The organism is Robbsia betulipollinis, from assembly GCF_026624755.1.
Taxonomy (GTDB): Bacteria; Pseudomonadota; Gammaproteobacteria; order Burkholderiales; family Burkholderiaceae; genus Robbsia; species Robbsia betulipollinis.
The window spans coordinates 113,697-170,156 of record NZ_JAPMXC010000003.1 but is presented as its reverse complement, the minus strand read 5'-3'; the positions used below and the strand labels follow the sequence as shown (position 1 = coordinate 170,156).

The following is a 56,460-nucleotide window of genomic DNA, read 5'->3' as shown; positions in this document are numbered from 1 at the left end:
GAAGTCGGCAGCACGTGATTCGGGCCGGCGCAGTAGTCGCCGAGGCTCTCGCTGCTGAAGCGGCCGAGGAAAATGGCGCCGGCGTGCCGGATCTGCTCGGCCCATTGCGCGGGCGCGGCGGCGGAGATTTCGAGGTGCTCGGGCGCGATGCGGTTCGCGATCGCGCACGCCTCGGCCATGTCGCGGACCTGGATCAGCGCGCCGCGCCCCTCGAGCGACGCCCGGATCACCGCCTGCCGGGGCATGGTGGGCAGCAGCGCGTCGGCCGCCGCCTGCACGGCGTCCAGATAGGCGGCATCCGGACACAGCAGGATCGATTGCGCGAGTTCGTCGTGCTCGGCCTGCGAAAACAGGTCCATCGCGACCCAGCGCGGGTCCGTGGTGCCGTCGCAGATCACCAGAATCTCGGACGGCCCGGCGATCATGTCGATGCCGACGGTGCCGAAGACGCGGCGCTTCGCGCACGCCACATAGGCATTGCCGGGGCCGACGATCTTGTCGACCGCGGGCACGGTACGGGTGCCGTAGGCGAGCGCGCCGACGGCCTGCGCGCCGCCGATCGTGAAGACGCGGTCCACGCGTCCCAGGCGCGCGGCGGCCAGCACCAGATCGTTGCGCACGCCGCCCGGCGTGGGCACGACCATGACGATCTCGCGCACGCCGGCGACCGATGCCGGAATCGCGTTCATCAGCACCGACGACGGGTAGGCCGCCTTGCCGCCCGGCACGTAGATGCCCACGCGGTCCAGCGGCGTGACCTTCTGCCCGAGCATGGTGCCGTCGGCTTCGGTGTATTGCCAGCTGTGCGTGCCGGATTCCGTGGCCTGCTTCTCGTGGAAGGCACGCACGCGCGCCGCCGCCGTCTCCAGCGCGTGGCGCCGCGCCGGTTCCAGGCCGTCGAGCGCGCGGTCGAGTTCGTCGGCGCGCAGTTCGAGCGCCTCGACATTCGGCGCGTGCTGCGCATCGAGCCGGTCGAAACGGCGGGTGTAGTCGAGCACGGCGGCGTCGCCGCGCGTCTTGACGTCGGCCAGGATGCCGGCCACCGCCTGGTCGATCGCGGCGTCCTCGCCCGCTTCGAACGCCAGCACCGCGGCCAGCGTGGCGTCGAAGCCGGCGTCGCGGGAATCGAGTCTACGAATGTTGAGTGCCATGGAATCTTCCGTTTTCAGGCGGGCGCGTTCGCGCGCGTGGTGCGCGCGAACGCGTCGAGCAATGGCGCGAGCGCCGCGCGTTTGAGTTTCAGCGCCGCCTGGTTGACCACCAGCCGCGACGAGATCTGCATGATTTCCTCGACCTCCACCAGCTGGTTCGCGCGCAGCGTGCCGCCCGAGCTGACCAGATCGACGATCGCGTCGGCCAGGCCGACCAGCGGCGCGAGTTCCATCGAACCGTACAGCTTGATGAGGTCGACGTGCATGCCCTTGGCCGCGAAATGCTCGCGCGCCACCTGCACGTATTTGGTGGCGACGCGCAGCCGCGCGCCCTGCCGCACGGCGCTGGCGTAATCGAAATCGACATGCACGGCGACCGACATCCGGCAGTGCGCGATATCCAGATCGAGCGGCTGATACAGCCCCGCCCCGCCGTGTTCGAGCAGCACGTCCTTGCCGGCCACGCCGAAGTCCGCGGCGCCGTACTGCACATAGGTGGGAACGTCGGTGGCGCGCACGACGATGACGCGCAGGTTCGGATTCGTCGTGGGCAGGATCAGCTTGCGCGAGGTCTCCGGATCCTCGGTGATCTCGACGCCGGCCGCGGCCAGCATCGGCCGCGTTTCCTCGAAGATCCGGCCCTTGGACAGCGCCAGCGTCAGCGGCACGTTCGCCGCATTCGCCACGTTCAGTGCGTCGGCAACCGGGTTCATGCCGCGCTCCCGTCGCCATGGATGCGGCGCACCGCCGCGCCGAGCCCGCACAGCTTCTCTTCCATCCGGTCGTACCCGCGGTCCAGGTGATAGATGCGGTCGATCGTCGTGCGGCCCTCGGCGACGAGACCGGCGATCACCAGCGACGCCGAGGCGCGCAGATCCGTCGCCATCACCGTGGCGCCGGAGAGCTGTCGGCTGCCGGTGATGAGCGCGGTATTGCCCTCGATCGTGATGTTCGCGCCCAGGCGGTTCAGTTCCTGCACATGCATGAAACGGTTCTCGAAAATCGTCTCGATGACCTGCGCGGCGCCGTCGGCGACGCAGTTCAGGGCCATGAACTGCGCCTGCATGTCGGTCGGAAACGCCGGGTATTCCGACGTGCGAAAACCGATCGCCTTCGGACGCCGGTCCATGCGCACGCGGATCCAGTCCGCGCCGGTATCGATGTCGACGCCGGCCTCGCGCAGTTTCTCGAGCACCGCGTCGAGCAGGCCCGGCGCGACGTGGCGCAGCGTGACGTCGCCGCCGGCCGCCGCGACCGCGCACAGGAAGGTGCCCGCCTCGATCCGGTCGGGGATCACCCGGTGCCGCGCGCCGTGCAGACGCTCGACGCCCTGGATCACCAGACGGTCGGAGCCGATCCCGTCGATCTTCGCGCCCATCGCGACCAGCAGGTTGGCCAGGTCGCTGACCTCCGGTTCGCGGGCGGCGTTCTCCAGCACCGTTTCGCCGTCGGCCAGCGTGGCGGCCATCAGCAGATTCTCGGTGCCGGTGACGGTGATCATGTCCGTGACGACCAGCGCGCCCCTGAGCCGCGTCGCGCGGGCTTCCACGTAGCCATGATCGATCGAAATCTCCGCGCCCATCGCCTGCAAGCCCTTGATGTGCTGATCGACCGGCCGCGCGCCGATCGCGCAGCCGCCCGGCAGCGACACGCGCGCGTGCCCGAACCGCGCGAGCAGCGGGCCGAGCACGAGAATCGACGCGCGCATCGTCTTGACCAGCTCGTAGGGCGCGACCGGATGATCGACGCGCCCGCCGTCGAGCGTGACGCGGTGGCCGTCGACCTCGGCGCGCACGCCCATCTGACGCAGCAGGGCCAGCATCGTGCCGACGTCCTTCAGGTCGGGCACGTTGTCGAGTTCGACCGGCTCCGCGCTCAGCAGGCTGGCGCAGAGAATCGGCAAGGCGGCGTTCTTCGCCCCCGAGACGGTGACTTCGCCCGCGAGCCGCCGGCCGCCTTCGATACAGATTTTGTCCATCGAGGCACTCTCCCGCGCTTCATTGCCTTCGGCCGCGGAAGCTCCCGCGCCCGGATTGTCTTCGATCCGCACTGTCTTTCTTTTCCTGGCTTGCTGGTAAGGCTGGTCCGCCGCCGCATGCCGCGCGCCACGCGGCCCGGCCCGGCGCGGAACCGTCGGTTCGGTTCAGGCCGCCGCGGCCGCGGCGCGCCATTCCACGGGGGTCAGGGTCTTCATGCTGAGCGCATGGATCTCCTCGCGCATCCGGTCGCCCAGCACCGCGTAGACGATCTGATGCCGCGCGATCGGGCGCTTGCCCTCGAACGCGGTGCTGACGATCGTCGCGAAGAAATGCTGGCCGTCGCCTTCGACGGCGATGTGTTCGCAAGACAGGCCATCGGTGATGTAGGCGCGGATCTGCTCGGGAGTCGGCAACATGGGAAGCTCCTAAAACACCCTCTAGTGGCGCAATTTGAATCCGGTCGCGAGCAGCCGGAGGGCAATGCCCGCGAGTATGACGAAAAAGCATGCCACGACCGCCAGGCTCTGCCATGGCGGGACGTCGGACATGCCGAAGAAACCGTAGCGAAAGCCGTCGATCATGTAGAAGAACGGATTGAACCACGAGACCGTGCGCCACACGGGCGACAGCGAATGCGTCGAATAGAACACGCCCGAGAGGAAGGTCAGCGGCATGATCAGGAAATTCTGGAATGCCGCCAACTGGTCGAACTTGTCCGCCCAGACGCCGGCGATCAGCCCGAGCGTGCCGAGGATGCCCGCGCCCAGGACCGCGAACAGCACGATGTACAGCGGCGCGGCGAACGTCATCGGCACGAACCAGATGGTCACCAGGAAGACCCCCAGCCCCACCACCAGCCCCCGCACCATCGACGCGAGCACGTAGGCGCTGAACATTTCCCAGTGCGCGAGCGGCGGCAGCAGCATGAAGATCAGGTTGCCGGTGATCTTCGACTGGATCAGCGACGACGAACTGTTCGAGAAGGCGTTCTGCAGCACGCTCATCATCACCAGGCCGGGCACCAGGAAGCTGACATAGGCGACGCCGTCATAGACCTGCGTGTTCGCGCGCATCGCGTGGCCGAAGACCGCCAGATAGAGCAAGGCGGTGATGACCGGGGCGGCGACGGTCTGAAAGGCGACCTTCCAGAAGCGCAGCATCTCTTTGTAGAACAGCGTGCGAAAGCCGATCATGACAGCCCCTCCACGGTTTCAGGTTCGCGGGTGAGCTGGAGGAACACGTCCTCGAGGTCCGCCTTGCGGATCTCGATATCGTCGAAGCCGCACCCGGCCTCGCGGCATTTCGCCAGGATCGGCTCGACGTCGTCATAGCTGCCCAGCCGCAGGACGTACTGACGCGCCGCGGCGTTTCCCGATATGGCACCCGGCGCGGCGCCCGGCGCCGTGGGAAGGATGCTCGCGGCCGCCGCCGCGCCGGGCGCCTCCGCCTCGAGCGCACGCAGCGATGCCGGCAACGCGCACCCGCTCAGGCGCAACACCAATTGCAGCCCGGCGAAACGGCGCAGCAGGGTATCGGTGCGTTCCAGCGCGACGACCTCGCCGCGGCGCAGCATCGCGATCCGGTTGCAGAGGTTTTGCGCCTCCTCGAGGTAGTGCGTGGTCAGCACGATCGTGTGCCCTTCCCGGTTCAGCCGGGCAATGAACTGCCACAGCGTCTGCCGCAGCTCGACGTCGACGCCGGCGGTGGGTTCGTCGAGGACGATCACCGGCGGCCGGTGCACCAGCGCCTGCGCGACCAGCACGCGCCGCTTCATGCCGCCGGAAAGCGCGCGCGTGTTGACGTCGGCCTTGTCGCTTAGACCCAGGTGATGCAGGATTTCATCGATCCAGGCGTCGTTGCGGTTGAGCCCGTAATACCCGGACTGGATCCGCAGCATCTCGCGGACCGTGAAGAAGGGATCGAACACCAGCTCCTGCGGTACCACGCCGAGCGAGCGACGCGCCTGGCGGAAGTCCGTGACGACGTCATGCCCCAGTACCTGCACGGTACCGCTGTCGGCGCGCGCGAGGCCGGCCAGGATGCTGATCAGCGTGGTCTTGCCGGCGCCGTTCGGGCCGAGCAGGCCGAAGAATTCGCCCTGCTCGATCGATAGATTGACGCCCTTGAGGGCTTGCAGCGTGCGATAGCGCTTCTTGACGCTGCGGATTTCGATAGCCGAGGGCTTGCTGCTGGACATGGGTATACGGGGTCTGGTCGGCCTGCGTCGGGGCCGCGCGCGGCTGTCTGTGCGCCTGCGCCGGACCGGCCATGGACGCGGGCGGCCATGGAAAGCCTGCCATTATAGGGGATAAGCGGGGGATCGGCGCGCGGGTAGGGATAAGCCCCCGTCACGCAGACACGACGCGGGGGACCCCGGCGGCCCGGTAAGCCGCCAGAGCATGGCGTGTCTTCGTCAGTTCTCGCCGAACGCGAGCGTATCGACGCCGTAGGCACGAGCGAGGCTGGCGAGCGCCGGTGGCGCCCGCAATACCTTCAGATCCCGCCCCCGCGCCAGCGTGGCGCGGCGCCAGGCCATCAGCACGGCCAGCGCCGACGAGTCGAAACGTACCAGCGCCAGGCAGTCCAGCTGCGTCTCGCCCTCGGCGATCCGCTTCAGACCCGCCTTCAGCACTTTTCTGGCGGTTTCGTGCGTGATCTCGGCACCCGTTTCCAGCATGTCGCCGCTCCTTAGCTCTTGCCTTGCGCCAGTTGCTGGTTACGGGTCGTCAGGAACTGCACGAGGCCCGCCACGCCGTTGCGCTGGATCTGCTCGGCGAACTGTTGCTGGTAGGCCTGGATCAGCCACGCGCCCAGTACGTTCAGGTCATAGACCTTCCAGCCCGAAGCGGTTTTTTCGAGACGGTAATCGAGTTCGATCTGGTTGCCCTGGTTCGTCACCTGGGTGCGCACGACCACATCGCTGGCGTCCGGTGCCGCGCGGAACGGCAGATAGGTGATCTGCTGGTTGCGCACCTGCGCGATCGCGCCGGAATAGGTGCGAATCAGCAGCAGCTTGAACTGTTCGGCGATCTGCTGCCGCTGTTCGGGCGTGGCCTGGCGCCAGTAACGGCCCATGACGAGCTGCGTCGTGCGCTCGAAATCCGTGTACGGCAGAATCTTCTGATTGACCAGCGTGATGATCTGATTGATGTCGCCGGATTGCAGCGCCGAGTCGGACTTCACGGTGTTCATCACATCCGTCGTGATCGAGCGGATCAGGCCATCGGGGGTCGCGGTATCGGCGGCCGCCCGGGCCTGGGACATGCCGGCGAAGCCCACTGCGAGGGCCAAAAGCGGGGCCAGGAAAAACTTGCGCATCAATACCTCTCCTTGTTTTGCGGTGATATCGAGGAAGCCGAAGGTGGCGCGGATCTGGATCCTCCGATCGTCGGACCCGGCGCGTCGCGGCTCGTCTCGTCCATACTTCCCTACCAGAATCTCACACTTGGCAAATAGCCGCCGCGCGGCAACGTCTGCCCGGGTGCATCCAGATCCGCCGGTTTCTGGCGCTTGCGCCGCGTCGTGGCCGCCGTGCCCGAGGCCGACGACGCGCCATCCGCCGCGGCGGCGGACGCGCCAGTGGCCGAAGCGGCGGACGCGCCGCCGGGCGCCGTGGCGGAGGCGCCCTGGGCCCCGGCGGCCGGCGTGTTCAGGTTCGTCGCCGGGCCCGAGGTGCCGCCAATGCCCGCGCCGCCGTCCGCGTCGCCGTAATCCGGCAGCGCGGTCTCGTCGTCCTGGCCCAGCAGGTAATGCCGCCGTTGCAGATAGCCGTTGCGAATGAAGGAATACTTGTCCAGCGCGGCATCGGCGACCAGATCGGTGGCGTTGAGCAGCGACGCGCGCAGGCTGATGGCCCGCACGCCGTACAGCGTGTAGGCGGCCCACGTCGGCTCGATATAGCTGCTCGGGTCCACGTAACGATCGACGACGAAGCCGGCCGCATCCCGCACCGTGCTCGGTCCGAGGATCGGCAGCACCAGATAGGGGCCTGCCGGCACCCCGTAGTGACCGAGCGTCAAACCGAAATCGGCCTGGTATTTCGGCAGTTTCGCCTGGGTCGCGACGTCGAACAGGCCGCCCAGACCGAAGATCGTGTTGATCACGACACGCATCACCGTCTCGGTTCCCGCGGCGATGTCGCCCTGCGCGTACTTGTTCGCGGCCACCGTGACGTCGCCGATGTTCGAGAAGAAATTCGAGACGCTGGTGCGCACCGGCTGCGGCAGCACCGCGTTGTAGGCCTTCGCCACCGGCCGGATCGCAACCTGGTCGATCTTGTCGTTGACCTTGAATACCGTACGGTTGAAACCCTCGAACGGGTCTTCCTTGCTCGGCGTCTGTACCGTCGAACAGCCGGCGAGAAGCGTCCCCGCCGTCACCACCGCCCACGCGGCCCGTGTTGTGTCCATCTGTGATCTCGTTGTGTAATTAACGTGCTGTCGTGTGGTTCATTGCGCCGCGCTGGCCGGCGGGGAAACCGCCGCGCCCGTGCCCATCGCGGCACCCGCGCCCGGGAACGCCGGCGCGTGGGCCGCGCCCGCCGCGCCACCTGCGGCCGCTCCGCTGGCGGCGCCTCCCGCATCCGCGGCCTTGCTGTACAGGAACTGGCCGATCAGGTTTTCCAGGACGATCGCCGACTGCGTCATCGTGATCGTGTCGCCCGCCTTCAGGTTCTGCTCCGCGCCGCCCGGTTCGAGACCGATATACTGCTCGCCCAGCAGGCCGGAGGTCAGGATCTTCGCCGAAGAGTCCGTGGGAAACTGGAACTGCTTGTCGACGTCGATCGTCACCAGCGCCTGGAAGGAGTGATCGTCGAAGGTGATCGCGTTGACGCGTCCCACCACCACACCCGCGCTCTTGACCGGCGCGCGCGCCTTCAGGCCGCCGATATTGTCGAAGCGCATCTTGACCGTGTAGGTCGGCTGAAACGACAGCGCGCTCAGATTCCCCGCCTTCAGGGCCAGGAACAACAGGGCAACGAAGCCGAGTATGACGAACAGTCCGACCCAGAAGTCGAGAGCAGTCTTTTTCATCGTTGGTTCTCTAGTTTCTCTTTCGAGAAATCCTTTGTAGTCAGTTGCCGAACATCAGCGCGGTGAGCAGGAAATCCAGGCCGAGCACGGCCAGCGATGCATACACCACCGTGCGGGTGGTGGCGCGGGAGACGCCTTCCGGCGTCGGGCTCGCCTCGAAGCCCTGGTACAGCGCGATGAAGGTCACCGCGAAACCGAACACCAGGCTCTTCAGAACGCCGTTGCCGACATCCGCCCAGACATTCACGCCCCCCTGCATCTGCGACCAGAACGCGCCCTGATCGATGCCGATCATGAGCACGCCGACCACATAGCCGCCGAAGATGCCGACCGCGCTGAAAATGGCGGCCAGGATGGGCATCGAGATCACGCCCGCCCAGAAACGCGGCGCGACGACATAACGCATCGGATCCACCGCCATCATTTCCATGGCCATCAATTGCTCGCCGGCCTTCATCAGGCCGATCTCGGCGGTCAGCGACGTGCCGGCGCGCCCGGCGAACAGCAGGGCGGCCACCACCGGACCCAGTTCACGTACCAGCGACAGGGCCACCAGCAGCCCGAGCGCCTGTTCCGAGCCGTACCGCGACAGCGTGTAGTACCCCTGCAGACCCAGCACGAAACCGACGAACAGGCCGGACACCGCGATGATCAGCAGCGAGTAATTGCCGACGAACAGGATCTGGCGCGTCACTAGCCGGGGCCGTCGCAGCAGCGGGCCGAGCAGCAGCACCAGCTTGACGAACATGCGCGCCGCGTAGCCGGCACGCCCGATGCCCGACAGCACGCCCCTGCCAAGGGAACTGATCATCGCGCGCCCCCTTTCGACGCCGCGCCCATGCCGAAATCGGCCTCCAGCGGCACGCCGGGGTAATGAAACCGGAACGGCCCGTCGGGCGCCGCGTCGATGAACTGGCGCACCGCCGGGTCCGTCGACGCGCGCAACTGGTCCGGGGTGCCTTCGGCGGCAATGCCGCCATTGGCGATGAAATACACGTAATCGGCGATCGCGAAGGATTCCGGCACATCGTGCGTGACGAGAATCGACGTCGCGCCCAGTGCCTGATTGAACGTGCGGATCAGGTTCGCGGTAATGCCGAGGGAGATCGGATCGAGTCCCGCGAACGGTTCGTCGTACATCATCAATTGCGGGTCCAGTGCGATCGCCCGCGCGAGCGCGACTCGCCGCGCCATGCCGCCGGAGATTTCGGAGGGCGCGAGGTCGCGCGCGCCGCGCAGGCCCACCGCGTTCAGTTTCATCAGAACCAGATCGCGGATCAGTTCCTCGGGCAGATCGGTATGCTCGCGCAGCGGGAAGGCCACGTTCTCGAACACGGTCTGGTCCGTGAACAGCGCGCCGAACTGGAACAGCATGCCCATCTTGCGGCGCAGCCGGTAGACCCCTTTCGCGCCCAGCGCACCGATATCCTCGCCGCCGAAACGGATCTGGCCGCCGCTGGCGCGCACGAGCCCGCCGATCAGTTTCAGTACCGTCGTCTTGCCGCACCCGGACCCGCCCATGACGGCGACCACCTGGCCCCGTCGAAATTGCATGTTCAGGCCGGAAAGGACCAGGCGCTCTCCATAACCGAACGCGACATCGCGCAATTCGAGCACTATTTCGGAATTAACGCTTGGCACGGCTCGGGCGATTCCTTATGGCGATGATTCAGGATGATGGCGTGCGAAAGCGCCTCGTGTATCGGGGACGCATCCGCATGAAAGGGGGATTATAGGCGATCCCGGGGCGCAGGCTGTCCGCCAGCCAACACAATGCCGACGAACGATGCATACGCGGCACGCGTCGGACCCCTGCCCGGCGCGCGTCCAGCCTATCCAGCGCGCCGCAGCAAACGGCGTTCCCGCCATTATCGTTGCATTGGGCCATTATGCGTGAAAGCGGCGAGCAGCGCGTTCACCGCCATGGGCAATTCGTCGGCATGGGTGACGGCCCGCACGACCGCCGCGCTCCGCACGCCCGTGGCCAGGACCTCCGGCAGCGTCGCGAGGTCGATCCCGCCAATCGCGACGACCGGCACCGCGTCCCGCAACAGCCGCTGGTACGCGGCGATCCGGGACACCCCCTGGGGAGCGGTCTTGACGACTTTCGTGGCGGTGGGAAATACCGCGCCGCAGGCAATATAGCTGGGGCGGAAATGCCAGGCATGCAGGATTTCGTAATATCCGTGCGTGGACAGACCCAGACGCAGGCCGGCGGCGGCGATCGCGCCGAGGTCCGCGTCCGCCATGTCCTCCTGTCCGAGATGGACGCCGTAGGCACCCGCCTCGACCGCCAGCCGCCAATGATCGTTGATGAAGAGCCGCACCTCGTCCGGCGCCCGGCGCGCGGCGGCCACGGCGCGGACGATCTGTTCGCGCAGCGCTGCCGGGTCGGCCATCGGGTCGGCCATCGGGTCGGCCATCTTTACCCGCAGCTGAATCGTGCGCACGCCCAGTGCGATCAGGCGCTCGACCCAGTCGGCATCCGGCACCACCGGATACAGCCCGAGCGCGGACGGGCACGGCGGGAAGCGCCAGGTCCGTTCCGGCAGGCCGGGAAGATCGGGGAAATCGGCGAGCCGGTCCGGCCAGGCGCCCGGCGCACGCCAGGCAAGCGCGAGGCACAACGCGTCGCGCAGGACAAAGCCGCAATCGACGAAGGCGGCGAGCGCGGCGAGCCAGTCGTCGGTGCGTGCGCCGCGCAGCGCATGCCGTTCGCCATCCGCGATCAGGACCGTCAGGTCGCCGGAAACATCGATGAGCGTGGCGCCGCGGGCCTGCCAGTCGGCCAGCGCGCGGTCGGCCGGCGCCACCGCGACGATCAGCACCGTGTGCCGCTCCGCCATCCATGCCGGGTCGCGCGGCGGCGTCAGACAGAAGCGCCACTGCACCGTCGCCGCCGGCCAGTCGCCCAACGTAGCGCGGATCGTTTCCGCGGCGGCCGAGAGCGCGTCCGCGGGGGGCCAGAAAATCTCGCCCGCGGCCAGCGCCTGCCCGGGGCCTGCCTGTCCGGCGTTCATCCGCCCGGAGCTCATGACGTGGCGCCCGCCTGGTGCCAGAACGGCATGCCGACGACCGCGGTGCTCGCCTGCGCGGCGGCGCGCTCCGGCATCGGGCCGGCACGCCGCGCGTCGCGCCCGGCCGCCACCGCCGCGGCGAATGCCGCCGCCATGCGCGGCGGCGACGTCGCCTGCGACACCGCCGTGTTCAGGAGAACCCCGTCGAAGCCCCATTCCAGCACCTGGCAGGCATGCGACGGCACTCCCAGCCCGGCATCGACGATCAACGGGGTATCGGGCAGGCGCTCGCGCAGCAAACGCAGCGCATGGGGGTTCGCCACCCCCCGGCCGGTGCCGATCGGCGCGGCCCAGGGCATCAGGGCCTGACAACCGGCATCGAGCAGGCGCCGGCCGACGACCAGATCCTCGGTGCAGTAAGGCAGCACCTTGAAGCCCTCGCGGATCAGGATCGCCGCGGCCTCGATCAACGCGACCGGATCGGGCTGCAAGGTATAGTCGTCGCCGATCAGTTCGAGCTTGACCCAGTCGGTGCCGAACACCTCGCGCGCCATGCGTGCGGTATTGACCGCCTCGTCGACCGACTGGCAACCGGCGGTGTTCGGCAGGAAAGGCCGCCCCTCGCGGCGCAGGGTCTCGAAGAACGAGGCCTCGCCGCCCTGCGCGCCGTCCGCCCCCTGCGCGCCGGCGAGTTGCCGACGCAGGGCGACGGTGACCATCGCCGGCCGGGCCGCACGGATCGCATCGACCAGGCTGGCCAGCGACGGATAGCGGGCCGTGCCGAGCAACAGGCGACTGGCGAAGGTTTCGCCGTACAGCGTCAGTGGCGCATCGGTATCGACGGCGGCATCGGCGATTCCGGAGCGCATCGCGGCCCCGGCGTTTTCAGCGTTCATGACAGTGTCCCCAAGGGTGCTTCAAAGGGTGCTTCAAAGAGTGCGCTTCACACCCGGCTCGAGACCGTTCCAGGTTCGGGCCGGTTCCCGGCCCGCGGTCCTTCAAGACCGGTCCGGTCCGGCCCGGCCAGGTCCATCAGCCGCCTGCGACCGGCCGCACGACGTCGAGCCGGTCGCCCGGCGCGAGCGGCTGCAGCGCATACCGCGAGCGGGCGAGAAACTGCCCGTTTACCGCGACGGCGAACGGCGGACGGGCGTCGAACGCGGCGAGCGCGTCGGCGACCATGGCGGGCTCGGCGAGTTCGAGCGCTTGCTGGTTGATCAGGATCTGCATGGGAATCGGTCGGTCGGAGAAGAATGATCGACGGCCGCGGGCGCGGACGCGCCGGAACGGCGAGCGGCGTCGGGATGGCGGTCAGCGTCGCCGCTCGCCGCAGGGAACCGGACGCCGGACGCCAGTTCCGGCCAGGGTGTGGCCGCGTGCCACGCGGCGAAGCCCGCGCACGCATCGCGTGGGTGGTCGAGCAGGACGCGCGCGAGCGTCGCCGCCTCGTTGACGACTTCCGGCGCGATCATGAAACCATGCCGGTACAGGCCGTTGACCGCGAAACGCGGTGCGCGCTCCCGGCCCGTTCCCGCTCCCGCCCCGCCTGGCGCGTACGCCGCGGCGTCGAACACGATCGCCGGCCGCTGGTCGGCGAGCGTCGGCCGGCACTGTGAATTCAGTTCGAGAATGCGCGCCTCGCCGAAACCCGGATGCACCGAAAACGCCGCCGACAGCAATTCGAGGGCGGAGCGCACGCTCACCGGCGAATCGTCGTCGCTCTCGATTTCCGTCGCGCCGATGACATAACGGTCCTGTTGCTTCGGCGCGATATAGATTGGATAACGCGGATGGAGCAGACGCACCGGGCGCTGCAGACCGATGCCGGGGGCGGCCACGCGCACCACCTCGCCGCGGATGCCGCGCAAACCCGGCAGGGACGGCCTTGCGCCCAGGCCGCGGCAATCGATCGTCAGCCCGGCATCGGGCCAGTTGTCCGCGTCCACCGCCACGCCGGCATGGATCGGCACGCCGTGTGCGGCCAGCGCGAGATCCAGCGCCGCCAGCAACTGGCGATTGTCGAGTTGCCCTTCGCCGTCGAGCAGCCAGCCTTGCTGAAAGCGGCCGCCGAGCGCCGGTTCGACACGCGCGAGCCCGGCGCCGTCGAGCGTCGCGATGCGGCCGTCTCGCATCGACGCCGGCGCGTTCGCCATTACGCGCCGCTGGAACAGCGTCGCATCGGCCTGGTCGGCCGCATGCCACACCACCAGCGTGCCGTTGCGCTGGAAATACACCGGTGCCGGCAACTCGGCCAGCCAGCGCGGCCAGCGGCCCAGCGACGCCTCGCCCAGCGCCACCAGCAACGGCTCGGCCACCGCTGCTTCGGCCAGCGGCGCGAGCATCGCCGCGGCCACCCAGGCGGCGGCCGCGCGGCCATGCGGATCGCCGCGTTCGAACAAAGCGACACGCAGCCCGTCGCGCGCCAGGCGCCAGGCGAGCAGGCGTCCGGCCAGGCCGGCGCCCACGATCGCCACGTCGGGACGCATGGCGTCGCTTTCCAGGGAATTCAGGGTCATCGTCATCTGCGAAATACCGGAGTGCGCGAGACGACACGCCGGGACGACACGCCAAAAACGACATGCCGAAATGCGAGCGCGGGCGCACAACAGAGCCGGGAGCGAGCCCGGAACCGGAACGATGAGCGGGAGAGAAGCGGCGCGGCGGCAAACCGGATGGGCGGCCTCGCGTATTTCGCGTGGAGGACCATGCCGGCGGCGCACAGCAGTGCCGTTGCAACTGGGGCGGGCGCCCCAAGGCGGTCGGCCGCGCCAAGGCGCGGCGGAAACTCCCCTCGCCGGTATTACCCGGATCGGGTGCCAAGGGACTCTCTCAGCCGCAAACCGTCCCGCGTTCGCAGCACCCCCGTTTCATCACGCCTCATTACATCACAGATCGCGCGCGACGTTAAGCGCCGCGCCGGGTCCGTGCCGGAGCGGTGTGGAAACCGCGTCGAACGGCGGCACCGCAATCATCTCGAAAAATTCTACTTTGTTGCATGCGTGTCTTAATTTGCCTTTAAGGAAGATACGGAAAAATGCATCACGCGTTATTCTCTGCCTGCGCGATATCTCGATATTGTCCCGGATCTGCACTCCCTGGAGGACCGCATCATCATCACGGAAAAGAAAATCACGGCCTGGAGCCTGATCCGCCCGTTCTGGGTGTCGGAGCAGAAATGGTCGGCGCGCGGCTTGCTCGCCCTGGTCGTCGCGATGAATCTGGCGATCGTCTACATCAACGTCCGGCTCAATTCCTGGAACGTCGGATTCTACGATTCGCTGCAAAAACGCGACGCGGCCGCGTTCCGGCATTCGCTGATCGAGTTTGTGTTCATCGTCTTTCCGTATGTGCTGATCGCCATTTATCGGATCTATTTCCGGCAGATGCTCGAATTTCGCTGGCGGCAATGGCTGACGAACAATTACGTGCACCGCTGGCTGGAGGATCATGCGTTCTACCGGATCGAGCGCGACCGGCTGGCGGACAATCCCGATCAACGGATCAGCGACGATCTCCAAGGCCTGGCGTCGACCACGCTGGCGCTGTCGCTCGACCTGCTCTCCACGCTGGTGACGCTGTTTTCTTTCATCACCATTCTGTGGACGGTTGCCGGCGCGCTGTCGATCACGCTGTTCCATGTGCCGATTCACATCCCCGGCTATATGGTCTGGGTGGCGTTCCTCTACGCGCTCGTCGGTTCGGTGGTGATGTTCAGGGTCGGCCGGCCGCTGGTGACCATCAATTACCAGCAACAGCGGGTGGAAGCTGATTTCCGCTTCATGCTGATTCGTTTGCGCGAGAGCGCCGAACAGGTCGCGCTGTACGACGGCGCCGATACCGAGACCCTTCGCGTGGGCGATGCCTTCCTCCGGATCCGCGACAACTGGCGCATGGTGATGCGGCTGACCAAGCGGCTGACGCTGGTGAATTCGGTATATGGACAAGTGGCGATCATCTTCCCGTTGATCGCGGCCGGTCCGCAATACTTCGCCGGCGCCTTTTCGCTCGGCGTGCTGATGCAGATCAACAGCGCGTTCGGCCAGGTCAGCGATTCGATGTCCTGGTTCATCGGCAGCTTCTCGACGCTCGCCAACTGGCGCGCCACGGTCAACCGGCTGCGGGAATTCCGCCGCGCGATCGACCAGCAGCATTTCGCCGAGACCGAATCGCCGGCGACGCTGGCGGGCGGCATCAATCTGCACCGTATCGACAATGGCACGGTCGAGACGCATGGGCTCGTGCTGGACCGGCCGAACGGCGAGGCGCTGAGTACGATTACCGACATCGTCGCCGCGCCGGGATCGCGCTGGCTGGTGCGAGGACCCTCGGGCTCCGGCAAGAGCACCCTGCTGCGCGCGCTGGCCGGACTCTGGGCGTTCGGCAGCGGCACGATCGACATCCCGGTGGGGGCCCGGCTGCTGTTCGTGCCGCAGCAAAGCTATATGCCGATCGACACCCTGAAGGCGAACCTGTGCTATCCGTCCGACGCCGCGGCGTTTACCGATGCGCAATGCGAGGACGTGCTGAACGCTTGTCAGTTGGCTGATTTCGGCGAGCGTCTGCTGGAATCCACCCATTGGGCGCGTCTCATGTCGCCCGGCGAACAGCAACGCGTCGCCTTCGCCCGCGTCCTGCTGCAGAAGCCGGATATCGTCTTCCTGGATGAAGCGACCAGCGCGCTGGACACGGCGACCGAGGCGGTGCTGTACCGCCTGCTGATCGAACGCCTGCCCGGGACGACGGTCATCAGCGTCGGGCATCGCGACACGCTCGACGCCTTCCACTCCGCGCATCTGGATCTGGCGTGAAGACCTGAAACATGCGGCCTGACGCGGGGCGGTGGAAAACCACCCCGCCCCGCGCTCACTTCGGCAGGTTCGACTCGCCCATCAGGAAGGTATCGACGGCCTTCGCGCACTGCCGCCCTTCGCGGATCGCCCATACCACCAGCGACTGGCCGCGACGCATGTCGCCGGCGGTGAACACGCCCGGCACGTTGGTCGCGTAGGCCTGATCGCCGTCGGTGGCCGCGCGCGCATTGCCGCGCGGATCCTTCTCCACGCCGAACGCGTCGAGCACCGCCTGCATCGGCGCGACGAAACCCATCGCCAGCAGCACCAGATCGGCCTTCAGTTCGAATTCCGAATCCGGCACTTCCTGCATCTTGCCGTCCTTCCATTCGACCCGCGCGGCGATCAGCTTCTCGACCTTGCCGTTACGCCCCTCGAAGCGTTTCGTCGCCACGGACCAGTCGCGCTCGCAGCCTTCGTCGTGCGACGACGAAGTCCGCAGCTTGGTCGGCCAGTACGGCCAGACCAGCGGCTTGTTTTCCTGCTCGGGCGGGCGCGGCAGCAGTTCGAACTGGACGACGCTTTCCGCGCCGTGCCGGTTCGACGTGCCCACGCAGTCCGAGCCGGTATCGCCGCCGCCGATCACGATCACATGCTTGCCGGCCGCGCGCGTCTGCTCGGGCAGCGCGTCGCCCGCCTCCACCCGGTTCTGCTGCGGCAGGAATTCCATCGCGAAATGCACCCCTCCCAGCTCGCGCCCCGGCACCGGCAGGTCGCGCGGCGTTTCGCTGCCGCCGGCGATCACGACCACGTCGAACTGCTCGCGCAGCTGATCCGGCGTGATCGACTCGCGCGCCGGGTTGCCGAACAAGGCGGGCGGTGCGTCGCGACCCACGAAGGTGCTGGTCTTGAAAACCACGCCCTCGGCTTCCATCTGACGCATCCGGCGGTCGATCAGCCATTTCTCGAGCTTGAAGTCCGGGATGCCGTAGCGCAGCAGACCGCCGATCCGGTCGCTTTTCTCGAACACCGTCACGTCGTGACCGGCGCGGGCGAGCTGCTGCGCCGTCGCGAGACCCGCGGGCCCCGATCCCACCACCGCGACCTTCTTGCCGGTGCGCTGCGTCGCCGGTTGCGGCGCGACCCAGCCCTCGGCCCAGGCGCGGTCGATGATCGCGTGTTCGATCGATTTGATGCCGACCGGATCGTCGTTGATGCCGAGCGTGCACGCCGATTCGCACGGCGCCGGGCAGATGCGTCCGGTGAATTCCGGGAAATTGTTCGTCGAGTGCAGGACCTCGATCGCGTTGCGCCAGTCGTCGCGATACACGAGATCGTTGAAATCCGGAATGATGTTGTTCACCGGGCAGCCGTTGTTGCAGAACGGAATGCCGCAGTCCATGCAGCGCGCGCCCTGCACTTTCGCTTCGTCGTTGGTCAGCGCGAAGACGAATTCCTTGTAATGCTTGAGACGCGCCGTCGGCGCCTCGTAGTGTTCGCTGAGTCGTTCAAACTCGAGGAAACCGGTTGCCTTGCCCATTTTTTGTTCGATCCTGCTGCTGATGCGGTGGTGGCGGAATCCGGCCGGGGACGAAGCCGCGATCGCGGCGATCCTTTCCCGACGGCCGGTATCGACGATACGGTGCGTTCGGTGCAGGGGCGAGCGAAGCCGGGACGACGGACGCCGCCGCGGCTTCGCGCCCCGCGTCAGACGGCGACCACGGTGTCCTCGGTCGATGCGCGCAGACGTGCGGCCTGCATCTCGCCCAGCGCGCGCAGGTATTCGCTCGGGAACACCTTGACGAACTGGCGGCGCGCGCCGTCCCAGTCCTCGAGCAGGGTTTTCGCCCGCAGCGAGCCGGTGAACTGGAAATGCCGCTCGATCAGGCTCTTGAGCAGCGCCTCGTCGGTCTGCCCCGTATGCCAGAGACCGGTGTCGACGGTGCGTTCCTGCTCGCCGCGCGGCAGGATCGGTTCGAGCTTGACCATCGACATGTTGCAGCGCGTCGCGAAGCTGCCGTCCGGATCGAACACATAGGCGATGCCGCCCGACATCCCGGCCGCGAAATTGCGTCCGGTCTCGCCCAGCACCACCACCGTGCCGCCCGTCATGTATTCGCAACCATGGTCGCCCGTGCCCTCGACGACCGCCGTCGCGCCCGAGTTGCGCACCGCGAAACGCTCGCCCGCCACGCCCCGGAAGAACGCCTCGCCTTCCACCGCGCCATACAGCACGGTATTGCCGCAGATGATGTTTTCCTCGGCCTTCGCGCGGAAATCGTTGGTCGGCCGCACGATGATGCGTCCGCCCGACATGCCCTTGCCCACGTAATCGTTCGCGTCGCCCACCAGATCGAGCGTCACGCCCTTGGCCAGGAAGGCGCCGAAACTCTGACCGGCCGTACCCTTCAACTGGATGTGCAGCGTGTCGTCCGGCAAGCCGTCGTGACCGTAGCGCTTCGCGATCGCGCCGGAGAGCATCGCGCCCACCGTGCGGTTGCGGTTACGCACCGGCTGGATGAAGGACACGTGTTCCTGCTTCTCGATCGCGGCCTTCGACTTCTCGATCAGGATGTGGTCGAGCGCCTTGTCCAGCCCATGGTCCTGCGTCTCCACATGCAGGCGCGGCACGTCGTCCGGCGCCGTGGACTGATGGAAGATCTTCGAGAAATCCAGGCCCTTCGCCTTCCAGTGCGCGATGCCCTTCTTCGTGTCGAGCAGATCCACGCGCCCGATCAGGTCGTCGAAACGCGCGATGCCCAGTTGCGACATGATTTCGCGCACTTCCTCGGCGATGAAGAAGAAGAAGTTGATCACGTGCTCGGGTTGGCCGGAGAACTTCTCGCGCAGCACCGGATCCTGCGTCGCGACGCCCACCGGGCAGGTGTTCAGGTGACACTTGCGCATCATGATGCAGCCCTGCACCACCAGCGGCGCGGTGGCGAAGCCGAATTCGTCGGCGCCCAGCAAGGCGGCGATCGCCACGTCGCGGCCCGTTTTCATCTGGCCGTCGGCCTGCACGCGGATGCGCGAGCGCAGGCGGTTGAGCACCAGCGTCTGCTGCGTCTCGGCCAGGCCCAGTTCCCAGGGCGAACCCGCGTACTTGATCGACGACAGCGGCGAGGCGCCGGTGCCGCCGTCGTGGCCCGCGATCACGACGTGATCGGCTTTCGCCTTCGCGACCCCGGCGGCGATCGTGCCCACGCCCACCTCGGACACCAGCTTCACCGACACGTCGGCCTTCGGGTTGACGTTCTTCAGGTCGTGGATCAGTTGCGCCAGATCCTCGATCGAATAGATGTCGTGGTGCGGCGGCGGCGAGATCAGCCCCACGCCCGGCACCGAATAACGGAGCTTGCCGATGTATTCGCTGACCTTGTGGCCGGGCAGCTGCCCCCCCTCGCCGGGTTTCGCGCCCTGCGCCATCTTGATCTGGATCTGGTCGGCCGAGGACAGATACTCCGCGGTCACGCCGAAGCGGCCCGAGGCGACCTGCTTGATCTTCGAGCGCAGCGAATCGCCCGCGAGCAGCGGGATGTCGCGCACCACGGCATCGTGGCCGATGATGCCGGCCAGCGTGTCGCCGTCCGTGATCGGGATACCGCGCAACTCGTTGCGGTAACGCCGCTGATCCTCGCCACCCTCGCCGGTGTTCGACTTGCCGCCGATGCGGTTCATCGCGATCGCGAGACTCGTGTGCGCCTCGGTGCTGATCGAGCCCATCGACATCGCCCCGGTCGCGAAGCGCCTGACGATGTCCTTCGCGGACTCGACCTCGTCGAGCGGGATCGCCCGCGCCGGATCGACGCGGAACTCGAACAGTCCGCGCAGCGTCATGTGCCGGCGGCCCTGGTCGTTGATCAGCTGCGCGTATTCCTTGTACGTCTGGTACGAGTTCGCGCGCGTGGAGTGCTGCAGCTTGGCGATCGCGTCGGGCGACCACATATGGTCCTCGCCGCGCACGCGGAACGCGTACTCGCCGCCGGCGTCGAGCATGTTCGCCAGGATCGGATCGTCGCCGAACGCCTTGCGGTGCATGCGCACCGCCTCCTCGGCCACCTCGAAGATGCCGATGCCGCCGACGTTCGACGCGGTGCCCTTGAAGTACTGCCCGATCAGCTGGGGCGACAGACCGATCGCCTCGAAGATCTGCGCGCCGGTGTAGGACATATAGGTCGAGATGCCCATCTTCGACATCACCTTCAACAGGCCCTTGCCCACCGCCTTGATGAAGTTCTTGACCGCCTTCTCATGCGACAGCTCGCCCGGCAGGTCCTTCGCCAGTCCGGCCAGCGTTTCCATCGCCAGATACGGATGGATCGCCTCGGCGCCGTAGCCGGCGAGCAGCGCGAAGTGATGCACCTCGCGCGCCGAACCGGTCTCGACGACCAGACCGGTGCTGGTGCGCAGCCCCTTCTCCACCAGGTTGCTGTGCACCGCGGACGTGGCGAGCAGCGCGGGGATCGCGACCTGCTCGCGGTCCGTGTTGCGGTCCGAGATGATCAGGATGTTGAAGCCCGAGCGCACCGCGTCGATCGCCTCGGCGCACAGCGACGCGAGGCGCGCCTCGATGCCTTCCTTGCCCCACAGCACCGGGTAGGTGATGTCCAGCACGTACGAGCGGAACTTGTTGCCGCTGTACTGATCGATGCTGCGGATCTTCTGGATGTCGTCGAAATCGAGGATCGGCTGCGAGACTTCCAGCCGCATCGGCGGATTGACGTTGTTGGTGTCGAGCAGGTTCGGCTTCGGCCCGATGAAGGACACCAGCGACATCACCATGTTCTCGCGGATCGGATCGATCGGCGGATTCGTCACCTGCGCGAACAGCTGCCGGAAGTAGTGATAGAGCGTCTTGTCCTTGTTGGACATGATCGCCAGCGGCGAATCGTTGCCCATCGAGCCGATCGCCTCCTCGCCCGCGGCGGCCATCGGCGCCATCAGGAACTTCAGGTCCTCCTGCGTATAGCCGAACGCCTGCTGGCGGTCGAGCAGCGACGCCGGCTCGCGCCCGCTGTGCAGGCTCGCGTCCGCGTCCGCCTGATCGAGCGCGATCTCGTCGATGTTGATCCGCACCGCCTCGATCCAGCTCTTGTACGGCTTCGCGTTCGACAGGTTGTCCTTCAGCTCCTTGTCCTCGATGATGCGGCCCTGCTCCATGTCGATCAGGAACATCTTGCCCGGCTGCAGGCGCCACTTCTTGACGATCTTCGATTCCGGGATCGGCAGCACGCCGGATTCGGACGCAAGAATGACGACATCGCCGTCGGTGATGCAGTAGCGCGCCGGACGCAGGCCGTTGCGGTCGAGCGTCGCGCCGATCTGCCGGCCGTCGGTGAAGGCGATCGCCGCGGGGCCGTCCCACGGCTCCATCATCGCCGCGTGGTATTCGTAGAAGGCGCGACGGTTCGCATCCATCTGCGTGTGCTGCTCCCACGCCTCCGGGATCATCATCATCACCGCGTGGACCAGCGGGTAGCCCGCCATCACCAGCAGTTCGAGGCAGTTGTCGAACGACGCCGTGTCCGACTGGCCCGGGTAGATCAGCGGCCAGAGCTTCTTCAGGTCGTCGCCGAGCACCGCGCTGGAAATCGCGCCGGTGCGCGCCGACAGCCAGTTGACGTTGCCCTTGACCGTGTTGATCTCGCCGTTGTGCGCGATCATCCGGTACGGGTGCGCCAGTTCCCACGCGGGAAAGGTGTTCGTCGAGAACCGCTGGTGCACCAGCGCGAGCGCCGACACCGAGCGTTCGTCCTGCAGGTCGCGATAGTAGACGCCGACCTGATCGGCCAGCAGCAGACCCTTGTAGACCACCGTGCGCGCCGACATCGACGGCACGAAATATTCCTTGCCGTGCTTCAGGCGCAGCGCCTGGATGCGATGGCTCGCGGTCTTGCGGATCACGTAGAGCTTGCGCTCCAGCGCATCGGTGACGATCACGTCCTGGCCGCGGCCGATGAAGATCTGCCGAATCAACGGCTCGGTGCGCTTCACCGCCGGCGACATCGGCATCGCATGATCGATCGGCACGTCACGCCAGCCCAGCAGCACCTGACCCTCGGCCTTGACGGTGCGCTCCAGCTCCTGCTCGCACGCGAGGCGCGACGCATGCTCCTTCGGCAGGAACACGATGCCCACGCCGTATTCGCCGGCCGGCGGCAGGCTCACGCCCTGTTTCGCCATTTCCTCGCGATAGAACGCATCGGGGATCTGGATCAGGATGCCCGCGCCGTCGCCCATCAGCGGATCGGCGCCGACGGCGCCGCGGTGATCGAGGTTCTCCAGGATCTTCAGACCCTGACGGATGATGTCGTGACTCTTCTGGCCCTTGATGTGGGCGACGAAGCCGACGCCGCAGGCATCGTGCTCGTTGGCCGGGTCGTAGAGCCCCTGCGCGGCGGGCAACGGGCCCGGAGCGGACGGCGGGAGGCCCAGGGACGCGGCGGGCGATGGCGAATGATCGTTCATGGGGACACCGTTATCGTGAGCGCGCGGTGCGCGGTCGCATTTATGACGTCGACCGTGCAGCGTCGACTTGCGCTGCTGGATCGACCGCCGGGCTCGCAGGACCATACAGGCCCCGGTGCGAGCGAATGGCCGGAATTCGGAATATAAGCGATCAACCCTTGGAATACAAAGGTTTCGTTATGGTATGACCCTATTTAAATCCCTGCCTCGCAAAAGGGTGAGTTTTAATAGGGTCAGATCACTGCGCCGTATCGTCGATTTTGGCGGGACGGCCGCGCGGCAAAGGTTCCACGCGGCGGTTGGCGAGCCGCGCGCAACGTTCGCGAAACGCGTCGTCGCCCAGTACCCAGCCCTTGCGCGTCGCCTCGAGCGCACGGGCGCAGGCGGCGGGATCGAGCGGCTGCTCGGCGAGCTCCCGATAGACCCGCTGCCGTTCGAACGGGGTATTGCCCAGCGACCAGTAGAGCGCATGGTCGGTGATCAGCGGATCGAGCGCGAGCCCGACATGATGGGCATGGCTCGAGCGCCGCGGCAGGTCCGCCACTGCGGTGGCCGCCATTGCGGTGGCCGCCAGCGATTCGATCAGACGGCTGACGAACAGCAGATGGTGCTCGGGGTCGATCACCGTCGCCCGGTAGCGTCCCACCCACAAGGTGCCGCTGCACTGGTGCCGCCGGTTGTAAAGCGCCACGTACCGCCGCCCCACCGCCTGCACCGTCTGCGATGCGCTGCGGGCATCGCGCGGGCTGCCGAGCAGATGCACGCCGGAGGGCAGCAGCGCATACGCGTGCACCGCGAAACCGGCCTCGCGCGCGACCCGGCGCAGGGTATCGGCGAAGCTGGCGAGATCCGCCTCGTCGCGGAAGGCGGGCTGGCCGGGCCGGGCGTCGAGCATCAGGTACTGCGGCAGGCCGGGGACATACAGGCGGGCGAGTCGCGCCATGGGCATCGGCCCGGGGAAACCCGGCCTGGCCCGACCCGACGCGCGAAGGCGCGGACGAGTGCGGGTCACGGCGAGCGTCCCCGGCAAAGGGTGGACAAGCGGCGATTGTATGCGCTCGGCGCGTCACGGACCACCTACAGAAAATTCCTAGACGCCGTCTTCTATCTTACAAATGGTCCGGGCCGCCACCGCGTCGGATAATCGTTCCCGATTTGCCACGCAAAGGAGCGCCTCATGCATCAAGCAGTCCGAAACGAATCATCGCGTGCTGCCGAGCCGCCGCCGCGCATTCCCTTCGTCCTGCAGGGTGCCGTTGCCGGCGTGCTGTTCTGCGCGGCCGGCGCCGCGCACGCGCAGGCCGCCGGCAGCGTCGTGCTCTCGACCGGCTGGATGCATGTCGCGCCGCAGGTCAGCACCGACCCGATGCACTCCACGATCGGACTCGGCGGCGGGTCGTTCCCGCGCACCGACAAGAAGATCAGTTCGCAGGTCGGTGCGGCGAACACGCTTGGCCTGACCGTCACCTATTTCGTGACCGATCACATCGCCGCCGAGCTGGCCGCGGGCGTGCCGCCCCGTTTCAGGATCAACGGGGCAGGCTCGATCGAATCCTATGGGCAACTCGGTTCGGCGCGAATGTGGAGCCCGGCGGTGCTGTTGAAGTACTATTTCAGGCCCGCCACCGCAGCGTTCCGGCCCTATGTCGGCCTGGGTGCGTCCTACGTGTGGTTCACCGACGGCAAAATCACCAACGACGCCTTCCGCAGGCAGCGGCTCGGCGGCGATACCGAGGTTTCGGTCAGCAAGGGCCTGTCGCCGGTGTTCAACGTGGGGATGTCGTACGCGTTCGCGTCGAACTGGTATGCGGGCGTGTCGGTCTCCTACCTGCCGATGCGCCGCACCCTGACGCTGACGACGCCCAGGGCCGCGACGCCGTTCGGTACCGCGTCGGTGAAAAGCGAGGTCCGGACCCAGCTCAACCCGATCGTCGCCTACCTCAGCATCGGTTACCGCTTCTAGCGGGTATCCGACACGCCCCGTTGCCCGCTCAGTTGTCTTCGTCGCCGACGATGAACAGGCGGCGGTATTCCTTCTGCGCGTAACGGTCGGTCATGCCGGCGATATAGTGCGCGATCAGACGCGGCTGCCGGGCGGCGTCCGGCGACTGGTACGGTGGCGGCAACAGACGCGGATCGTCGATGAAGGCGTCGAACAGCCCGGTGATCACCCTTTGCGCCTTGCTCGCCATCCGCATCACCCGATAATGACGGTACAGGTTGGCAAACAGGAACTGCTTCAGTTCCTTGGCCTGGCGGGCGATTTCCGGACTGCTGCCCACCAGCGGCCCCGCCGCGCGGACCGCGTCGACCGAATCGACGTCCGCCGCCTTGAGCCGCGCCGCAGTCTCGACGGTGAGATCGACGATCAGCGTGTTGATCATCGAACGGATGGTTTCATGGATCAGGCGTCGGCCCGGCAGGTCGCCGTACTGTTCGCGGGCGCGCGTGAAATGCGTGCGCCAGACCTCGACCTCGTCGAGCTGATCCAGCGACAACAGGCCGGACCGCAGGCCGTCGTCGATATCGTGATTGTTGTACGCGATCTCGTCGGCCAGATTCGCCAGTTGCGCTTCCAGCGACGGTTGACCGCCTTCGAGGAAGCGCCGCCCCAGTTCACCCAACTGGCGCGCGTTCTCCCGGGAGCAATGCTTGAGAATACCCTCGCGGGTTTCGAAACACAGATTGAGCCCGTCGAAACGCGCGTAGCGCTCCTCCAGTTCGTCGACCACGGCGAGACTTTGCAGATTGTGCTCGAAACCGCCGTGCCCTTTCATGCAGGCGTTCAGCGCATCCTGCCCGGCATGCCCGAAAGGCGTATGACCGAGGTCGTGCGCGAGCGAAATCGCCTCGACGAGATCCTCGTTGAGACGGAGGCTGCGCGCGATCGACCGGGCGATCTGGGCAACTTCGAGGCTGTGCGTCAGACGCGTGCGAAACAGGTCGCCCTCATGATTGACGAAGACCTGCGTCTTGTACTCCAGACGGCGGAACGCGGAAGAATGGACGATCCGATCGCGGTCGCGTTGAAACTGACTGCGTGCCGTGGGCACCGCTTCGGACTCGCGGCGGCCACGCGACAGGGCCGAGCGGCACGCATAGGGCGCCAGCCCCGCTTCGAAGGCGTCCACGAACGACGCGGCGGACGCGGCGGTATGCGGCGCCAGGGTGGCGTGCGATGCCGTCTCGGCATGGCGCGCTGCGGTGGCACCGGGAGTCTCACCGGCACGAGACATCGCATTGGCGCGCGACATTTCGTCGGCGCGCGGTGCGGCCACGCCGTCGGACGCCTTGGCAACCGTGCTCGTACCCCAGGGGGCGCCCGGCGCGTCGCCCGGCAGATCTTCCCAGGGAGGCGTCCGGGAAGCGCCCGTCATGACGCCCCCGCGCGATTTCCCACCGCGGCAGCGGTTCCGGATGCGACTTCCGACGCGGCTCCCGACACCCCGGTCGTCGGCCCCGCGGTCTCGGTCGCGTCGACCCGCAGGGCGGCCGGCGCCACGGTTGCGGCCAGCGTCGCCTGCAGATCGGCCAGCGGCACGCTGCTGACGGCTGCCTCGCCAAGGCGCTTCAACAGCACGAACTTGATCTCGCCGCTCTCGGCCTTCTTGTCGCCTTTCATCAGATCGATATAGCGGCTCTCGCCCAGCGCGGGGCCGAGCGTCGGCAAATGTGCCGCCGCGACGACGCGCGCCAGACGTTCCCGTGTGGCGGCATCGATGAAACCGAGCCGCGCGGACAGGTCCGCGGCCATGACCATGCCGCAGCCAACCGCCTCGCCGTGCAGCCAGGCGCCGTAGCCCAGCCCCGCTTCGATCGCATGCCCGAAGGTATGCCCGAAATTCAGGATCGCGCGCAGCCCTCCCTCCCGCTCGTCCGCCGCGACGACGCGCGCCTTGACTTCGCAGGAACGGCGCACCGCCTCGCCCAGCAGCGTCTCGTCGCAGGCGGACAAGGCCGCCATGTGGGCTTCCACCCAGTCGAAGAAGCCGCTGTCCGCCACCGCCGCGGTCTTGATGACCTCCGCGATGCCGGCGGCCAGTTCGCGCGGCGGCAAGGTCTGCAGCACCGCGGTGTCCGCGATCACGGCCTGCGGCTGATAGAACGCGCCGATCATGTTCTTGCCGCGCGGATGGTTGATGCCCGTCTTGCCGCCCACCGACGAGTCCACCTGGGCCAGCAGCGTTGTCGGAACCTGCACGAAGGGCACGCCGCGCATGAAGGTCGCCGCCGCGAAACCCGTCATGTCGCCGACCACGCCCCCGCCCAGTGCCACGAGCGTGGTCTTGCGGTCGGCGCGCACTTCGAGCAGGCGATCGAAGATCAGGTTGAGCGTTTCCCAGTGCTTGTGCGCCTCGCCGTCCGGCAAGACGATCGTCTCGATGCGGATGCCGAGCGGCTTGAGCGCATGTCGCAGACGGTCCCCATAGAGCGGTTCAACCGTGGTGTTCGTCACGATCGCGATCAGGGAGCCGCCAATGTGGGGGCGCAGGATATCGGTGCGGTCGATGAGGCCGGACCCGATGTGGATCGGGTAGGCGCGCTCGCCGAGTTCAACGTTGACGGTAATCATGGCGATATTATGACGCAGAGCGCCGTCGAGCGCGGCGCGAACCCGGCGCCACGCCGGCATCCGGGACGATTTTCAGCCGATCAGCCGATCAGCCGGTACGCCCGGGGACCGGGGGCGCGGGATCCGGGCCGGCTTCCGCCTCCAGCCCCTTCATCTCCCCGTCGTCATCCTCTTCGTCGAAAATCCCGTCCGCGGCCAGATCGAGTTGCATCATCACGGTATTGGCGAGGCTGTTGATCGACGGCCGGCCGGTCTCGATGACGAAGTGCGCGCTGGCACGGTAGATCGGGTCACGCAGCGCGTACAGCGCCTCGAGCTTGCCGCGCGGGTCCTCGGTCTGCAGCAGCGGCCGGTTCTTGTCGCGCCGCGTGCGCAGCCAGAGGTCGTGAGGATGCGCGCACAGGTACACCACCGTCCCGCGCGCCATCAGTTTCTCGCGGTTCTCCGGGCGCAGCACCGCGCCGCCGCCGGTGGCGAGCACGATGCCGTCGCGGCGCGTGAGGTCGTCGATGACTTCGGCTTCGCGCGCGCGAAACCCTTCTTCGCCTTCGTGCTCGAAAATGATGGGCACGCGTACCCCCGTCCTCGCCTCGATTTCATGATCCGAGTCGAAGAAGGCCCGACCCAGCCGCCGGGCGAGCGCGCGACCGATGGTCGTCTTGCCCGCGCCCATGAGCCCGATCAGAAATACATTCCCGGTACGCTTTTGCTGTCCCATCCGTTTCATTTTCACGAAAATCCGCGGTGGCCGCGCCGCGTCGTCTGGCGCAGCTTACGGGGAAAATGACTGCTTTGTCGAGTGCTTCGCCGCAGCGGTGTTTTCTACTACGGTCGGCGTGATGAAAACGATCAATTCGTTGCGCCGCGACACCGTCGTGGTACGACGAAACAGCGCCCCGACCAGCGGCAACCGCTGCAGGCCCGGCACGCCGACGACATCGCGCCGCTCGGCGCGCGCGTAGATGCCGCCGATCGCGACCGTTCCGCCATTATCGACCTCGACCTGGGTTTTGACATGCTTGGTGTCGATGGCCGCGCCGGCGGCCGTCTCGGCGCCGATGCTGTCCTTCGACACCTGTACATCGAGCGACACCCGGTAATCCGGCGTGATGTGCGGCGTCACCTCCAGCCGCAGCGACGCGCGGCGGAACTGCAGACCCGACACGCCGTTGCGAACCTTCGCCTGGTAAGGCAGTTCGGTGCCCTGCTCGATGATCGCCGTGCTGCGATCCGTGGTCACGACACGCGGGCTCGACAGGATCGTGCCGCGGCCATCCGCTTCCAGCGCACTCAACTCCAGCGTCAGCAGACGATTGACTCCCGGCCGAAACAGCGTCAAGCCGATCTGCGCAGGCGCCATGCCGCCGAGCGCGGCCGCCGGCAGATCGTAGAACGTGCCGCCCGGGGCAGCGATCCGCGTACCCGGCGCGTCGCCCGTCAGCCCGAGCCGCACCCCCAGGTTGCGGGATACCCCGTCGTCCGCCTCGACGATCCGCGCCTCGATCATCACCTGCCGGGCGGGCAGGTCGAACGCGGCGATCATCCGCGCGATCTGCTCGAGCCGGCCGGAAATATCGGTCACGAACAGCCGGTTGCTGCGCACGTCCGCGCTCGCCGCCCCGCGTTTGGACAGCAGTTGCTGTCCCGTGCCGCTCAACAGGCGATGAATGTCCTCGGCGCGCTGGTAATGCAGATCGAATACGCGGCTCGCCAGCGGCTCCGCCGCCGCTTGCCGCGCCTGCGCGTCATGCCGGTCGCGGCTGCGCCTGGCGATTTCCGCGGCGGGCGCGACCCATATCACCGGACCGCGTTCGCGCATCGCCAACCCGTGCGCGTCGAGCAGAACCGCGAACGCCTGACGCCAGGGCACGTCCCGCAGCCGCAGCGTCGCCTCGCCGCCGATCGCCGGGCTGGCGACGATGTTCAGACCGGTGAAGCGGGCGAACGCCTGCAATACATCCCGCAACGCCGCGCGCTCGAAGTCGAGCGAAATCGGCGCGCCGCGGTCCGCCGCGCCGGCCGTGGAGGAAACATCGGGGGAAGACCCAACGTCGGAGAAAGAGGCCAGGTCAGAAGAAGACGCCACGTCGAGTGAAGACGCCGCGCCGGGAGCGGACGCCTCCACGGGGACGGCGCGGTCCACAGCGGCATTGGACGGCGTTGCGGGATCCGCGGCGGTTTCGGCGTCCGCGGCGGTTTCGGCGTCCGCGGCGGTTTCGGCGTCCGGCGCGCGCATGGCGGTCGCCTCGCGCGCGATCGGCGGCAATGCATCGAAAGCGGTGCGCAATGCGCTGTCGCGATCCGCCATGCCCTCATCCACCACCACCGCCTCCGGTACGACGTCGCGCGCGCGCCGCGGCTCGGCCGCGACGATGTTCGGGCGTGACACATCGGCGCGGGCCATGGATGTACCGGCCGACAACAAGGCCACCGCGAGCCCGGCTGCGAGCCAGCGGCGGGACGCGCGCCGAAACGCGCCACGCCGCTCCCGGTACGGCTCGCGTCGCGCCGGTACGACCGCCATGGCGTTCATTCCCGAAGCCGCAACGTGCGCGGCGTCCCGTCGGCCAGCGGCGCGAGCGTCGTCGAATCGCGGCCAATTGCCTGAACGCGCGCATCGCCCACCATGCCGCCGATCTCGACGAAATGCGTCGTTTGCTCCAGGGCCAGCAACGCCGCCCGACGGCGTCCCGCGACGAGCGTTCCCAGCAGGCGCGCGGCGCCGGTAGCGTCGGGCAGACGCCGACGCGCGAACGGATTCGCCCGTGTCCCCTCCCCCGGCGGACGCGACGCGGCGGGCCGCAGCGCGAATTCGCCGTCGTCGAGCGCCTGAAAGCGCAGCGTCAGCGACACCCTGCCGCCCGTGGCACGCAATGTCGCGGCATCGATCAACAGCGCCGGCCGGGTACGCGCCAGCCGGTCGAGCAGATCGCGCACCTGCGGGTAATTGCCCTCGACCCGCAAGCGCGCGGCGCGCCCGCGCCAGGGCGCCACAGCCGCCGTCCCGGTGGCCGAGGGTACCGTGCCCCACGCGTCGGGTCCGCCCGCATCCGCATCCGCATCCGCATCCGCATCCGCATCCGCATCCGCATCCGCATCCGCACCGCCGCCACCCGGCACATCGCCACCCGACATATCGATGCCCGACAGATCGGCAGCCGACCCGGCGACGCCCGACGCATCGACGCCCGACGCATCGATGCCCGACAGATCGCTACCGCCCGACGCATCGCCGCCGGCCCCGTCGGCACCGGATAGCTCGGTGCGCATCGCTGCCCCCTCCCACATCGGCCGCGCGCCGGACGCCGCGACAGGCTCGAAGGCCAGCAGGCTGACCCGGCTCGCGAGCACCGACTGCTCGATCCAGCCAAGCAACGCGGCGGACGGATCGCTTGCGGCGCCGGCACTGCGGGCGACGGCAGGCGCCGTGACACCGTGCGCGCCCGGCGCCTCGGCGACCAGCACCGGCACGGGCCGTCCCGGCCGCGCCAGCTTGCCGGCGCGCGCACGCAGGGCGGGCAGCGCCGCGATGCGACGCTCGGCCTCGGCGATCCGCGCCAGGATGCGCGTCTCGCCTGCCGCCTCGCCGCGCGTCGCCTCCCGCCCCGCATGGGCGTGATACGCGTGCACGGATCCCGCCACGACCGTCGCGACGACACTCCAGCCGCCAAGCCGCCAGGCCAGCGGCCAGGCGTGAAACGGCAGCGCCAGCAACATGCCCAGCTGGAGCGGCACGGGTTCGGCGATCATCGCGCACCCGTTTCGTGTACCGCGGCGAGCCGCACCGTGACCCGAAACAGCTGCAGACCCGGCGTGGCGGTCGCGCCGGGAGGTGCCGCCGCGTCCAGCAGCCGCAGTTCATCGAGCGCGACCGCATCGATGCCGGTGTGCGCCGCCAGCCGGCGGCTCCAGCGCGCGATGGCGTCGGCATCGTCCGCCAGGCCGGCCAGCCGGACGCGCGCGCGGCCGCGTGCATCGGTGGCAAAATCCACCGTGGTCAGCGCGACGCCGTCCTGCGCGGCATCTCCCAGGGCTTCGAGAAGCGCGACGACCCGACGCCGCCTCGGTTCAAGCGCGGCTTGCCGCGCCTGCCCGGCCTCCTGCGCGGCAATCCACGTTTCGAGCCGGCGCACGTCGCCCTCGCCCGGCGCCAGCGCGGCAAGCCGCTGTTCGAGCTGCTGGCGGCGCGCTTCGTCAAGCTGCTGCTGGCGCAGTGCCAGCCGTTGCAGCAGCGCCGCGCCCGCCAGCCCCAGCAGAAGCGCCAGGACGAAACCCGCTCGTCCGCGACGGCGCCATGCCCGCACACGCCTGGCACGCCAGGGCGTCAGGTCGAAGCCCGCGGTCGGCTGCGGCATGCCGTGCGGCGCAGCGGGCAGGGTGCGCGCCAGCGGCCAGATCACGGCAGCAGCTCGCGAAACGCCAGCCCGAACGCCACCGACGCCGCCGGCCCGAGCTGTTGCGACGTGGCGGCCGGACCCCGGCAGCATGTCGAGGCGTCGAACTCGATCACCGGGCAGCACAACGCGCTGCCCAGTGCCCGCAGCCCGCCCACGGGCGCCAGCACGTCGCACTCGCCCGCCACCAGCGTCAGCGCCAGTTCACCCGCCTGTTCCCGCAATGCCGCGACCAGCGCGGCGGGATCGCGGGGATCCGGCAACACCCATTCCTCGAGCGTCGCGCCACTCGCGGTGAAAGCCCACGCGCGCCAGGCCCGCTCGCCGAGCCACAGCGCGGCAAAACGCTGCTCGGCCGCCTGCGGGAGCGCGCCGCCACCATCCGCATAGGCGCGGCGCGCCTCGGCCACCAGCCGCTGCGCCTCAGGCAGCGTGGCCGACGTCGCCGGCGCCCAGCGCGCATGCGCCCCGCGCTGCGCGCGCTGCGGCGGCTGCGACCGCGCCGGCGCCGGGGAAAAACACGCGCCGCCGATCACCGGGGACGACGACACGACGTCGACGTCGTCGCAGCGCGTATGCAGGCACTGCGCGACGACGAAACGGCAGGCGTCGAGCGCGGCGATCGACGCATCGCACAAGGCGCCCAGATGCAAACCCGCGGCATCGGCGACGCCCTGCCGGATATCGAGATAGTGCCGCTGCGTCGCCGCGACGACGACCCGCTCGGGGTCACCGGACACGACGGGATACCAGTCGACGATCAGTTCACCCGGATCGATGCCGCTGATCTTCTGCGCGTGCAGGGACACCCAGGGCTCCAGTGCGTCGAACGCCGCCTCGTCCAGCCGCCCCGGCAAACGCATGCTGAAACCGGGGATCAATTCGTCCAGCGCGACGGTGCCCTGCGCGACCACGGAGGGGCACAAAGCCAGCGCAATGCGTACCGCGCCGCCGGATGCGGCGCGTTCAGGGGGCAGCGCCGGCATCACATTCGGCATCACATTCGGCATCACCTCCGGCATCGCATCCAACGCCCCGCAGGCCGCCAATGGCGCCGCACGTTGCGCGAGACGTGCTGCCTGCTGCGAGAAGCATTCGTTCAGGGCACGCGACAGCGCCTCGGGGTCGACGATGTCGGCACCCACGACGATGCCGGGCGGAAGCGGATGACGCACCGCATCGTCGACCTGGATGCACCTGCCGTCCTCGCGTACCGGACGAGCGCTCGCGGCCGACCGGCTCAGACGAATCAGGCGGATTTCGCGCGACGTGATTTCGACGCCATGTGCCGTGTGTCGGACGATATCCGCTGCGCGGGCCATCCGTTTCCAATATCGCATCTGTAGTGCCTCCATCGTGGCGCGCCGTCCCCATGCCGGCGATCGAGGACATTGTCGGAAATGACCGCCCGGCGAGACAGCTGTCCGAATGGCGAGAACGCCCCGTGCGCCAACCGCGTACCGGCAAGGCGACCGCCACCAGCAGCCGGCCCGCGACGTCCATCCGGGATCCACGCCGTGCGCACGGACGCCGCAAGCACCGACGCCGCAAGCACGGACGCCCACAACGCACCATTTTTGTGGGGGGATACTGGCGGGCAGCTATAATCCGGCGACCTTCCTTACGGTTCCCCTATGCCACACGCCACGTCGCCTCAGCAGACCCCGCCGCCGCCGCCGCCCCGGCGTCGCTCATGGCTGGCCGCCACGCTGCTCTGGATGGCCGGACTGATCGTCGCGCTCGGCGTGCTGGTGGCGTTGTTGCTGGGATACGCGCTGCTGGTAGCGGGACCGCAGCTGCCCTCGCTCGACGCCGTCACGGATTACCGCCCGAAGGTGCCGATGCGGATCTATACCGCCGACCATGTGCTGATCGGCGAGTTCGGCGAGGAACGCCGCAAGGTGGTGCGTTTCGACGACATCCCGGACATGATGAAAAAAGCGGTGCTGGCCGTCGAGGACGACCGTTTCTACCAGCACGGCGGCATCGACTTCGTCGGCATCGTCCGTGCCGGCGTGGCGAACGTGATCCGTGGCGGCAGCGCGCAGGGCGCGAGCACGATCACGATGCAGGTGGCGCGCAATTTCTTTCTGTCGAGCGAAAAGACCTATACCCGGAAGATCTACGAGATGCTGCTCTCGTACAAGATCGAGAACGCGCTGACCAAGGATCAGATCCTCGAGCTGTACATGAACCAGATCTATCTGGGACAGCGCGCGTACGGTTTCGCGAGCGCGGCGGAGGTCTATTTCGGCAAGGGACTGAAGGACATCACGCTCGCGCAGGCCGCGATGCTGGCGGGCCTGCCGAAGGCGCCTTCGGCGAACAACCCGATCACCAATCCCAAGCGCGCACAGATCCGCCAGCGCTATATCCTGAAGCGGATGCTCGACCTCGGCTACATTCAGCGCGACCAGTACGAGCAGGCGCTCGCCGAAAACGTGCATGTGCACGCGACGCGCGTCGAGTTCTCGGTCCACGCGGAATACATCGCCGAGATCGTCCGGCAGATGATGTTCGCCCAGTACCATGAAGAGGCCTACACCCGCGGCCTGAACATCGTGACGACGATCGATTCGGGCGACCAGGAGGCGGCCTACGAGGCGGTGCGCTCGGGCATCATGGACTACGACAAAAGGCATGGCTATCGCGGTCCGGAGGCCTTCGTCACGCTTCCCGAGAACGAGGACGAGCGCAACGAGACGATCGAGGCGACGCTGCTGAAGCATCCGGACAACGGCGAGATCGTGGCGGCGGTGGTGCTGGCCGCGGACCGCAACGCGGTGCGCGCCATGCTCCCGAGCGGCGAGACGATCGACATCACCGGCAACGGCCTGCGCTTCGCGGCGGGCGCGCTGCCGGCCGGCGCGAAGGACAAGGAGCGGGCCCGCATCCGCCGGGGATCGGTGATCCGCCTCGTGCGCCAGGACGAGACATCCGGCAAGGAAGGCAAGGCGGCGCCCGCCTGGCAGATCACGCAGCTGCCGCAGGTCGAGGGTGCGCTGGTGTCGCTCACGCCGCAGGACGGCGCAATGCGCGCGCTGGTCGGCGGCTTCGATTTCAACAAGAACAAGTTCAATCACGTCACGCAGGCCTGGCGCCAGCCGGGGTCGAGCTTCAAGCCCTTCATCTATTCGGCCTCGCTCGAACAGGGCCTCGGGCCGGCGACGCTGATCGACGATGCGCCGCTCTTCTTCCCGGCGCCGGCGGGCGGCAAGGCCTGGGCGCCCAAGAACTACGGCGGCAGTTTCGATGGCCCGATGACGATGCGCACCGCGCTGATGAAGTCGAAGAACCTCGTCACCGTGCGGATCATGCAGCATATCGGGCCGAAGTACGCGCAGGACTATGTCACGCGTTTCGGCTTCGACGCGGACAAACAGCCCGCGTATCTGCCGATGGCGCTGGGCGCGGGCCTGGTGACGCCGCTGCAGATGGCGAGCGGCTATTCGGTATTCGCCAACGGCGGCTACCGCGTCAACCCCTATCTCATCGCCGAAATCACCGACATCAACGGCGCGGTGGTCTCGCGCGCGCAGCCGCTGGTGGCCGACGCGAACGCGCCACGCGTCATCACCGCGCCGAACGACTACATCATGTACAGCCTGCTGCACGACGTGGCGACGCGCGGCACCGGCGCCCGCACGAACGTGCTCAAGCGCGGCGACCTGGCCGGCAAGACCGGCACCACCAATGATTCGCGCGACGCCTGGTTTGCCGGCTATCAGCGCTCGCTGGTCGCGGTGGCATGGATCGGCTACGATCAGCCGCGCTCGCTGGGCGACAAGGAAACCGGCGGCGGCATCGCGCTGCCGGTCTGGACGGACTACATGCGCCATGCGTTGAAAGGCGTGCCGGAATACAAACCGTCGGTGCCCGAAGGCGTCGCAACGCTGGGCGGCGAGCTATACCTGGCGGACAAGACACCCGGCGCGGGCTTCGTGGCGACGGTGGGCATCAGCCAGCCCAACGCGGAAGGCACGCCGGCGATCGACGACAGCGAGCGTCAGCAGGTGCTCGACATGTTCAGTACAGGCGGCAGCAGCGGCGGCAGCGGCGATGGTGCCGCCACGGGCGGCGACGGCACCACCGGCGCCGGCGCGGGGCTCTGAGGCGCGGGGCTCTGAGGCGCGGGGCTCTGAGGCGCGGGGCTCTGAGGCGCGGGGCTCTGAGGCGCGGGGCTCTGAGGCGCGGGGCTCTGAGGCGCGGGTGGCGGGCGCCTCAACCCGCCGCCAGCACCACCGGTTCACCGGCATGCTCGCTCGCGGCGCGCGACAGCTCCGCGAACAGTTCGCTGGCGTCGCGCGTGTCGCGCCAGTACCGGCCGTCGTGGCGATAGTGGAAACCGCCGCTTTTCGAGGCCATCCAGACCTCGTGCATCGGCAACTGCAGGTTGACGATGATCTTCGCCCCGCTCTCGAACTCCAGCGTCAATACATTGCCGCTGCGCTCGCATTCGATGTCGGCGTCGGTGGTGTCGATGCCGCGCTCGATGGCGTCGAGCGTGGCTTCCGCGAGGGCCAGGTATTCCGTATCGGTCATGCTAAACTCCGCTGTTTGAAATCGGGCTTCCGCCATGCGAATCGTCTTGGACAACATTCTGCGTATCGGCCTGCGCCGCAGCGCGATTCTAGCGGCTTTCGCGCTGGCTGCCTGCGGTCAACGCGGTCCGCTGTATCTGCCCAAGGTGCCGCCTTTGCCGCCCCCGCCCGTCACCGCGACATCCGGCGCGTCCGGCGCGTCCGACAACACAGCCGATACCGCCGCGCCCGCATCGTCCCCGCGTGCCGCGCCAGCGAGTACCGCGCAATGACCGATACCGATTTCGAATACCGCGACGGCGCGCTGCACATCGAGCAACTGAGCGCGAGCGCGCTCGCCGAGCGCTTCGGCACGCCGCTCTACGTCTACTCGCGCGCGGCGCTGACGCGCGCGTACGAGGCGTATGCGCAGGCCTGCGCGGGCCGTCATGCGACCGTACACTACGCGATCAAGGCCAACAGCAATCTGGCGATCCTGAACGTGTTCGCGCGTCTGGGCGCCGGCTTCGACATCGTCTCCCGTGGCGAACTCGCGCGGGTGCTCGCCGCCGGCGGCCGCGCCGACCAGGTCGTGTTCTCCGGCGTGGGCAAGACGGCGGATGAGATGCGCTTCGCGCTCGAGACCGGCGTCAAATGCTTCAACGTCGAATCGATTCCCGAACTCGCCCGCCTGCAGGACGTCGCCGCCGCCGCGGGCAAGCGCGCGCCGGTATCGCTGCGCGTCAATCCGGACGTCGACGCGAAGACCCATCCCTATATCTCCACCGGGCTGAAGGGCAACAAGTTCGGCATCGCCTTTCACGAGGCGCGCGCCGCCTACCGCAGCGCGGCGGCGATGCCGAACCTGGACGTGGTCGGCATCGATTGCCATATCGGCTCGCAGATCACCGAGGTCATGCCCTACCTGGACGCGCTCGACAAACTCATCGAACTCGTCACGGCGATCGAAGGGGACGGCGCGCGCATCGCGCATATCGACGTCGGTGGCGGCCTCGGCATCCGCTATGATGACGAGACGCCGCCCGAGATCGGCATGTTCGTCACGAAGCTGCTCGATCATCTGGCCGAACGCGGCCAGGGTCACCGCGAGGTCGTCTTCGAACCGGGCCGCTCGCTGGTGGGCAATGCCGGCGTCCTGCTCACGCGCATCGAGTATCTGAAGCCGGGCGAGACGAAGAATTTCGCGATCGTCGACGCGGCGATGAACGACCTCGCGCGCCCGGCGATGTACCAGGCCTACCATGCGATCGACGCCGTGGTGCGGCGCGACGTCGCGCCCAGCGTCTACGATGTGGTGGGGCCGGTCTGCGAAAGCGGCGACTGGCTCGGGCGCGACCGCACGCTCGCCGTGGCCGCCGGCGACCTGCTGGCGGTGGGCTCGGCGGGCGCCTATGGTTTCGCGATGAGTTCCAACTACAATACGCGGACCCGCGCGGCCGAGGTCCTGGTCGATGGCGACCACGTGCACCTGGCCCGCCAACGCGAGACGGTCGAGGCGCTGTTCGCCAACGAGCGCATCCTGGAGCGATAGTCGTTCGGGGCGCGCGCGGCTGCGCTACCGCGGCCGCGTCGCCACGCGACGTTTCTCCGCCGTGGTCTTCAGCGTCCATACCACCCGGAACGCCAGCAGCACCGCGACCACCGCGACATAGATCTTCGGTTCGAAAAGATCGTTCTTTCCCGCCTTCATCCACCAGAAGTGCAGCAAGGCGAGGCCCGCGGCCAGATAGATGAGCCGGTGCAGCGTCTGCCAGTGGCGTCCGAGCCGGCGCACTGCCGCCTTCGGCGACGTCAGGGCAAGCAGCAGCAGCAGCACGAACGCGCCAAAGCCCACCATGATGAACGGCCGCCGCCATACATCGTGCAGCATCGCGCCGAAATTCCAGCCCTGGTCGAACCACAGATAGATGACGAAGTGCAACAGCGCGTAGAAAAAAGCGAAGAGCCCGATCATCCGGCGCAGGCGGATCAGCCAGTTCGCCCCTGTCAGACGGCGCAGCGGCGTCACCGCCAGCGTGACGCACAGGATCACCAGTGCCCAGGTGCCCGTCGAAAACGTGACGAACTGGACGGGATTGGCGCTCAGCCGGTCCGTGAAGCCGAAGAACACCAGGCGCGCCAGCGGATACAGACCCGCCAGGAACACCAGCGGCTTGATGATGCGCAGGCGCGTGTCGAGCGCGCTCGGCGCACGCTTGCTCGCCTGGGGCCTGATCTGCTGTGCCATGCGGTACGCCCCTGTATTCGCTAGTAGTTCTTCCGCAGATCCATGCCCGTGTAGAGCGACGCGACCTGCGCGCCATAGCCGTTGTACATCAGGGTCGGGCGCTTCGGCGTAAACAGACCGCCCTCGCCGATCCGGCGCTCGGTGGCCTGGCTCCAGCGGGGATGATCGACCTGCGGATTGACGTTCGAGTAGAAGCCGTATTCGCTGGGCGCATAGCGGTTCCACGACGTGGGCGGCTGCGCATCGACGAAACGGATCCGCACGATCGATTTCGCGCTCTTGAAACCATACTTCCAGGGCACCACGACGCGCACGGGCGCGCCATCCTGCTTGGGCAGCACTTCGCCGTACAGGCCCATCGTCAGCAGCGTCAGCGGGTTCATCGCCTCGTCCATGCGCAGGCCCTCCGTATAAGGCCACTGGATGATCGGCGAACTCAGACCGGGCATCTGCTTAGGGTCGTCGAGCGTCAGGAACTGCACGTATTTCGCGTTGCCGGTCGGTCCCACGCGCTTGATCAGATCGGCCAGCGGATAGCCGATCCACGGAATCACCATCGACCAGCCCTCGACGCAGCGCATCCGATACACCCGCTCCTCGAGCGGCGCGAGCTTGAGCAGCGCATCGATGTCGTAGACGCCCGGATGCGCAACCGCCCCTTCGACCGTGACCTGCCAGGGGCGGGTCTGCAGCGTGTGGGCATTGCGCGCCGGGTCGCTTTTGTCGGTGCCGAACTCGTAGAAATTGTTGTAGGTCGTGACGTCCTTGTACGGCGTCAGGGCGTCGCTCAGCCTGTATGCCGGATTCGACTGCGCCGCGAGCTTTTGCGCACCGGTGTTACCGGGCGCGGCGGTCTCGGCGAACGCCCCTGCCGGCAGCAGCGCGCCGGCACCCAGCGCACCGGCCATCTGCATCAGGCGCCGCCGGTCGCGAAACACCGCCTCGGGGGTGATGTCGCCATGGGGAATCGTGTCCCCGAGAAGATCCTTCGAACGCTGGCTCGCCATACACTGCTCCTTCACCGGAAAGCGCAGGCGCACCCCACTTGGCGCCGCCCGCTTCTTTCTCCAGCTTACCTCAGCCGGAAAGCGCGTGCCCACGCACGGGAACGCGCGTGGGTGAACTTACAACGTCCCGTAACTGTGCAGGCCCGAGAGGAACATGTTGACGCCGAGGAAGGCGAACGTCGTGACCAGCAACCCGGTGAGCGCCCACCATGCCGCCACCGATCCGCGCAGCCCTTTCATCAGGCGCATGTGCAGCCATGCAGCGTAGTTCAGCCAGACGATCAGCGCCCAGGTTTCCTTCGGGTCCCAGCTCCAGTACCCGCCCCAGGCTTGCGCGGCCCACAGCGCGCCGAGGATGGTGGCGATCGTGAAAAAGGTGAAGCCGATCGCGATGGATTTGTACATCAGGTCGTCGAGCACCTCGAACGACGGCAGACGGTCCGCCAGGAAGCCGCGCTCCTTGGCGAGCCAGGCCACCGAAACCATCGCCGAAAGCGCGAACGAGCCATAGCCGATGAAATTCGCCGGCACGTGGATTTTCATCCACCAGCTTTGCAGCGCCGGCACCAGCGGCTGGATCTGTTGCGCGTCGCGGGCGACCGAATACCACATCAGGAAACCCACCGCCGCCGAGATCACCAACAGCACGAAGGCACCCAGCGCACGTGTACGGTACAGGCTCTCGTAGTACAGGTAGAACACCGAGGTGATCATGCAGAACAGCACGAAAACCTCGTACAGGTTCGAGATCGGGATGTGCCCGACGTCGCTGCCGATCAGATAGGACTCGTACCAGCGCACCATCATGCCGGTGAAGCCCATCAGCACCGCGGTCCAGCACAGGCGCGAGGCGATCGCATACGACGACGACGAACGAAACAACAGCCCCAGCCAGTAAAACAGCGTCGACAGCACCAGCAGCGCGCTCATCCACAGGATCGCCGACTGGCTCGACAGGAAATACTTGAGCAGGAAGGCGTGGTCCGCGCGCGCGAGGTCATGGTGGTAGAGCTGGATGGCGAGCAGCGCCAGCACGGCAATGCCGACCATCAGCGCGCGCACCGGCTTCCAGAACCAGCCGAGCAAGGCGAACACGGGCACGGCCCCGAGCATGACCGCCTTGTCGTAGTAGTTCATGTACGCGCCATAGCGCGACAGCGAGAACGCCGCGCCCGCCACCAGCAGCAGGCCGAACACCAGATCCAGCGGAGAGAGCCGCTTCAGGAAGGCGTCGCGGGCGTAGGGAACCGGATCGGATGGGGAATGGGAAGCCATGACGTTATCCTGGGGTGTCGCGATATGCGGTATCGCGAGAAGACGCGCCGTCGTCCGGCCCGTGCGCCGCGCTCGGCTGCGCGGTTTGCCGGACGGCGTCGCGCATCCGCGTAAACTCTTTCTCGAACTCGAGCGTCTTGCGTGCGGCGGACATGGCCATCAGGACGTGGGTGCCGGTTCCCGCCGGGCGGATCCAGAACCAGACCCGGCGCTCCCGCACATAGAACATCGCGAAGATGCCGAGGACCAGCAGGAAGCTGCCAAGATACACGATATTTTCGCCCGGCGCGCGCGTCAACTGGAACACCGAGGCCTGGATCTGCTTGAAGTTGTCGAGCTGTAGGAAGACCGGCGCACCGTAGTAGAAACTGTCCGACAAGGCATTGATGCCTGTCTGAACGAAGCGGCTGTTTTCGGCGTTGGCAGGCAGCGGCGCATCGCCCGCGCGTACCCGCGCGATCTGCCACAGATCCCAGATACTCCCCTCCAGCATGCGCAGCAGCAGTCCGGCGGCCTTCTCGCGATCGGCCGCGGGTACCGATTGCCCGATGAAATCCGCGATCGCGGGGAAGCCGCCATTCGCCGTGCCCTTGCCCGCCGCGTTGCCGGGCTGATCGCCCGCGAAGAGGTCCAGCACCCGCAGCGCGCTTTGTTCGAGATTGCCGCTCAGCGCGGCATTGCCGGCGAGCGAACGCTGCGCGAAGGCCTTCGCCGCCGCCGCGCGCAACGCCGGGTCCTGGAGCGCCGCGCGCACCCGCATCCATTGCCGTACCGACCCCTCGTTGTCCGCGGGAATGCGCAGATAGCGGAACGGATCGTCCGGCTGGCTGCGCACGCCGGCCAGGAACATCTGCTCACCGTCGATCAGCGTGGGCACCATGTAGTTGTTGTATTCACGCGCCTGACCCGACTGGTCGCGGATCTTGTATTGCAGCGAAGGCCCGATATTGTGCAGGTTCTGCGGCCGCGAAGTCTTCGCGCCCGAGCCGAGGCGTTCGTCGAACGACTCCTTCAGGCTTGATTTCGCCACGCCGCGTGCATCCTGCTGGCCGCTGCCATTCGTCATGTTCTCGACGTTGATCGCGCGGAAGTTCGCGAATTCGATGGTGTCGCCATCCGGCAACTTCGCGGTGCCGCCGATCTTGCCCTTGAACGGCGTGGCCGCCGAGGTCGCGCCGCTCATCGGGTAGGCGCTTACGTCCAGTTGCGTGCCGCCGTCCTCGAAACTGGACTGGTAGATCGAGACGCCGTCGTACGTGAAGGGCTTGTTCACCTCGACGCGCGCCGCCGTGCGCTTGCCGGTCTCGCGGTCGATCACGACGATATCGCTGGCGAACAGCTTGGGCATGCCCGTCGAGTAGTAGTCGACGATGAATTTGTTGAGCTGGATCGAAAACGGCAGGTTCTGCAACAGCGTGCCATCCTTCTCGTTGAGAATCGCGGTCGACACGTACTGCCCTTCCGGAACCCATGCATAGCCGCGAAAGCTCGGATTGCTGGAAGACAGCCGGTGCTCGTCGCCGATGCTCGCCAGCGGCGCGTTGCCGACCACGGGCGACTTGCCGAGCAGCCAGACCTGCGCGCGGATCACCAGCCCGCTGTCCAGCAGGCCGCCGAGGCAGATCACGACGATGGCGAGATGCGCGAAGATATAGCCGATGCGGCTGAATTCGCCGCGCTTGGCCACGATCAGCGTCGCGCCGTCATGCGCGCGGACCGCGCTGACCGTATTACCCGCCGTACCCGTGCTGCTGTCCTGCAAATCCGCGCCGGCGCGGGTGCGCGAGCGGTAGCCGGCACGCGCGAGCAAGCCGACCAGCGCCTTGACCGCGTCGTCCTGGCCCATCGCGCTCGCATATTCGTCGCGATGACCGAAGGAACGCAGGCTGCTCTCGCGCACCTTGTCCTTCCAGCTGCGCGCATCGGCGATCATCTTCGGCCCATTGCGCGTGACGCACAGCGACACCGAGATGATCAGGAACGTGAGTATCAGCATGAACCACCACGCGCTGTACACGTTGTACATGTCCAGCGAGCGGAAGATGTCCGCCCAGAACGGGCCGAACTGATTGACGTAATTCGGGTAGGGGTCGCTTTGCTTGATGACCGTGCCGATGATGCTGGCGATCGCGAGAATCACGAGCAGCGAGATCGCGAAGCGCATCGAGGCGAAGAGGTCGAGGAGACTGCGGCGAATCTGCTCGAAGCGGGAATGCGCGACGCGTGCTGGGGTGGAACTCATTCAAACTCCGCGAGGCAAACAAGCGGCCGTGCCGTGGACGGATCCCGTCGTCGGACCCAATGGACGAATCTCGCATGGGGACCCGCGTACGGAACCTGCATGCGGACCCTCTGCGGGCGAACCCATCCGGCAGCGGTCGGGGTGGCGATGGATTTCGCGGGCAGCCCCTTGAAGCGGGCATATTGTACAATAAAGTCCCTTTTGCCCTTGCCAGTGCCGTCAAGGGCGTGCCGCGCGCGTCGCCACCGATGGCGCGACCTTCTCCGGCCCGCGCATGCGCTCCGCCGGACAGGGCCTTCCCGGCCCGGGGTGATCCGCTCTGCCGCGGCAATATGCCGCAGGCCCCATGTTCATTTTCGACCCTTCCAGGCCTTCGGCCCGGTTGACATATTCAACAGGCGCTAGCCCACACATGTCCTTTCTGCTCCACCAGGCGCGTTTCTTCACGACCGTCAATCATCTGCGCGACCTGCCGCCCACGCCGCAGCCCGAGGTCGCCTTCGCGGGACGGTCGAACGCGGGCAAATCGAGCGCGATCAATGTGCTGTGCAATCAACGCCGCCTGGCGTTCGCGAGCAAGACCCCGGGGCGCACGCAGCACATCAATTATTTCGAGGTCGGCCCCCAGGACGAGCGCGCCGGCTTCGTGGTCGACCTGCCGGGCTACGGCTACGCGCAGGTCCCGGGTGCGGCCAAAGCGCACTGGGAGGCGCTGCTGAGCAGTTACATGAAACTGCGTCCCCAGCTCAACGGCCTGATCCTCGTGATGGATGCGCGCCGCCCCTGCACCGATCTCGACGTCACGATGCTCGACTGGTTTGCTCCCACCGGCAAGCCGATCCACATGCTGTTGACCAAGGCCGACAAGCTGAACCGTCAGGAGAGCACGCTGGCGCTGCGCAAGACGCGCACGCTGATCGACCGCTACAACGCGGCCACGGGCGAGGAGCAGTTGAGCGTGCAGCTGTTCTCGATGCTCAAGCGCGTCGGCCTAGAAGAAGCGCACGCCAAGATCGAAAGCTGGATCGTTCCCGGCGACACCGTGACGCCGCCCCCGAACGATGCGGCCGGCGCGGCGCAGGCGCCGGATGTCGGCGCAGCCGGCGCTCCCGCGGCCTGAGACGCGAGCACCGGCAGCGGGCACGGCACGAGGCTCTCCGTTATGATGGGCGCTTGTTCCGACTGAATGCGGGTCGCCGATTGCCGTGCGCAGCGCGGCAGTTCACACGGCAACGCCCGTGGCGGCGACTTCATGAATGCCTCTCGCACGCGAGAGGCGACTGCCCTTCCCTGCCGACTTCGCTCATGTCCACTTATCCGAATTTCCGCCCGCGCCGCATGCGCCGCGACGACTTCTCGCGCCGTCTGATGCGCGAGAACGTGCTGACGACCAATGACCTGATCTATCCGGTCTTCATCATGGAAGGCCAGAACCAGCGTCAGGCGGTGGCGTCGATGCCCGGCGTCGAGCGCGTCTCGGTCGATCTCCTGATGCAGGTCGCGGAAGAATGCCTGCGCCTCAAGGTACCGGTCATCTCGCTGTTCCCGGTCATCGAACCGTCGCTGAAAACGCCGGACGGCATCGCCGCGACCCGCGCCGACGGGCTGATCCCGCGCGCGGTGCGCGAGTTGAAGAAGCATTTTCCCGAACTGGGCGTACTGACCGACGTCGCCCTCGACCCCTACACGAGCCATGGTCTCGACGGCGTGCTCGACGCCAGCGGCTACGTACTGAACGACCCGACGATCGACATCCTGATCGAACAGGCGCGCACGCACGCCGAAGCGGGTGTCGACATCGTCGCGCCGTCCGACATGATGGATGGCCGGATCGCCGCGATTCGCGAAATGCTGGAGGAAGGCGGCCATGAATACACCCGCATCATGGCCTACGCCGCGAAATTCGCCTCGGCCTTCTACGGCCCCTTCCGCGATGCGGTCGGTTCGGCGAGCAATCTGGGCAAGAGCGACAAGATGACGTTCCAGATGGATCCGTCGAACAGCGACGAAGCCATGCGGGAAGTGGCGCTCGATATCGGCGAGGGCGCGGACATGGTGATGGTCAAGCCCGGCATGCCGTATCTGGACATCGTGCGCCGGGTAAAGGACGAATTCCGCTTTCCGACCTATGTCTATCAGGTCAGCGGCGAATACGCGATGCTGAAGGCCGCCGCGCAAAACGGCTGGCTCGATCACGACCGGGTCGTGCTGGAATCCCTGCTGGCGTTCAAACGCGCCGGCGCGGACGGCATCCTCACCTACTTCGCGCTGGACGCCGCGCGGCTGCTGCGCGCGAACGCCTGAGCGGCACGCGCCCGACACCGGAGCGGGGTCGGGTATCGGGTATCGGACGCCAGGTATTTGGCGCCAGATGTCCGATGTCAGGCGCCGGGCTCGACGGCCGGCTTCGTGGCGCCGGCGGCCTCCAGCGCATGCGTCAGCGTCGCCGCAAAACGTTCGGCCGGTTGATAGCCGACCATCCGCAGCTGTGCGATCTCCCTGCCTTGCGCATCGAAGAAAATCACCGCCGGCGGCCCGAACAGACCGAAACGCTGCATCAGCGCCTTGTCGTCCGCGCGATTATGGGTCACGTCGGCCTCCAGCCGCGCAAAGCGCGAGAGCAGTGCCTGCACTTTCGGAACCGGAAAGACGAAGCGCTCCATCTCGACGCAACTCGTGCACCAGTCGGCATGAAAGAAGAGCATCGATGGCCGTCCCGCACTCGCCGTCGCTGCGTCGAGTTCCGCCAGCGTGCGCACCGGGGCGAACGGGGTGTTCGCGTCGGCCGGTTGCGCGCCCGCCGCGCCGCCGGATTCGTTTCCGCCGATAGCGTTCGAGAACACCGCCAGCGGTCGCAACGGATCCCGGCCGCCGGCCGCCGCGCCCAGCACCAACGCCAGTGCGAACGCCAGAACCACCATCCCCAGCGCCCGTCCCAGCGGACGCCACGCTGCCACACGCGGTCCGCTCGCACCGGCAAGGGGCGCGAACGTACCCAGTTCGAACGCCAGCAGCGCCGCGACCAGCGCCCAAGCCAGCAAGCCGAGGCCTGCCGGCAGGATCGGCGTGACGATCCAGACCGCGGCGCCGAACAGCACGACGCCGAACGCCCGCTTCACGCTCTCCATCCAGGCGCCCGCGCGCGGCAGCAGCGTGCCCGCCCCCACGCCGACGATCAACAGTGGCACGCCGATGCCGAGCGCCATCACGAATAGCGACACCGCGCCGATCACCACGTCGCCGGTCTGGGCGATGAAGGCCAGCACGCCGAACAGCGGCGCGGTCATGCAGGCGCCAACGATCAGGGCCGACACCGCGCCCATCAGGAAAACGGCCAGCAGCTTGCCGCCCGACAACCGTTGCGCGACCCCGGATACGCGGTTCTGCCAGGCCGCCGGCACCTGCACCTCGTAACAGCCCATTTGCGACAGCGCGAACGCGATCAACAGTACCCCGAAGCCGCCCAGCACCCAGGGGTTCTGCAGCATCGCGCCGAGGCTCTGCCCCGCGAGCGCCGCCGCGACGCCGAACACGGTATAGACGATCGCCATGCCGAGTACATAGGCCAGGGACAGCGCGAAGCCACGCCGCCGCGTCAGGGTGGTGCCCTCGCCGAGGATGATCGACGACAGGATCGGGATCATCGGCAGCGAACAGGGCAGCAGACTGAGGGCCAGGCCAAGCACGAAGAAAATGCCCAGGATCGCAGGCAGGCTGCGTCCGCTCAACACCGAGGTGGCGTAGTCCTGGCTGTAAAAGCGGTCGAGCCCGGAGGAGGTGTCGGGCGATGGCGGGATCGACGCCGGGGCCGACAGGGCAGTCGACGAGGGGGCCGAAGACGGTGCCGACGCAGCGGCAGATGCACCGCGGGCCGGCGCGGCGGCGCGCAGCGCGTCACCGGCGACATGCACCCGATGCGTGATCGGCGGATAGCAGACGCCCTTGTCCGAGCAGCCCTGCGAGGTCACCGTCAGATCGAAAGGACCGTCGGCGTGATCCACCGGCAGGGTGATCGTGACCGCATGCCGATAGGTCTCGACCTCCTTGCCGAAGGTTTCGTCGAATTTGACTTCGCCCGTGGGCATGCGCGGCGTTCCCAGCCGAACGTCGTTGCCCGTCGCGGCGAACGCGAAGCGCTCGCGATACATGTAATAGCCCGCCGCGACCTGGTAGCGCAGGGTCACGGCGCCCGGCACCTCGTCGGATTGAAAGGCGAATGCGACGGCCGGGTCGAGAAAACCCTCGTCTGCGTGGGCGGGTGCCGCCAGCACGCAGGGCAACAGCAGCAGCGCCATCAACCAGGTGATGCAGCGATGCCAGACGGCACGGGCGACGCCGCGACGGCGGCGACATGCGAGAAGCGAAAGATCAACGTTCATTCAAACCCGGCGCCACGACGCCGCCCATGCAGATGGAATAACTTGCGGCCAAACGCCGCTCCGGCCGGCACAACAGATCGGCGGTGGACTGAAAACGCATGGTACCGGACGATGTGCGCGTCAACTTGCCGGTGACGCTAAGATCGAACACCTGCGCGATTTCCGACGCGCGCTGCAAAGAGACGCGTCCTTCCGTGCCATGGTGGACATAGCAGAACAGATTTGCCGTCGCTGTCGTCTGATCGAAGGCGGCGGGATGATCGATGCCCCGTTCATAATATGCGCCGGTCAGTCGTTTCTGCTCGTCGGGTCGCAGTCTCCGAGCGAAAGGATCGATCCAGAAAGCCTCCCCCGACGTGGCCCCGTTGAGGCGCAGCACCGCATGATCGAGCTGGTCGGCATGCCCCTTTTCGCCAACGAACGTCAGGATCTCGATGGGGTGTGGGTAGCCGAGTTCCGCGATGGCGCGTGCCGCGACGAATGCCATTTCACCGCAATTGCCGACGTCGTGGGCGAGCGCGGCGCGCGTCAGATTGAAAAAATCCGTTTGCGTATAGGCGTTCGCCGGGATACCCAGCACGCCGGCATCCTGCAGCATCGCGATCTGCCTTTTCAGAAGCCCGTCATCCAGCGCGCCGCGCAGCTTGGCGAGGGTGGGGCTATGCCGGATACGGCCTTCCATGTTGGCCAGGCCATAGTACCCGGCTTCGCGCGGGCCGACATGGGCAAGCGGACCGGCGGGCGCGGTATCGTGAACGTGCGACATGGCGGTGGCGGGCGTGGCGTCATGGACTTTCATGAATATGAATGCAGAGGCAGGCGGACGGAGGACGACCTCCGCAATATAGTCAGCCCGCCGCGCGTCGTCTGCCGGACCCGTCTTATTTCACACCCATGCGCCGGATCCATAAAAAAAGCCAGGCTTTGCCTGGCTTTCCGCATCGGCCGGACGATGACCGCACGCGCTGTCACTGTCCGGCGGTCGCGACGGCGATGCAATGCATCGCCGCGCGTTGACGTTTTACTCGTCGCCGCTCGTGTCGTCGACCGCTTCCGTGGTCTCCGGACGGTCCATCAGTTCGACGAAGGCCATCGGCGCATTGTCGCCGTGACGGAAGCCGAACTTCAGGATGCGCAGATAGCCGCCCGGACGGTTTGCGTAACGCGGGCCCAGCACTTCGAACAGCTTGGTGACCGAGTCCCGGTCGCGCAGGCGGTTGAAGGCCAGACGGCGATTCGCCAGGGTCGGGGTCTTGCCGAGCGTGATCAGCGGCTCGACGACGCGACGCAATTCCTTCGCCTTCGGCAGCGTGGTCTTGATCGCTTCGTGATGAATGATCGAGTTCGACATGTTGCGGAGCATGGCCAGACGGTGGCTGCTCGTGCGGTTCAGCTTACGCAAACCAGAACGATGACGCATGATGTTTTCCTTTGCTTCAGTCTTTTGCCGGCTCTTCTATCGCCCAGGGGCGCGGTCCGGTGAAATAGGGAATCGAATGGTGTGCCAGGGGCACGCGGCCCGCGTCTCACCTCGGTGACTTACATAAGACGGCGGGCCGGGAGCGATATTCTACCCGACCCGCCGTATACCGCAACGAGAACGACAATTACTTGTCGAGGCTCGACGGCGGCCAGTTCTCGAGCTTCATGCCGAGCGTGAGCCCACGCGAGAACAGCACTTCCTTGATTTCGGTCATCGACTTCTTACCGAGATTCGGGCACTTCAACAGCTCGTTCTCGGTGCGCTGGATCAGATCGCCGATGTAGTAGATATTCTCGGCCTTCAGACAGTTGGCCGAGCGCACCGTCAACTCGAGATCGTCCACCGGGCGCAGCAGGATCGGATCGATCTGCGGGGCGCGCGACGGCGCTTCCGCGGCGGTCTCGGTGCCTTCCAGCGCCGCGAACACCGACATCTGGTCGACGAGGATGCGCGCCGACTGGCGGATCGCTTCCTCGGGGGACAGCACGCCGTTGGTCTCGATATTCATCACCAGCTTATCGAGATCGGTGCGCTGCTCGACCCGGGCGGACTCGACCGAATAGCTGACGCGCTTCACCGGCGAGAACGACGCATCCAGGACGATGCGGCCGATGACCTTGGCCGTATCCTCGCCGTAGCGGCGCACATTGCCGGGCACATAGCCGCGGCCCTTCTCGACCTTGATCTGCACGTCGAGCTTGCCGCCCTTCGACAGATGCGCGATCACGTGGTTCGGGTTGATGACTTCGGCATCGTGCGGCAGCTCGATATCACCCGCCGTCACCACGCCCTCGCCGTCCTTGCGCAACGTCACCGTCACTTCATCACGGCTGTGGAGCTTGAAAACCACGCCCTTCAGATTCAGCAGCAGGTTGACCATGTCTTCCTGCACGCCATCCAACGTCGAATATTCGTGCACAATCCCGCCGATCGTGACTTCCGTCGGCGCGTAGCCCAGCATCGAGGACAACAGGACACGACGCAGCGCATTGCCCAAGGTGTGACCGTAGCCGCGTTCAAACGGCTCCATCACAACCTTGGCGTGGCTGTCGCCCAGCGACTCCACAGCGATGATCTTGGGCTTCAACAAACTGGTTTGCATAGGTTTTCCTCTTCAATACCCTCGGCTCGTTACACCGATAAGGCTGACTGGCGACAACCCGGAACGGCCGACGGCGCGAGCCCCGGGGCGCGCGCCGTCAGCCCTGCGATCAACGCGAATACAATTCGACGATCAGGCTTTCATTGATGTCGCCAGCAATGTCCGAACGCTCCGGCACTTGCTTGAACGTGCCTTGCAGATTCTTCGAATCCACCGACACCCACGCCGGGAAACCGCTCTGTTCCTGCAGCGACAGCGCTTCGAGAATACGCGTCTGCTTCTTCGACTGCTCGCGGATTTCGATGACGTCGCCGGCGCGCACTTGCTGCGACGGGATGTTCGACACCACACCGTTCACGGTGATGGCGCGATGGCTGACCAACTGGCGCGATTCTGCGCGGGTCGAGCCAAAGCCCATGCGGTAGACGACGTTGTCCAGACGGCCTTCCAGCAGCTGCAGCAGCGTCGCGCCGGTCGGGCCCTTGCGGCGGTCGGCTTCGGCGAAGTAACGGCGGAACTGGCGCTCGAGAATGCCGTAGATGCGCTTGACCTTCTGCTTTTCACGCAGTTGCAGACCGTAGTCCGACGTGCGCGCGCCCGACGTGCGGCCGTGCTGGCCGGGCTTGCTGTCGAGCTTGCACTTGTCGGCCAGCGAGCGGCGCGACGACAACAGGGACAGATCGGTGCCTTCCCGGCGGGAAAGCTTGGCTCTTGGGCCGGTATAACGTGCCACTTTGTATTCCTTCTTCAATAATCGTGCGGGGTCGTGGCGGGGCCAGACCGGACACGAGTCCGGGTCGTCATCGACGACATGCCAGACGGTGGGCTTATTTCAAAAACAGGCGAGCGCCGCGATGTCATGGCCTTCCCTGGGGAAAGCGGTGAACGCCGCTGCGGTCAACCGGTTTCTTCTTAGATCCGACGACGCTTCGGCGGACGGCAACCATTGTGCGGGATCGGAGTCACGTCGGAAATCTGCGTGATCTTGATACCCAGGCTGTGCAGCGCACGAACGGCCGACTCGCGACCCGGGCCTGGACCCTTGATGCGCACTTCGAGGTTCTTGACGCCGTATTCCATTGCGACGCGACCCGCGTTCTCGGCAGCCACCTGCGCTGCGAACGGCGTCGATTTGCGCGAGCCCTTGAAGCCCTGCCCGCCCGACGTCGCCCATGCCAGAGCATTGCCCTGACGATCGGTGATCGTGATGATCGTGTTGTTGAACGATGCGTGGACGCAAGCAACGCCCTCGGGGACGTTCTTCTTGACCTTCTTCCGTACGCGCTGCGCCGCGGAATTGTTCTGAGCCTTAGCCATGAGATTTTCCTGTGACTATGCGTTGCACTTACTTCTTCAGCGAAGCAGCGGCACGACGCGGGCCCTTGCGGGTGCGCGCGTTCGTGCGAGTACGTTGACCGTGAACGGGCAGGCCCTTACGGTGACGAATACCGCGGTAGCAACCCAGATCCATCAAACGCTTGATGTTCATCGTTACTTCACGACGCAGATCGCCTTCGACCGTGTACTGGCCGATCAGCGTCCGGATCTTTTCCTGATCGTCGTCGTTCAGCTCGCCGACCTTCTTCGAGAACGGCACATTGACCGCTTCGAGGATCTTGCGTGCGGTCGGACGGCCGATACCAAAAATCGCCGTCAAACCGATTTCGGCGTGCTTGTGATTAGGGATGTTAACCCCTGCAATACGAGCCATTATTCTTCCTCAACTGAGAGCTCAGACCCGACGCGAAGCGTCAGCCCTGGCGTTGCTTGTGGCGCTGATCGGAGCTGCAGATCACCCGCACAACGCCGTTGCGCTTGATCACTTTGCAGTTTCGGCACATACGCTTCACCGATGCCATTACCTTCATGATGTTACTCCCCTCGAAATCACTTCGCCCTGAACACGATCCGCGCTCAACGCATGGTCATGTTGCTGCCGCCCTTGAAATTCGCTTTCTTGAGCAACGATTCATATTGCTGCGACATCACGTACGACTGAACCTGCGCCATGAAGTCCATCGTGATCACCACGATGATCAGCAGGGACGTGCCGCCGAAATAGAACGGCACATTCCAGCGCAGGACCAGGAACTCGGGCAGCAGACAGACGAACACGATGTAGATCGCACCCGCCAGCGTCAAACGCGTCAAGATCCTGTCGATATACCGGGCAGTCTGATCCCCCGGGCGGATGCCTGGAACGAAGGCACCGCTTTTCTTCAGGTTGTCGGCCGTTTCCTTGCTGTTGAACACCAGTGCGGTGTAGAAAAAGCAGAAGAACACAATCGCCAACGCATACAGAATCACATACGGCGGCTGACCTGGCGCCAGTTTCGTGGCGACGTCGTGCAGCCAGGGCATCTTCGCGCTGAACCAGTTGGCGATCGTGGCCGGAAACAGGATGATCGACGAAGCGAAGATCGGCGGAATCACGCCGGCCATGTTCAGCTTCAACGGCAGGTGGGAAGACTGCCCACCATAGATCTTGTTTCCGACCTGGCGCTTCGCGTAGTTCACCAGGATCTTGCGCTGGCCGCGTTCGATGAACACCACCAGATACGTCACGCCGGCAATCAATACGACCACGATAATGGCCGAGATGATACTCATCGATCCGGTTCGCACCAGTTCGAACAGCCCCGCCACCGCGTTCGGCAAGCCTGCCGCGATACCCGCGAAAATGATGATCGAGATACCGTTGCCCAGTCCGCGCTCGGTGATCTGCTCACCCAGCCACATCAGGAACATCGTGCCGGTCACCAGCGTCACCACCGTCGTCAGGCGGAACGCGATGCCCGGATCGATCACCAACCCCGGCTGACTGCTCAGCGCGACGGCAATACCGAACGCCTGGAAGGTGGCCAGCAGCACGGTGAAATACCGCGTGTACTGGGTCATCTTCCGCTGCCCCGCCTGTCCTTCCTTCTTCAGCGCCTCCAGCTGCGGAGAAACGATCCCCAGCAGCTGCATGATGATCGACGCCGAGATGTACGGCATGATGCCCAATGCGAACACCGAAAAGCGCGACAGCGCGCCACCGGAGAACATATTGAACATCCCCAGAATACCGCCCGCCTGGCTCTGGAAAAGCTTAGCCAACTGGTCGGGGTCGATACCCGGCACCGGAATGTGGGCGCCGATGCGATAGACGATCAGTGCCAGCAGCAGAAAAATCAGCCGCCGGCGCAGATCGCCATACTTCGGTGCGGTCTTTCCGGTTTTAGCAAGAGTCGGGCTGGTGGCCAAAACCTTCTCCGAGGCAGATGCAGTGTCGCGAACGACCCTGCTTACTCGCTAATCGAACCGCCGGCGGCTTCGATGGCAGCCCGCGCACCCTTGGTGGCGGTGATGCCCTTCAGCACAACCTTGCGTTGCAGTTCGCCGGTTGCAATGACCTTCACGCTGCGGATCATTTGCGTCACCAGCTTGGCCTTCTTCAGCGCGATCAGGTCGACTTCGTCGAGCCCGAGCTTTTCCAGATCGCCGAGGCGAACTTCGCCAACGAATTCCTTCGTCAGCGACGAAAAACCACGCTTCGGAAGACGGCGCTGCAGTGGCATCTGACCGCCTTCGAAACCGACTTTATGAAAGCCGCCCGAACGCGATTTCTGACCCTTGTGACCGCGACCGGCGGTCTTGCCCAGGCCCGAGCCGATACCGCGGCCAACGCGGCGCTTGGCATGGGTGGAGCCTTCTGCGGGCTTGATGGTATTGAGTTGCATAGTCTGTTCCCTGGCCTTATCAGCCAATGACTTTCACAAGGTACGAAACCTTGTTGATCATGCCGCGCACGGCAGGCGTGTCCTGCAGCTCGCTGACCGAATTGACGCGACGCAGGCCGAGACCGCGAACGGTCCCACGATGCGTTTCGCGCGTGCCGATCAAGCTCTTGACGAGCTGAACCTTGATGGTCTTATCTGACATGTGGGCAGCTCCTTAACCGAGAATGTCTTCGACGGTTTTGCCACGCTTCGCCGCGATGTCCGCCGGGGTGCTTTGCTTGCGCAGGCACTCGAGCGTCGCACGAATCATGTTGTACGGATTCGACGAACCATGGCTCTTCGCGACGACATCACGCAAGCCAAGCACTTCGAACAGCGGGCGCATCGGGCCGCCGGCGATCACGCCGGTACCTTCCTTCGCGGGCAGCAGGATCACGCTGGCAGCACCGTAGCGGCTGCTGACTTCGTGATGCAGCGTATTGCCCTTGAGCGACACCTTGAACATGTTGCGACGACCGTTTTCCATCGCCTTCTGCATGGCGGCAGGCACTTCCTTCGCCTTGCCCTTGCCCATGCCGACGCGACCGTCACCGTCACCAACGACGGCCACGACCGAAAACGACATCACGCGGCCGCCCTTGGCAACCTTGGTCGTCCGGACGACGGCGATCGGCTTCTCGAGGAGGCCGTCTTCGCTTTCTGTCTGGGCGCGCGATTGAATTTTTGCCATGACGATTCCTTAGAACTTGAGCCCGGCTTCACGGGCGGCGTCGGCGAGAGCCTTGACGCGACCGTGATACCGGAAACCGGAGCGATCGAACGCGACCGACTCGACGCCCGCGGCTTTCGCACGTTCTGCGATGCGCTGACCGATCAGGGTCGCTGCGGCGACGTTGCCACCCTTGCCGGACTTGTCGGCAAGTTCCGTACGCATTTCGGCTTCCACGGTCGAGGCGCTCGCCAGCACTTGCGTGCCGCACGGCGAGAACACCTGCGCGTAGATATGCGTGTTGGTACGGTGCACGGCCAGGCGGTGAACGCCGCGTTCGGCGATCAGGATGCGGGTCTTGCGGGCGCGACGCGCACGAGATTGTTTTTTATCCATGGTGGGCACCTTTACTTCTTCTTGGTTTCCTTGAGGATCACAACCTCGTCGGAATACCGTACGCCCTTGCCCTTGTAGGGCTCCGGCTGACGGTAACCGCGAACCTTAGCGGCTTCCTGTCCGACGTGTTGCTTATTGACCCCCTTGATGACGATCTCGGTCTGCGTCGGCGTTGCCGCCGTCACGCCAGCCGGCAACTGATGCACGACCGGATGCGAGAAACCCAGCGACAGATTGATCTTGTCGCCTTGCGCCTGCGCACGATAACCCACGCCCACCAGGGTCAGCTTGCGCTCGAAACCCTTGGTGACGCCGATGACCGCGTTGTTGATCAGTGCACGCACCGTTCCGGACAACGCATTGGCTTCGCGACTCTCGTCGACCGGCTCGAACTTCAGCGTGCCGTTGTCGTTCACGATCTTGACGAGCGGCTGTACGCGCTCGGTGACCGAACCCAGCGGTCCCTTGACGACGATCTGATCGTCGCCAATCGTGATTTCCGCGCCTTGCGGCAGCGTGATCGGGCTTTTACCTACTCGAGACATGTTCTCTCCCTGGCGTCAGGCGACGTAGCAGATGACTTCACCGCCAACGCCAGCGGCGCGGGCTGCACGATCGGTCATCACACCACGCGGAGTGGAAACAATGGCGACACCCAGGCCGTTCATCACGCGCGGAATGTCGTCGCTTCCCCGGTACACGCGCAGACCCGGCTTCGACACGCGTTCAATGCGCTCGATGACCGGACGGCCGGCGTGGTACTTCAGGGTGATATTCAACGATGCCTTTGCACCGTCGGTCGTCACTGCGAAGTCTTCGACATAACCTTCGTCCTTCAGGACTTTGGCGATCGCGACCTTCAGCTTCGACGACGGCATCACAACCGCAACTTTCCCGACAGCATGCGCGTTGCGCAAACGGGTCAGCATATCGGCGATAGGATCACTCATACTCATAACGTTTCTCCTATTACCAGCTGGCCTTGGTCAGGCCGGGGATTTCGCCGCGGAAAGCGATTTCGCGCAGCTTGTTCCGGCCAAGGCCGAATTTGCGGAACGTACCGCGCGGGCGACCAGTGATCGCGCAACGGTTACGCTTGCGCGTCGGGTTCGAGTTGCGCGGCAGCTGCTGCAGCGCCAGGCGTGCTTCATAACGCTCTTCGTCCGACTTGCTGGTGTCGTCGATGGTCGCTTTCAGCGACAAACGCTTGGCGGAGAACTTTTCAGCCAGACGTGCCCGCTTTTTCTCACGTTCGATCAGTGCCAGTTTAGCCACATTAACCTCAGTTTCTGAACGGGAATTTGAAGCTGGCGAGCAGTGCCTTGGCTTCTTCGTCGGTCTTCGCGGTCGTCGTGATGCTGATGTTCAGCCCACGCAGCGCGTCGATCTTCTCGTATTCGATTTCGGGGAAAATGATCTGCTCTTTCACCCCGATGTTGTAGTTGCCACGGCCGTCGAATGCACGACCCGAGATGCCGCGGAAATCGCGCACCCGGGGCAACGCGACCGTCACGAAACGGTCGAGGAATTCGTACATATGCGCCTGGCGCAGCGTCACCATCGCGCCGACCGGATACAGTTCGCGGATCTTGAAGCCCGCGATTGCCTTCCGTGCCTTCGTGACGACCGGCTTCTGGCCGGCAATCTTGGTCAGGTCGCCCACGGCGTGTTCGATCACTTTCTTGTCGGCAACCGCTTCGCCAAGACCCATGTTCAGGGTGATCTTGACCAGGCGCGGCACTTCCATGACCGACTTGTAACCGAACTTCTCGATCAGCTCGGGAACAACCTTCTCTTTATAAAACTCTTGCAAACGAGACATTTGTCACTCCAGAGCGTCAGGCAGCGATCGTCGCACCGGTCGTTTTCAGGAAGCGCAGTTTCTTGCCGTCCTCGACCTTGATGCCCACACGCGACGGCTTGCCGTTCGCATCAACCAGTGCCACATTCGACAATTGCAGCGGCATCGACT

Annotated in this window: 54 protein-coding genes, 2 pseudogenes and 1 riboswitch (2 of these 57 running past the window's edge); of the genes and pseudogenes, 7 read left to right on the top strand and 49 right to left on the bottom strand. The window is 66.3% G+C overall.

What is annotated here, in order from left to right:
- From hisD to OVY01_RS14045, 16 genes are all read right to left on the bottom strand, one after another.
- On the bottom strand, positions 1-1,151 hold the 5' portion of the coding sequence (gene hisD, locus OVY01_RS14120; RefSeq protein WP_267848239.1) for a histidinol dehydrogenase. 199 nt of this gene lie to the left of the window's left edge; the window shows 1,151 of its 1,350 coding nt (coding positions 1-1,151); it begins with the start codon at positions 1,149-1,151; its stop codon lies beyond the left edge, outside the window.
- A gap of 14 nt (positions 1,152-1,165) precedes the next feature.
- Positions 1,166-1,864 carry an ATP phosphoribosyltransferase gene (gene hisG, locus OVY01_RS14115; protein WP_267848238.1) on the bottom strand — a complete coding sequence of 233 codons (699 nt, stop codon included), beginning with the start codon at positions 1,862-1,864 and terminating at the stop codon, positions 1,166-1,168.
- Positions 1,861-3,129 (bottom strand): UDP-N-acetylglucosamine 1-carboxyvinyltransferase, encoded by a 1,269-nt coding sequence (gene murA / locus OVY01_RS14110; protein ID WP_267848237.1) that lies wholly within the window; start codon positions 3,127-3,129, stop codon positions 1,861-1,863. The genes hisG and murA overlap by 4 nt, the downstream gene beginning before the upstream one ends.
- 165 nt (positions 3,130-3,294) lie before the next feature.
- The gene (locus OVY01_RS14105) at positions 3,295-3,546 is read right to left on the bottom strand and encodes a BolA family protein (RefSeq protein ID WP_267848236.1); all 252 of its coding nucleotides are present in this window, start codon (positions 3,544-3,546) and stop codon (positions 3,295-3,297) included.
- Positions 3,547-3,567: 21 nt separating this feature from the next.
- Positions 3,568-4,323 (bottom strand): ABC transporter permease, encoded by a 756-nt coding sequence (locus tag OVY01_RS14100; protein ID WP_267848235.1) that lies wholly within the window; start codon positions 4,321-4,323, stop codon positions 3,568-3,570.
- Positions 4,320-5,327: an ABC transporter ATP-binding protein gene (locus OVY01_RS14095; RefSeq protein WP_267848234.1), complete on the bottom strand. Its 1,008-nt coding sequence runs from the start codon at positions 5,325-5,327 to the stop codon at positions 4,320-4,322. The genes OVY01_RS14100 and OVY01_RS14095 overlap by 4 nt, the downstream gene beginning before the upstream one ends.
- Positions 5,328-5,543: 216 nt before the next feature.
- Positions 5,544-5,807, bottom strand: coding sequence for an STAS domain-containing protein (locus tag OVY01_RS14090; protein ID WP_267848233.1), 264 nt, complete (start codon positions 5,805-5,807; stop codon positions 5,544-5,546).
- A gap of 11 nt (positions 5,808-5,818) precedes the next feature.
- Positions 5,819-6,448 (bottom strand): MlaC/ttg2D family ABC transporter substrate-binding protein, encoded by a 630-nt coding sequence (locus OVY01_RS14085; protein WP_267848232.1) that lies wholly within the window; start codon positions 6,446-6,448, stop codon positions 5,819-5,821.
- Between the two features lie 110 nt (positions 6,449-6,558).
- Complete coding sequence (locus OVY01_RS14080; protein ID WP_267848231.1) at positions 6,559-7,539, bottom strand: MlaA family lipoprotein; 981 nt, start codon at positions 7,537-7,539, stop codon at positions 6,559-6,561.
- A 39-nt stretch (positions 7,540-7,578) separates the two neighbouring features.
- Positions 7,579-8,163: an outer membrane lipid asymmetry maintenance protein MlaD gene (gene mlaD, locus OVY01_RS14075; protein ID WP_267848230.1), complete on the bottom strand. Its 585-nt coding sequence runs from the start codon at positions 8,161-8,163 to the stop codon at positions 7,579-7,581.
- A 40-nt stretch (positions 8,164-8,203) separates the two neighbouring features.
- On the bottom strand, positions 8,204-8,974 hold the full coding sequence (gene mlaE / locus OVY01_RS14070) for a lipid asymmetry maintenance ABC transporter permease subunit MlaE (protein WP_267848229.1): 771 nt from the start codon (positions 8,972-8,974) through the stop codon (positions 8,204-8,206).
- Positions 8,971-9,804, bottom strand: coding sequence for an ABC transporter ATP-binding protein (locus OVY01_RS14065; RefSeq protein ID WP_267848228.1), 834 nt, complete (start codon positions 9,802-9,804; stop codon positions 8,971-8,973). Before OVY01_RS14065 ends, mlaE begins: the two co-directional genes overlap by 4 nt.
- A gap of 227 nt (positions 9,805-10,031) precedes the next feature.
- Complete coding sequence (locus OVY01_RS14060; protein WP_267848227.1) at positions 10,032-11,198, bottom strand: thiamine phosphate synthase; 1,167 nt, start codon at positions 11,196-11,198, stop codon at positions 10,032-10,034.
- Positions 11,195-12,049 carry a thiazole synthase gene (locus tag OVY01_RS14055; protein WP_267848282.1) on the bottom strand — a complete coding sequence of 285 codons (855 nt, stop codon included), beginning with the start codon at positions 12,047-12,049 and terminating at the stop codon, positions 11,195-11,197. Before OVY01_RS14055 ends, OVY01_RS14060 begins: the two co-directional genes overlap by 4 nt.
- Before the next feature lie 163 nt (positions 12,050-12,212).
- A complete protein-coding gene (gene thiS, locus OVY01_RS14050) occupies positions 12,213-12,410 on the bottom strand; it encodes a sulfur carrier protein ThiS (RefSeq protein WP_267848226.1) in 198 nt (65 codons plus the stop codon).
- Positions 12,398-13,696 carry an FAD-dependent oxidoreductase gene (locus OVY01_RS14045; protein ID WP_267848225.1) on the bottom strand — a complete coding sequence of 433 codons (1,299 nt, stop codon included), beginning with the start codon at positions 13,694-13,696 and terminating at the stop codon, positions 12,398-12,400. Before OVY01_RS14045 ends, thiS begins: the two co-directional genes overlap by 13 nt.
- 253 nt (positions 13,697-13,949) lie before the next feature.
- Positions 13,950-14,054: riboswitch (TPP riboswitch) on the bottom strand.
- 212 nt (positions 14,055-14,266) lie between these two features.
- Between OVY01_RS14045 and OVY01_RS14040 the strand changes: the two genes are divergently transcribed.
- Complete coding sequence (locus tag OVY01_RS14040; RefSeq protein ID WP_267848281.1) at positions 14,267-15,988, top strand: ABC transporter ATP-binding protein/permease; 1,722 nt, start codon at positions 14,267-14,269, stop codon at positions 15,986-15,988.
- Between the two features lie 55 nt (positions 15,989-16,043).
- On the opposite strand, the gene OVY01_RS14035 is transcribed toward OVY01_RS14040, so the two are convergent.
- From OVY01_RS14035 to OVY01_RS14025, 3 genes are all read right to left on the bottom strand, one after another.
- Entirely contained in the window at positions 16,044-17,510 is a 1,467-nt protein-coding gene (locus OVY01_RS14035) for a glutamate synthase subunit beta (protein ID WP_267848224.1), read from the bottom strand.
- A gap of 167 nt (positions 17,511-17,677) precedes the next feature.
- The gene (locus OVY01_RS14030) at positions 17,678-22,438 is read right to left on the bottom strand and encodes a glutamate synthase-related protein (RefSeq protein WP_267848223.1); all 4,761 of its coding nucleotides are present in this window, start codon (positions 22,436-22,438) and stop codon (positions 17,678-17,680) included.
- Between the two features lie 238 nt (positions 22,439-22,676).
- Positions 22,677-23,381: a transposase gene (locus OVY01_RS14025; protein ID WP_267848222.1), complete on the bottom strand. Its 705-nt coding sequence runs from the start codon at positions 23,379-23,381 to the stop codon at positions 22,677-22,679.
- Positions 23,382-23,615: 234 nt separating this feature from the next.
- On the opposite strand from OVY01_RS14025, the gene OVY01_RS14020 reads away from it, so the two are divergent.
- A complete protein-coding gene (locus OVY01_RS14020; protein WP_267848221.1) occupies positions 23,616-24,401 on the top strand; it encodes an OmpW/AlkL family protein in 786 nt (261 codons plus the stop codon).
- Positions 24,402-24,429: 28 nt separating this feature from the next.
- On the opposite strand, the gene OVY01_RS14015 is transcribed toward OVY01_RS14020, so the two are convergent.
- From OVY01_RS14015 to OVY01_RS13985, 7 genes are all read right to left on the bottom strand, one after another.
- Positions 24,430-25,674, bottom strand: coding sequence for a deoxyguanosinetriphosphate triphosphohydrolase (locus OVY01_RS14015; RefSeq protein ID WP_267848280.1), 1,245 nt, complete (start codon positions 25,672-25,674; stop codon positions 24,430-24,432).
- A 137-nt stretch (positions 25,675-25,811) separates the two neighbouring features.
- Positions 25,812-27,011: a 3-dehydroquinate synthase gene (gene aroB, locus OVY01_RS14010; RefSeq protein ID WP_267848220.1), complete on the bottom strand. Its 1,200-nt coding sequence runs from the start codon at positions 27,009-27,011 to the stop codon at positions 25,812-25,814.
- Positions 27,012-27,099: 88 nt separating this feature from the next.
- Positions 27,100-27,729, bottom strand: a complete 630-nt coding sequence (locus tag OVY01_RS14005; RefSeq protein WP_267848279.1) for a shikimate kinase — start codon at positions 27,727-27,729, stop codon at positions 27,100-27,102.
- A 54-nt stretch (positions 27,730-27,783) separates the two neighbouring features.
- Positions 27,784-29,535 (bottom strand): type IV pilus secretin PilQ, encoded by a 1,752-nt coding sequence (locus tag OVY01_RS14000; RefSeq protein ID WP_267848219.1) that lies wholly within the window; start codon positions 29,533-29,535, stop codon positions 27,784-27,786.
- A 5-nt stretch (positions 29,536-29,540) separates the two neighbouring features.
- Positions 29,541-30,761 carry a hypothetical protein gene (locus OVY01_RS13995; protein ID WP_267848218.1) on the bottom strand — a complete coding sequence of 407 codons (1,221 nt, stop codon included), beginning with the start codon at positions 30,759-30,761 and terminating at the stop codon, positions 29,541-29,543.
- The gene (locus OVY01_RS13990) at positions 30,758-31,411 is read right to left on the bottom strand and encodes a PilN domain-containing protein (protein ID WP_267848217.1); all 654 of its coding nucleotides are present in this window, start codon (positions 31,409-31,411) and stop codon (positions 30,758-30,760) included. Before OVY01_RS13990 ends, OVY01_RS13995 begins: the two co-directional genes overlap by 4 nt.
- Complete coding sequence (locus OVY01_RS13985; RefSeq protein ID WP_267848216.1) at positions 31,408-32,745, bottom strand: type IV pilus biogenesis protein PilM; 1,338 nt, start codon at positions 32,743-32,745, stop codon at positions 31,408-31,410. The genes OVY01_RS13990 and OVY01_RS13985 overlap by 4 nt, the downstream gene beginning before the upstream one ends.
- 294 nt (positions 32,746-33,039) lie before the next feature.
- On the opposite strand from OVY01_RS13985, the pseudogene OVY01_RS13980 reads away from it, so the two are divergent.
- Positions 33,040-35,433 (top strand): annotated as a pseudogene (locus OVY01_RS13980) (penicillin-binding protein 1A); the annotation flags it as partial.
- Between the two features lie 193 nt (positions 35,434-35,626).
- On the opposite strand, the gene cyaY reads toward OVY01_RS13980, so the two are convergent.
- On the bottom strand, positions 35,627-35,947 hold the full coding sequence (gene cyaY, locus OVY01_RS13975) for an iron donor protein CyaY (RefSeq protein ID WP_267848214.1): 321 nt from the start codon (positions 35,945-35,947) through the stop codon (positions 35,627-35,629).
- 34 nt (positions 35,948-35,981) lie between these two features.
- Here cyaY and lptM point away from each other — a divergent pair, with 34 nt between their 5' ends.
- Together lptM and lysA are read left to right on the top strand one after the other, a co-directional pair.
- Positions 35,982-36,218, top strand: a complete 237-nt coding sequence (gene lptM / locus OVY01_RS13970; RefSeq protein WP_432422246.1) for an LPS translocon maturation chaperone LptM — start codon at positions 35,982-35,984, stop codon at positions 36,216-36,218.
- Entirely contained in the window at positions 36,215-37,477 is a 1,263-nt protein-coding gene (gene lysA / locus OVY01_RS13965) for a diaminopimelate decarboxylase (protein WP_267848213.1), read from the top strand. Before lptM ends, lysA begins: the two co-directional genes overlap by 4 nt.
- A gap of 24 nt (positions 37,478-37,501) precedes the next feature.
- On the opposite strand, the gene msrQ is transcribed toward lysA, so the two are convergent.
- The 4 genes and pseudogenes from msrQ to OVY01_RS13945 all read right to left on the bottom strand — a co-directional run bounded on the left by msrQ (position 37,502) and on the right by OVY01_RS13945 (position 42,697).
- Entirely contained in the window at positions 37,502-38,173 is a 672-nt protein-coding gene (gene msrQ / locus OVY01_RS13960; protein ID WP_267848212.1) for a protein-methionine-sulfoxide reductase heme-binding subunit MsrQ, read from the bottom strand.
- Positions 38,174-38,193: 20 nt separating this feature from the next.
- The gene (gene msrP / locus OVY01_RS13955) at positions 38,194-39,180 is read right to left on the bottom strand and encodes a protein-methionine-sulfoxide reductase catalytic subunit MsrP (RefSeq protein ID WP_267848211.1); all 987 of its coding nucleotides are present in this window, start codon (positions 39,178-39,180) and stop codon (positions 38,194-38,196) included.
- 117 nt (positions 39,181-39,297) lie between these two features.
- A pseudogene (gene ccsB, locus OVY01_RS13950) lies at positions 39,298-40,410 on the bottom strand (c-type cytochrome biogenesis protein CcsB); the annotation flags it as partial.
- A 49-nt stretch (positions 40,411-40,459) separates the two neighbouring features.
- Positions 40,460-42,697: a cytochrome c biogenesis protein ResB gene (locus OVY01_RS13945; RefSeq protein ID WP_267848209.1), complete on the bottom strand. Its 2,238-nt coding sequence runs from the start codon at positions 42,695-42,697 to the stop codon at positions 40,460-40,462.
- A gap of 412 nt (positions 42,698-43,109) precedes the next feature.
- Here OVY01_RS13945 and yihA point away from each other — a divergent pair, with 412 nt between their 5' ends.
- Both yihA and hemB read left to right on the top strand, forming a co-directional pair.
- The gene (gene yihA, locus OVY01_RS13940; RefSeq protein ID WP_267848208.1) at positions 43,110-43,817 is read left to right on the top strand and encodes a ribosome biogenesis GTP-binding protein YihA/YsxC; all 708 of its coding nucleotides are present in this window, start codon (positions 43,110-43,112) and stop codon (positions 43,815-43,817) included.
- Between the two features lie 185 nt (positions 43,818-44,002).
- A complete protein-coding gene (hemB, locus tag OVY01_RS13935; protein ID WP_267848207.1) occupies positions 44,003-45,001 on the top strand; it encodes a porphobilinogen synthase in 999 nt (332 codons plus the stop codon).
- A gap of 77 nt (positions 45,002-45,078) precedes the next feature.
- Here hemB and dsbD read toward each other — a convergent pair whose 3' ends face one another.
- From dsbD to rplX, 18 genes are all read right to left on the bottom strand, one after another.
- On the bottom strand, positions 45,079-47,076 hold the full coding sequence (dsbD, locus tag OVY01_RS13930; RefSeq protein WP_267848206.1) for a protein-disulfide reductase DsbD: 1,998 nt from the start codon (positions 47,074-47,076) through the stop codon (positions 45,079-45,081).
- Positions 47,066-47,875 (bottom strand): hypothetical protein, encoded by an 810-nt coding sequence (locus OVY01_RS13925; RefSeq protein WP_267848205.1) that lies wholly within the window; start codon positions 47,873-47,875, stop codon positions 47,066-47,068. Before OVY01_RS13925 ends, dsbD begins: the two co-directional genes overlap by 11 nt.
- Positions 47,876-48,097: 222 nt before the next feature.
- Positions 48,098-48,496: a 50S ribosomal protein L17 gene (gene rplQ, locus OVY01_RS13920; RefSeq protein WP_267848204.1), complete on the bottom strand. Its 399-nt coding sequence runs from the start codon at positions 48,494-48,496 to the stop codon at positions 48,098-48,100.
- Positions 48,497-48,683: 187 nt separating this feature from the next.
- Entirely contained in the window at positions 48,684-49,661 is a 978-nt protein-coding gene (locus OVY01_RS13915) for a DNA-directed RNA polymerase subunit alpha (RefSeq protein ID WP_267848203.1), read from the bottom strand.
- Between the two features lie 109 nt (positions 49,662-49,770).
- Positions 49,771-50,394, bottom strand: a complete 624-nt coding sequence (gene rpsD, locus OVY01_RS13910) for a 30S ribosomal protein S4 (protein ID WP_267848202.1) — start codon at positions 50,392-50,394, stop codon at positions 49,771-49,773.
- Between the two features lie 179 nt (positions 50,395-50,573).
- Positions 50,574-50,978 carry a 30S ribosomal protein S11 gene (gene rpsK / locus OVY01_RS13905; protein WP_267848201.1) on the bottom strand — a complete coding sequence of 135 codons (405 nt, stop codon included), beginning with the start codon at positions 50,976-50,978 and terminating at the stop codon, positions 50,574-50,576.
- A gap of 28 nt (positions 50,979-51,006) precedes the next feature.
- Positions 51,007-51,372, bottom strand: a complete 366-nt coding sequence (gene rpsM, locus OVY01_RS13900) for a 30S ribosomal protein S13 (RefSeq protein ID WP_267848200.1) — start codon at positions 51,370-51,372, stop codon at positions 51,007-51,009.
- Positions 51,373-51,412: 40 nt separating this feature from the next.
- A complete protein-coding gene (rpmJ, locus tag OVY01_RS13895) occupies positions 51,413-51,529 on the bottom strand; it encodes a 50S ribosomal protein L36 (RefSeq protein WP_024901987.1) in 117 nt (38 codons plus the stop codon).
- Between the two features lie 46 nt (positions 51,530-51,575).
- Positions 51,576-52,907: a preprotein translocase subunit SecY gene (gene secY, locus OVY01_RS13890; RefSeq protein WP_267848199.1), complete on the bottom strand. Its 1,332-nt coding sequence runs from the start codon at positions 52,905-52,907 to the stop codon at positions 51,576-51,578.
- Between the two features lie 41 nt (positions 52,908-52,948).
- Positions 52,949-53,383, bottom strand: coding sequence for a 50S ribosomal protein L15 (rplO, locus tag OVY01_RS13885; protein WP_267848198.1), 435 nt, complete (start codon positions 53,381-53,383; stop codon positions 52,949-52,951).
- Positions 53,384-53,402: 19 nt separating this feature from the next.
- Positions 53,403-53,585 (bottom strand): 50S ribosomal protein L30, encoded by a 183-nt coding sequence (gene rpmD / locus OVY01_RS13880; RefSeq protein WP_267848197.1) that lies wholly within the window; start codon positions 53,583-53,585, stop codon positions 53,403-53,405.
- A gap of 12 nt (positions 53,586-53,597) precedes the next feature.
- The gene (gene rpsE / locus OVY01_RS13875; protein WP_267848196.1) at positions 53,598-54,113 is read right to left on the bottom strand and encodes a 30S ribosomal protein S5; all 516 of its coding nucleotides are present in this window, start codon (positions 54,111-54,113) and stop codon (positions 53,598-53,600) included.
- Between the two features lie 9 nt (positions 54,114-54,122).
- A complete protein-coding gene (gene rplR, locus OVY01_RS13870; RefSeq protein WP_267848195.1) occupies positions 54,123-54,488 on the bottom strand; it encodes a 50S ribosomal protein L18 in 366 nt (121 codons plus the stop codon).
- An 11-nt stretch (positions 54,489-54,499) separates the two neighbouring features.
- Complete coding sequence (gene rplF / locus OVY01_RS13865; protein WP_267848194.1) at positions 54,500-55,033, bottom strand: 50S ribosomal protein L6; 534 nt, start codon at positions 55,031-55,033, stop codon at positions 54,500-54,502.
- Between the two features lie 15 nt (positions 55,034-55,048).
- Positions 55,049-55,444: a 30S ribosomal protein S8 gene (gene rpsH / locus OVY01_RS13860; protein WP_267848193.1), complete on the bottom strand. Its 396-nt coding sequence runs from the start codon at positions 55,442-55,444 to the stop codon at positions 55,049-55,051.
- 13 nt (positions 55,445-55,457) lie between these two features.
- The gene (gene rpsN, locus OVY01_RS13855) at positions 55,458-55,763 is read right to left on the bottom strand and encodes a 30S ribosomal protein S14 (RefSeq protein WP_267848192.1); all 306 of its coding nucleotides are present in this window, start codon (positions 55,761-55,763) and stop codon (positions 55,458-55,460) included.
- A gap of 7 nt (positions 55,764-55,770) precedes the next feature.
- Positions 55,771-56,310 carry a 50S ribosomal protein L5 gene (gene rplE, locus OVY01_RS13850; RefSeq protein ID WP_267848191.1) on the bottom strand — a complete coding sequence of 180 codons (540 nt, stop codon included), beginning with the start codon at positions 56,308-56,310 and terminating at the stop codon, positions 55,771-55,773.
- Positions 56,311-56,326: 16 nt separating this feature from the next.
- Positions 56,327-56,460 carry the final stretch of a 50S ribosomal protein L24 gene (rplX, locus tag OVY01_RS13845; protein WP_267848190.1) on the bottom strand. 175 nt of this gene lie beyond the right edge of the window, so only the last 134 of its 309 coding nucleotides appear in the window; the start codon falls outside the window, past its right edge; it ends in the stop codon at positions 56,327-56,329.

What these genes read in the sequence shown, in the direction of transcription:
- OVY01_RS14085 (WP_267848232.1), bottom strand. Translation starts at nt 6,448, where the DNA reads ATGCGCAAGTTTTTCCTGGCCCCGCTTTTGGCCCTCGCAGTGGGCTTC.
- rpsE (WP_267848196.1), bottom strand. Translation starts at nt 54,113, where the DNA reads ATGGCAAAAATTCAATCGCGCGCCCAGACAGAAAGCGAAGACGGCCTC.
- mlaE (WP_267848229.1), bottom strand. Translation starts at nt 8,974, where the DNA reads ATGATCAGTTCCCTTGGCAGGGGCGTGCTGTCGGGCATCGGGCGTGCC.
- OVY01_RS14105 (WP_267848236.1), bottom strand. Translation starts at nt 3,546, where the DNA reads ATGTTGCCGACTCCCGAGCAGATCCGCGCCTACATCACCGATGGCCTG.
- yihA (WP_267848208.1), top strand. Translation starts at nt 43,110, where the DNA reads ATGTCCTTTCTGCTCCACCAGGCGCGTTTCTTCACGACCGTCAATCAT.
- rpsM (WP_267848200.1), bottom strand. Translation starts at nt 51,372, where the DNA reads ATGGCTCGTATTGCAGGGGTTAACATCCCTAATCACAAGCACGCCGAA.
- hemB (WP_267848207.1), top strand. Translation starts at nt 44,003, where the DNA reads ATGTCCACTTATCCGAATTTCCGCCCGCGCCGCATGCGCCGCGACGAC.
- OVY01_RS14035 (WP_267848224.1), bottom strand. Translation starts at nt 17,510, where the DNA reads ATGGGCAAGGCAACCGGTTTCCTCGAGTTTGAACGACTCAGCGAACAC.
- dsbD (WP_267848206.1), bottom strand. Translation starts at nt 47,076, where the DNA reads ATGAACGTTGATCTTTCGCTTCTCGCATGTCGCCGCCGTCGCGGCGTC.
- hisG (WP_267848238.1), bottom strand. Translation starts at nt 1,864, where the DNA reads ATGAACCCGGTTGCCGACGCACTGAACGTGGCGAATGCGGCGAACGTG.
- rplE (WP_267848191.1), bottom strand. Translation starts at nt 56,310, where the DNA reads ATGTCTCGTTTGCAAGAGTTTTATAAAGAGAAGGTTGTTCCCGAGCTG.
- rplR (WP_267848195.1), bottom strand. Translation starts at nt 54,488, where the DNA reads ATGGATAAAAAACAATCTCGTGCGCGTCGCGCCCGCAAGACCCGCATC.
- rplQ (WP_267848204.1), bottom strand. Translation starts at nt 48,496, where the DNA reads ATGCGTCATCGTTCTGGTTTGCGTAAGCTGAACCGCACGAGCAGCCAC.
- OVY01_RS14060 (WP_267848227.1), bottom strand. Translation starts at nt 11,198, where the DNA reads ATGAGCTCCGGGCGGATGAACGCCGGACAGGCAGGCCCCGGGCAGGCG.
- OVY01_RS14005 (WP_267848279.1), bottom strand. Translation starts at nt 27,729, where the DNA reads ATGGGACAGCAAAAGCGTACCGGGAATGTATTTCTGATCGGGCTCATG.
- OVY01_RS14000 (WP_267848219.1), bottom strand. Translation starts at nt 29,535, where the DNA reads ATGGCGGTCGTACCGGCGCGACGCGAGCCGTACCGGGAGCGGCGTGGC.
- OVY01_RS13915 (WP_267848203.1), bottom strand. Translation starts at nt 49,661, where the DNA reads ATGCAAACCAGTTTGTTGAAGCCCAAGATCATCGCTGTGGAGTCGCTG.
- aroB (WP_267848220.1), bottom strand. Translation starts at nt 27,011, where the DNA reads ATGATTACCGTCAACGTTGAACTCGGCGAGCGCGCCTACCCGATCCAC.
- rplO (WP_267848198.1), bottom strand. Translation starts at nt 53,383, where the DNA reads ATGCAACTCAATACCATCAAGCCCGCAGAAGGCTCCACCCATGCCAAG.
- OVY01_RS14055 (WP_267848282.1), bottom strand. Translation starts at nt 12,049, where the DNA reads ATGCGCTCCGGAATCGCCGATGCCGCCGTCGATACCGATGCGCCACTG.
- mlaD (WP_267848230.1), bottom strand. Translation starts at nt 8,163, where the DNA reads ATGAAAAAGACTGCTCTCGACTTCTGGGTCGGACTGTTCGTCATACTC.
- OVY01_RS14045 (WP_267848225.1), bottom strand. Translation starts at nt 13,696, where the DNA reads ATGACCCTGAATTCCCTGGAAAGCGACGCCATGCGTCCCGACGTGGCG.
- rpsH (WP_267848193.1), bottom strand. Translation starts at nt 55,444, where the DNA reads ATGAGTATGAGTGATCCTATCGCCGATATGCTGACCCGTTTGCGCAAC.
- thiS (WP_267848226.1), bottom strand. Translation starts at nt 12,410, where the DNA reads ATGCAGATCCTGATCAACCAGCAAGCGCTCGAACTCGCCGAGCCCGCC.
- OVY01_RS14095 (WP_267848234.1), bottom strand. Translation starts at nt 5,327, where the DNA reads ATGTCCAGCAGCAAGCCCTCGGCTATCGAAATCCGCAGCGTCAAGAAG.
- msrP (WP_267848211.1), bottom strand. Translation starts at nt 39,180, where the DNA reads ATGGCGAGCCAGCGTTCGAAGGATCTTCTCGGGGACACGATTCCCCAT.
- OVY01_RS13985 (WP_267848216.1), bottom strand. Translation starts at nt 32,745, where the DNA reads ATGCGATATTGGAAACGGATGGCCCGCGCAGCGGATATCGTCCGACAC.
- OVY01_RS14100 (WP_267848235.1), bottom strand. Translation starts at nt 4,323, where the DNA reads ATGATCGGCTTTCGCACGCTGTTCTACAAAGAGATGCTGCGCTTCTGG.
- OVY01_RS14090 (WP_267848233.1), bottom strand. Translation starts at nt 5,807, where the DNA reads ATGCTGGAAACGGGTGCCGAGATCACGCACGAAACCGCCAGAAAAGTG.
- OVY01_RS14025 (WP_267848222.1), bottom strand. Translation starts at nt 23,381, where the DNA reads ATGGCGCGACTCGCCCGCCTGTATGTCCCCGGCCTGCCGCAGTACCTG.
- OVY01_RS14020 (WP_267848221.1), top strand. Translation starts at nt 23,616, where the DNA reads ATGCATCAAGCAGTCCGAAACGAATCATCGCGTGCTGCCGAGCCGCCG.
- OVY01_RS14015 (WP_267848280.1), bottom strand. Translation starts at nt 25,674, where the DNA reads ATGTCTCGTGCCGGTGAGACTCCCGGTGCCACCGCAGCGCGCCATGCC.
- OVY01_RS13945 (WP_267848209.1), bottom strand. Translation starts at nt 42,697, where the DNA reads ATGAGTTCCACCCCAGCACGCGTCGCGCATTCCCGCTTCGAGCAGATT.
- rplF (WP_267848194.1), bottom strand. Translation starts at nt 55,033, where the DNA reads ATGTCTCGAGTAGGTAAAAGCCCGATCACGCTGCCGCAAGGCGCGGAA.
- OVY01_RS13925 (WP_267848205.1), bottom strand. Translation starts at nt 47,875, where the DNA reads ATGAAAGTCCATGACGCCACGCCCGCCACCGCCATGTCGCACGTTCAC.
- rpmJ (WP_024901987.1), bottom strand. Translation starts at nt 51,529, where the DNA reads ATGAAGGTAATGGCATCGGTGAAGCGTATGTGCCGAAACTGCAAAGTG.
- rpsK (WP_267848201.1), bottom strand. Translation starts at nt 50,978, where the DNA reads ATGGCTAAGGCTCAGAACAATTCCGCGGCGCAGCGCGTACGGAAGAAG.
- lptM (WP_432422246.1), top strand. Translation starts at nt 35,982, where the DNA reads ATGCGAATCGTCTTGGACAACATTCTGCGTATCGGCCTGCGCCGCAGC.
- cyaY (WP_267848214.1), bottom strand. Translation starts at nt 35,947, where the DNA reads ATGACCGATACGGAATACCTGGCCCTCGCGGAAGCCACGCTCGACGCC.
- murA (WP_267848237.1), bottom strand. Translation starts at nt 3,129, where the DNA reads ATGGACAAAATCTGTATCGAAGGCGGCCGGCGGCTCGCGGGCGAAGTC.
- OVY01_RS14030 (WP_267848223.1), bottom strand. Translation starts at nt 22,438, where the DNA reads ATGAACGATCATTCGCCATCGCCCGCCGCGTCCCTGGGCCTCCCGCCG.
- OVY01_RS14080 (WP_267848231.1), bottom strand. Translation starts at nt 7,539, where the DNA reads ATGGACACAACACGGGCCGCGTGGGCGGTGGTGACGGCGGGGACGCTT.
- OVY01_RS13995 (WP_267848218.1), bottom strand. Translation starts at nt 30,761, where the DNA reads ATGATCGCCGAACCCGTGCCGCTCCAGCTGGGCATGTTGCTGGCGCTG.
- lysA (WP_267848213.1), top strand. Translation starts at nt 36,215, where the DNA reads ATGACCGATACCGATTTCGAATACCGCGACGGCGCGCTGCACATCGAG.
- msrQ (WP_267848212.1), bottom strand. Translation starts at nt 38,173, where the DNA reads ATGGCACAGCAGATCAGGCCCCAGGCGAGCAAGCGTGCGCCGAGCGCG.
- rpmD (WP_267848197.1), bottom strand. Translation starts at nt 53,585, where the DNA reads ATGTCAGATAAGACCATCAAGGTTCAGCTCGTCAAGAGCTTGATCGGC.